Source organism: Membranihabitans maritimus (assembly GCF_021729145.1).
GTDB lineage: Bacteria > Bacteroidota > Bacteroidia > Chitinophagales > Saprospiraceae > Membranihabitans > Membranihabitans maritimus.
Genome location: NZ_JAJSLW010000011.1, coordinates 1 through 57,671, shown reverse-complemented (window position 1 = coordinate 57,671; position 57,671 = coordinate 1). Strand labels below are relative to the sequence as shown.

The 57,671-nt window shown below is 38.9% G+C and carries 42 protein-coding genes, 2 tRNA genes and 1 pseudogene (1 of these 45 running past the window's edge); 24 read left to right on the top strand and 21 right to left on the bottom strand.

All coding sequences use genetic code 11. The annotated features are described in order from the left end of the window. From LVD47_RS14195 to LVD47_RS14185, 3 genes are all read right to left on the bottom strand, one after another. Positions 1-1,076, bottom strand: the start of a protein-coding gene (locus LVD47_RS14195) for a TonB-dependent receptor (protein WP_236977745.1). Its footprint begins 1,246 nt before the window's first position; the window shows 1,076 of its 2,322 coding nt (coding positions 1-1,076); its start codon is at positions 1,074-1,076; its stop codon lies off the left edge, out of view. Positions 1,077-1,197: 121 nt separating this feature from the next. Beyond that, entirely contained in the window at positions 1,198-1,935 is a 738-nt protein-coding gene (locus LVD47_RS14190) for a hypothetical protein (RefSeq protein WP_236977743.1), read from the bottom strand. 19 nt (positions 1,936-1,954) lie between these two features. After that, the gene (locus tag LVD47_RS14185; RefSeq protein ID WP_236977741.1) at positions 1,955-2,959 is read right to left on the bottom strand and encodes a hypothetical protein; all 1,005 of its coding nucleotides are present in this window, start codon (positions 2,957-2,959) and stop codon (positions 1,955-1,957) included. Between the two features lie 470 nt (positions 2,960-3,429). Here LVD47_RS14185 and LVD47_RS14180 point away from each other — a divergent pair, with 470 nt between their 5' ends. The 11 genes and pseudogenes from LVD47_RS14180 to LVD47_RS14130 all read left to right on the top strand — a co-directional run bounded on the left by LVD47_RS14180 (position 3,430) and on the right by LVD47_RS14130 (position 18,921). After that, a complete protein-coding gene (locus tag LVD47_RS14180; protein ID WP_236977739.1) occupies positions 3,430-4,050 on the top strand; it encodes a TetR/AcrR family transcriptional regulator in 621 nt (206 codons plus the stop codon). 42 nt (positions 4,051-4,092) lie between these two features. Next, positions 4,093-5,463 (top strand): TolC family protein, encoded by a 1,371-nt coding sequence (locus LVD47_RS14175; RefSeq protein ID WP_236977737.1) that lies wholly within the window; start codon positions 4,093-4,095, stop codon positions 5,461-5,463. 62 nt (positions 5,464-5,525) lie between these two features. Next, entirely contained in the window at positions 5,526-6,608 is a 1,083-nt protein-coding gene (locus LVD47_RS14170) for an efflux RND transporter periplasmic adaptor subunit (protein ID WP_236977735.1), read from the top strand. Positions 6,609-6,639: 31 nt separating this feature from the next. Beyond that, the gene (locus LVD47_RS14165; protein ID WP_236977733.1) at positions 6,640-9,687 is read left to right on the top strand and encodes an efflux RND transporter permease subunit; all 3,048 of its coding nucleotides are present in this window, start codon (positions 6,640-6,642) and stop codon (positions 9,685-9,687) included. A 140-nt stretch (positions 9,688-9,827) separates the two neighbouring features. Continuing rightward, positions 9,828-12,053, top strand: a complete 2,226-nt coding sequence (locus LVD47_RS14160) for a TonB-dependent receptor (RefSeq protein WP_236977731.1) — start codon at positions 9,828-9,830, stop codon at positions 12,051-12,053. Between the two features lie 99 nt (positions 12,054-12,152). After that, positions 12,153-12,595: pseudogene (arr, locus tag LVD47_RS24310) on the top strand (NAD(+)--rifampin ADP-ribosyltransferase). Positions 12,596-12,599: 4 nt separating this feature from the next. Further along, the gene (locus LVD47_RS14150; RefSeq protein ID WP_236977729.1) at positions 12,600-13,214 is read left to right on the top strand and encodes a Crp/Fnr family transcriptional regulator; all 615 of its coding nucleotides are present in this window, start codon (positions 12,600-12,602) and stop codon (positions 13,212-13,214) included. A gap of 465 nt (positions 13,215-13,679) precedes the next feature. Then, positions 13,680-14,258 carry an NAD(P)H-dependent oxidoreductase gene (locus LVD47_RS14145; RefSeq protein WP_236977727.1) on the top strand — a complete coding sequence of 193 codons (579 nt, stop codon included), beginning with the start codon at positions 13,680-13,682 and terminating at the stop codon, positions 14,256-14,258. Between the two features lie 596 nt (positions 14,259-14,854). Next, complete coding sequence (gene vgrG, locus LVD47_RS14140; RefSeq protein ID WP_236977719.1) at positions 14,855-16,651, top strand: type VI secretion system tip protein VgrG; 1,797 nt, start codon at positions 14,855-14,857, stop codon at positions 16,649-16,651. A gap of 17 nt (positions 16,652-16,668) precedes the next feature. Continuing rightward, entirely contained in the window at positions 16,669-16,968 is a 300-nt protein-coding gene (locus tag LVD47_RS14135) for a PAAR domain-containing protein (protein WP_236977706.1), read from the top strand. Positions 16,969-17,649: 681 nt separating this feature from the next. Further along, entirely contained in the window at positions 17,650-18,921 is a 1,272-nt protein-coding gene (locus LVD47_RS14130; protein WP_236977704.1) for a site-specific integrase, read from the top strand. Positions 18,922-19,308: 387 nt separating this feature from the next. On the opposite strand, the gene LVD47_RS14125 is transcribed toward LVD47_RS14130, so the two are convergent. From LVD47_RS14125 to LVD47_RS14115, 3 genes are all read right to left on the bottom strand, one after another. Then, a complete protein-coding gene (locus LVD47_RS14125) occupies positions 19,309-19,701 on the bottom strand; it encodes a type II toxin-antitoxin system VapC family toxin (protein ID WP_236977695.1) in 393 nt (130 codons plus the stop codon). Then, positions 19,692-19,901 (bottom strand): hypothetical protein, encoded by a 210-nt coding sequence (locus tag LVD47_RS14120; protein ID WP_236977693.1) that lies wholly within the window; start codon positions 19,899-19,901, stop codon positions 19,692-19,694. The genes LVD47_RS14125 and LVD47_RS14120 overlap by 10 nt, the downstream gene beginning before the upstream one ends. Before the next feature lie 151 nt (positions 19,902-20,052). Continuing rightward, positions 20,053-20,271 (bottom strand): hypothetical protein, encoded by a 219-nt coding sequence (locus LVD47_RS14115; RefSeq protein ID WP_236977692.1) that lies wholly within the window; start codon positions 20,269-20,271, stop codon positions 20,053-20,055. Between the two features lie 294 nt (positions 20,272-20,565). Between LVD47_RS14115 and LVD47_RS14110 the strand changes: the two genes are divergently transcribed. Then, positions 20,566-20,817: a UPF0175 family protein gene (locus LVD47_RS14110; RefSeq protein WP_236977690.1), complete on the top strand. Its 252-nt coding sequence runs from the start codon at positions 20,566-20,568 to the stop codon at positions 20,815-20,817. 132 nt (positions 20,818-20,949) lie between these two features. On the opposite strand, the gene brxL is transcribed toward LVD47_RS14110, so the two are convergent. From brxL to LVD47_RS14065, 10 genes are all read right to left on the bottom strand, one after another. Continuing rightward, positions 20,950-22,953: a BREX system Lon protease-like protein BrxL gene (gene brxL / locus LVD47_RS14105; RefSeq protein ID WP_236977688.1), complete on the bottom strand. Its 2,004-nt coding sequence runs from the start codon at positions 22,951-22,953 to the stop codon at positions 20,950-20,952. Positions 22,954-22,956: 3 nt separating this feature from the next. Beyond that, positions 22,957-25,452 (bottom strand): BREX-1 system phosphatase PglZ type A, encoded by a 2,496-nt coding sequence (gene pglZ / locus LVD47_RS14100; RefSeq protein WP_236977674.1) that lies wholly within the window; start codon positions 25,450-25,452, stop codon positions 22,957-22,959. Between the two features lie 9 nt (positions 25,453-25,461). Beyond that, the gene (locus tag LVD47_RS14095) at positions 25,462-28,599 is read right to left on the bottom strand and encodes a sacsin N-terminal ATP-binding-like domain-containing protein (protein WP_236977660.1); all 3,138 of its coding nucleotides are present in this window, start codon (positions 28,597-28,599) and stop codon (positions 25,462-25,464) included. Next, entirely contained in the window at positions 28,599-32,213 is a 3,615-nt protein-coding gene (pglX, locus tag LVD47_RS14090; RefSeq protein ID WP_236977658.1) for a BREX-1 system adenine-specific DNA-methyltransferase PglX, read from the bottom strand. The genes LVD47_RS14095 and pglX overlap by 1 nt, the downstream gene beginning before the upstream one ends. Positions 32,214-32,230: 17 nt before the next feature. Beyond that, on the bottom strand, positions 32,231-32,587 hold the full coding sequence (locus tag LVD47_RS14085) for a four helix bundle protein (protein ID WP_236977650.1): 357 nt from the start codon (positions 32,585-32,587) through the stop codon (positions 32,231-32,233). A 78-nt stretch (positions 32,588-32,665) separates the two neighbouring features. After that, positions 32,666-36,145: a BREX system P-loop protein BrxC gene (gene brxC, locus LVD47_RS14080; protein WP_236977640.1), complete on the bottom strand. Its 3,480-nt coding sequence runs from the start codon at positions 36,143-36,145 to the stop codon at positions 32,666-32,668. Next, entirely contained in the window at positions 36,142-36,729 is a 588-nt protein-coding gene (locus tag LVD47_RS14075) for a DUF1788 domain-containing protein (protein WP_236977632.1), read from the bottom strand. The genes brxC and LVD47_RS14075 overlap by 4 nt, the downstream gene beginning before the upstream one ends. Next, on the bottom strand, positions 36,726-37,349 hold the full coding sequence (locus tag LVD47_RS14070) for a DUF1819 family protein (protein ID WP_236977630.1): 624 nt from the start codon (positions 37,347-37,349) through the stop codon (positions 36,726-36,728). Before LVD47_RS14070 ends, LVD47_RS14075 begins: the two co-directional genes overlap by 4 nt. Then, positions 37,339-37,530 carry a helix-turn-helix transcriptional regulator gene (locus tag LVD47_RS24110; RefSeq protein ID WP_369427805.1) on the bottom strand — a complete coding sequence of 64 codons (192 nt, stop codon included), beginning with the start codon at positions 37,528-37,530 and terminating at the stop codon, positions 37,339-37,341. The genes LVD47_RS14070 and LVD47_RS24110 overlap by 11 nt, the downstream gene beginning before the upstream one ends. Before the next feature lie 1,053 nt (positions 37,531-38,583). Continuing rightward, positions 38,584-38,660, bottom strand: a tRNA-Asp gene (locus LVD47_RS14065). A 208-nt stretch (positions 38,661-38,868) separates the two neighbouring features. On the opposite strand from LVD47_RS14065, the gene LVD47_RS14060 reads away from it, so the two are divergent. Both LVD47_RS14060 and dapA read left to right on the top strand, forming a co-directional pair. After that, positions 38,869-39,861, top strand: coding sequence for an acetyl-CoA carboxylase carboxyltransferase subunit alpha (locus LVD47_RS14060; RefSeq protein ID WP_236977628.1), 993 nt, complete (start codon positions 38,869-38,871; stop codon positions 39,859-39,861). Positions 39,862-39,929: 68 nt separating this feature from the next. Then, entirely contained in the window at positions 39,930-40,838 is a 909-nt protein-coding gene (gene dapA / locus LVD47_RS14055) for a 4-hydroxy-tetrahydrodipicolinate synthase (protein WP_236977626.1), read from the top strand. Between the two features lie 21 nt (positions 40,839-40,859). On the opposite strand, the gene LVD47_RS14050 is transcribed toward dapA, so the two are convergent. The 4 genes from LVD47_RS14050 to LVD47_RS14035 all read right to left on the bottom strand — a co-directional run bounded on the left by LVD47_RS14050 (position 40,860) and on the right by LVD47_RS14035 (position 44,332). Then, a complete protein-coding gene (locus tag LVD47_RS14050; protein WP_236977624.1) occupies positions 40,860-41,807 on the bottom strand; it encodes an SWIM zinc finger family protein in 948 nt (315 codons plus the stop codon). A gap of 6 nt (positions 41,808-41,813) precedes the next feature. Continuing rightward, positions 41,814-42,536, bottom strand: coding sequence for a ribonuclease III (gene rnc / locus LVD47_RS14045; RefSeq protein ID WP_236977622.1), 723 nt, complete (start codon positions 42,534-42,536; stop codon positions 41,814-41,816). 18 nt (positions 42,537-42,554) lie between these two features. After that, entirely contained in the window at positions 42,555-43,796 is a 1,242-nt protein-coding gene (gene fabF / locus LVD47_RS14040; RefSeq protein WP_236977614.1) for a beta-ketoacyl-ACP synthase II, read from the bottom strand. A gap of 296 nt (positions 43,797-44,092) precedes the next feature. Beyond that, the gene (locus LVD47_RS14035) at positions 44,093-44,332 is read right to left on the bottom strand and encodes an acyl carrier protein (protein WP_236977605.1); all 240 of its coding nucleotides are present in this window, start codon (positions 44,330-44,332) and stop codon (positions 44,093-44,095) included. A gap of 288 nt (positions 44,333-44,620) precedes the next feature. Here LVD47_RS14035 and pyk point away from each other — a divergent pair, with 288 nt between their 5' ends. Genes pyk through cysS form a run of 7 tightly spaced genes read left to right on the top strand, consistent with a single transcriptional unit; the run spans position 44,621 to position 53,486 of the window. Beyond that, complete coding sequence (pyk, locus tag LVD47_RS14030) at positions 44,621-46,051, top strand: pyruvate kinase (protein ID WP_236977602.1); 1,431 nt, start codon at positions 44,621-44,623, stop codon at positions 46,049-46,051. Between the two features lie 10 nt (positions 46,052-46,061). After that, positions 46,062-47,741: a tetratricopeptide repeat protein gene (locus LVD47_RS14025; RefSeq protein WP_236977589.1), complete on the top strand. Its 1,680-nt coding sequence runs from the start codon at positions 46,062-46,064 to the stop codon at positions 47,739-47,741. An 11-nt stretch (positions 47,742-47,752) separates the two neighbouring features. Further along, positions 47,753-48,523: a lipoprotein insertase outer membrane protein LolB1 gene (gene lolB1 / locus LVD47_RS14020; protein ID WP_236977587.1), complete on the top strand. Its 771-nt coding sequence runs from the start codon at positions 47,753-47,755 to the stop codon at positions 48,521-48,523. Beyond that, complete coding sequence (locus LVD47_RS14015) at positions 48,456-49,640, top strand: murein hydrolase activator EnvC family protein (RefSeq protein WP_236977585.1); 1,185 nt, start codon at positions 48,456-48,458, stop codon at positions 49,638-49,640. Before lolB1 ends, LVD47_RS14015 begins: the two co-directional genes overlap by 68 nt. Positions 49,641-49,660: 20 nt before the next feature. After that, positions 49,661-50,869: a GTPase HflX gene (hflX, locus tag LVD47_RS14010; protein WP_236977583.1), complete on the top strand. Its 1,209-nt coding sequence runs from the start codon at positions 49,661-49,663 to the stop codon at positions 50,867-50,869. 3 nt (positions 50,870-50,872) lie between these two features. Further along, entirely contained in the window at positions 50,873-51,967 is a 1,095-nt protein-coding gene (locus LVD47_RS14005) for an aminopeptidase (protein ID WP_236977570.1), read from the top strand. Positions 51,968-51,992: 25 nt separating this feature from the next. Further along, entirely contained in the window at positions 51,993-53,486 is a 1,494-nt protein-coding gene (gene cysS, locus LVD47_RS14000; RefSeq protein WP_236977568.1) for a cysteine--tRNA ligase, read from the top strand. Positions 53,487-53,912: 426 nt separating this feature from the next. Here cysS and LVD47_RS13995 read toward each other — a convergent pair whose 3' ends face one another. Then, on the bottom strand, positions 53,913-54,638 hold the full coding sequence (locus LVD47_RS13995; RefSeq protein WP_236977566.1) for a head GIN domain-containing protein: 726 nt from the start codon (positions 54,636-54,638) through the stop codon (positions 53,913-53,915). A 368-nt stretch (positions 54,639-55,006) separates the two neighbouring features. On the opposite strand from LVD47_RS13995, the gene LVD47_RS13990 reads away from it, so the two are divergent. From LVD47_RS13990 to LVD47_RS13980, 3 genes are all read left to right on the top strand, one after another. Continuing rightward, positions 55,007-56,716, top strand: a complete 1,710-nt coding sequence (locus tag LVD47_RS13990) for a GMC oxidoreductase (protein WP_236977564.1) — start codon at positions 55,007-55,009, stop codon at positions 56,714-56,716. A 10-nt stretch (positions 56,717-56,726) separates the two neighbouring features. Further along, complete coding sequence (locus LVD47_RS13985) at positions 56,727-57,290, top strand: gluconate 2-dehydrogenase subunit 3 family protein (protein WP_236977562.1); 564 nt, start codon at positions 56,727-56,729, stop codon at positions 57,288-57,290. 83 nt (positions 57,291-57,373) lie between these two features. Then, positions 57,374-57,447 (top strand) — tRNA-Asn (locus tag LVD47_RS13980). Positions 57,448-57,671 lie beyond the last annotated feature (224 nt).

The window sequence follows — 57,671 nt, the reverse complement described above, 5'->3', positions numbered from 1 at the left end:
TAAAATGATGTACTCGCATGTACCCGCCAGGTGGTTTGTGGATTTGCATACCAGGTATAATTGAGGGCGGCTAACTGATTTTTTATGGAATACCGCTGGTCAGAAGCACTTTCGGTTACATTCGAATACGTATCCAACCGGTCTGTCCCGTAAAAATAACTCAACGAAAGATGTTGATCCTCACCAATACGGGCATCCACCCTGGCATTGGCATCACCTATAGCAAAATTAGCTACTTCCCCTTCCCGGTCTCCCCTCCTGGTCCTCCGGATAAGTGGGCCGGTAACAAGATCGATAAAAGTCCGTCGGCCACCTATTGAATAACTCACTTTGTCTTTCCAGATCGGTCCAGTGGCTTTCACTTTCGAATATATCACTCCCACATCCACCGACTGGTGATGATTTTTATAATTCCCGGGGGCGGAACGAATATCCAGCACCGAAGACAACCGCCCCCCATATCGAGAAGGCCAGTAACTCTTATAGAAGTCAACGTTGTCGATCATATCGGAATGAAACATAGAAATAAAACCACCGAAATGATTGACATTAAACAGGGTGGCACCATCGTATAGGATGAGGTTTTGATCCTGGTTACCGCCGCGGACAAATAGATGGGAAAAACCTTCCCTACCATCTGTGACGCCCGGAAGAAATGTAAGGGTTTTCATTATATCAGCATCTCCAGTCAATGAAGGTATGGCCGTTAGAAAATCCATGGAGACCTGTTGTTTCCCAAGGGCCGCCTGTTGATGAAATTCATCTTCAGCTAATATTACTACTTCGTCCATAGAACGAGTATGTAATTTGACAACGTACTTCATCTGATCACCGGCAATGACCACCAATGTATCTTCGTACCCCACATAGGACACCTTGATAGAATCCCCGGATGAGGCGAGTATAGCAGCCGCCCCCTGGTTATCTGCAGTAGTAGCTGTTTTCTCAGAAAAATTCTGTACATACGCCTGGGACAAAGGCCTTCCCCCCTCCGCATCCATAATGGAAAAAGTCCGTAACTGGGCGTGCAACAAACAAGGTGCTATCCAGAAAATAGTCCAAATTACAACCTTCATATATTATTTTTGACCAAAAATGAAGCACCCGTAGTACGACCTACCGGTGCTTCAGTAATATCTATAATATCTGTTTATTATTTCTTCCATATTTATTAACGGATTCGAAAACAGATAAACATCAATTCAATCTGTAAAAGACATTCAGGTAAAAGCCCATTTCCCGGTAGCGGCGATGGACAAATACACCGTTTGGCTCTCCCAGGATCAACCTCGGCTCAAAGTCAGAATACGCCAATGCTTCCAGACGAAGCCTAGGAATCAATCGGGCGAAGAAACCGGTATGGCCTTGCCAGGTAAAGTTCTCAAAATAGGGATCCAGGGATGCATTATTGGTAATCAACCGGGCATCATCCTCTGATAATTCGGTTAAGTGCCAATTGGCCGTCCCACCGATCTTCCACCCTATCGGGCCGAACACCTGGAAATTCAGGGATACGGGTACGGATATTGACCAATACGACCATTTCATGACATTGTTATAATCATGATGATAAACTCTCTTGGTCAACGCTTCGACCACTTCACCATTCGAATGTTCTACCTCCTTGTATTCTTCTTCTATATAATCCAAAGGTATATTCCGAATGGATGATCTCCTGATCATGGCCTGCACTTCCCAGGATAGCATGCCTCCCTTCCGAAAGGTGGAACCCGCCGAAACACCTGCCTGGAATTGTGCTCCCGGCTTTAGATATTCATTGGGAATGTTTGAGTTTTCAGAAAAGGGAAATCCCGTTTGCAAATCCGATGCACCACTCCCGACAAATGCTGATACGTCAAACTGGCCATATGAAACTCCAACTGCACAAAACAAAACCAGTGTAATAAATAATAATTTACCTTTTACCATCATCATATAAACAATTTAAATTATGCTATGGCGTAAAATAACTTTCACCATAAGTTTGTGGACAATTCGTATATCCTCCACAGCATATAGTTGCCCAATGTTCATCCGTCCCCCTGGTAGTTGACCGGCCCTTTGCAGACTCAAATTTAGTGTCATTTGTGTAGTATCCAGATAAAACAAGGTCTCCAAAAATATCAAAATTATAGTAAAAATTCGTAACTTCAGCTAACACCAACCCGTTATAATCCGAACTTCTTGATATCAAAACGTTATTATTGTTATACGCTTCAAAATTCACTTCTTGCATTTGATGCTGTGTATCGTATTTCATCCAAATACCCAGGTTCTTCTTTCGTCCGTACACATGCATTTGCACACTGGTCCAGCTATAGCTACCAGACGTTTCTTCATATACGTGCAAGATAAGGAAAGCCTGTCTATTATTGTTTTTCTCAGCCTGGCCGGTATGTGTCTGAGTGGTCCCACAACTACTGCGAGCCTGGATTTCCTGTGAATGGCCATGATCCACAATCAAAATTCCCCTGTCGTGATCTGATTTTTCCATTTCCAGGGCTTCACTAAACTTGGACCGGTCTCCATCTTTAATCATCACAGTCCTTCCAGGATATACTCTTGCCAGTGTCTGACCAATAGAATACTCCCCGTCGCGATTCGCCAAAATCTTGTAATATCCGAGTTTTACATTATCCGTCACAGCTCCGTCCTTTATCGTTACAACATCTTTGTATTCATTCTCCCAGGCAGGTATTTGGTCTTTAGAAGTTAATTTCCCAAATGCTTTATGCGCTGAATTAGCGGCAGCCCTCATACTGGTAAAGCCAATCGAAGCTTCCCAATCATTCAACTCCTGTTCATTCATACTCATGATTTTCTCTACGTCTTCGAAGTAGGTATCCGGATTGGTAAAATGTAATCTTCCTTCAACTAACTTTACATTCTCTATTCCTGTTTCTTTGTAATCAGTACTAAGTGCAGTAGGGCTTACTTTTTCATTTTCACACCCTGTCAACAGGAGTATGAACAAAGCGAAAAAACCCGCTAATCGGTTAATTCTGTGTGTGTGTGTGTAAAATTAAAAACTTTTTCCATGATTCTAATTATTTATGAATTATAAAATACTCGAATCATCAATCTCTTCTCTTGTTTCTAATTAGGGTATTTAAGCTACAAGAAAATAACACTAAAATAGAATTAATCAACTTTAAACTTTTTAGGAAAATTTCCTTTATTTATAAATAGTAGTTCTCCACAATTATATTGATTTAATATTAATTTACAAAATAATTATTTAGATTTATTTCATAAAAATTAAAACCAAACTGTTAATGCCTCATTAATTTCCATTAATCCATCAAAACAAAGATTATACTATTTTACTGATTTAGAAATCAGATATAAGTATATCTTCAATAACCACCCGAACAAAGAAATATCTCAAAAAATTTGGATATTTAAACACTGTTCAATTATATTTGCATAATGGGAATATCCGATCGAAAAGAAAGAGAACGACAAGAATTGAAAAACCGCATCCTCGATGCGGCACGGCAACTGTTCCTTGATAAAGGTGTCGACAATACTTCCATTCGCAATATTGCCGAGATCATCGAGTATAGTCCGGGAACCATTTATCATTACTTCAAAGACAAAAATGACATCCTCCACAATTTACACAGCGAAGGTTTCAGGCAACTGAGAAGTAGAATGACCGTACTCGAAGCAGTATCGGATCCCATAGAACACCTGAAAGCCCTGGGAAGGGTCTACGTGCAGTTTGGACTGGAGAACAGGGACATGTACGACTTGATGTTCATAAAAGACGAACCTATGGAATTCGTCGAAAATGAAGAGGAAGACTGTTGGGTAGAAGGGAGCACCACATTTGATTATTTAAAAAAGCTCATTCAAAAATGTATGGCTAAAGGGTTTTTTCCCGATCAGGAATTGGAGCCGTTATCTTTTATGATCTGGTCCGCTGTGCACGGAATTGTATCCCTGTACATCCGAAACAGAACAAAAATACTATCAGAAGAAATTCAAAACAGCATTGTTGTAGATGCACTCGAATCATTTAACAAACTAATAGATCAACAAAAATAAAATTTTTTATCATTGAATTGAACACTGTATAATAAATAAACTATGTATAAATCAAGAATAAATTGCAATAAAATTTTAGCAACAGTGATTCCCTTATTCCTTATATCTGCTATTGCTTTACCAGTGTTTTCTCAATCCATCCTGGAAAAATACATCCAGGAAGGTATTCAAAATAATCTCGTCGTTCGAGATAAGAATATCTCACTGGAGCAAAGCAAATTGGCCCTGGAAAAGGCCAAAACATACTTCCTTCCTTCAATTGACCTGAATACTTCGTATACACTAGCCGTAGGCGGAAGAACTATCGATCTTCCCGTGGGCGATCTATTAAACAATGTGTATAGCACCCTCAATGAATTAACCAATACTCAATCATTCCCTCAGTTGCAAAATGTCAGCGAACAGTTTAATCCGAATAACTTCCTGGATGCAAAAGTACGCGTTTCCTATCCCTTGTTAGATCCAAGCATACGAAATCAACGAGATTTTCGCTCACAATATGTAAGCCTGTCCGAAAAAGAACTCGATATATATATTTTAGATTTAACACGTGATATAAAAATCGCTTACTATAACTACTGCTCCGCTTACAAGTCCCTCGAAGTATTCAAAGATGCTGAAAAGCTACTTGAACAAAATGTAAAGGACAATCAATCCCTGTTGCGCAATGGCAAGGGACTCCCTGCCCGTGTAATACGAGCAGAAAGCGAACAATCAGCGCTTTTGGCAGATAAGTTAAAAGCCGAAAACCAGCTCAAAAAAGCCCGGCTCTACCTCAATTTCCTTCTCAACCAGGCTCCCGACACTGAAATAACGTATCAACCTATTGAACTAAAATCGGTTAACAACTTCCTGGACACTAATGCGTACGACCTTTCTGAAAATATCGAATTGCAGCGAATGGAAAATGCTATTCAAATCCAACAAACTTCAATAGAATCGGCAGAATCCTTTTCTACACCGCGAATCCACGCTTTTGCTGACCTGGGTGTCCAGACCTTTAACTTCCAGTTCGAGAATCAGAGTCCCTATGTAATGGCTGGAGTCCAGCTCACGCTCCCCATTTACCATAATGGAAGAAATAAAATGAAGGTTCAGGAAGAAAAGCTGTCACTGCAATCCCTTCAAAATCAAAAGGAATTGCTTAATAAAAACCTGAGTAGACAATTGCAATCTACTCTATTGCAATTCAAGAGTGACTACGCCACTGCTTCAGCAACACAAAATAGGATCCAAAGTGCCCAAAAATACTTCGAATTAATCAATAAGAGTTACCAGGCCGGCACTGCATCGCAAATTGAATTCCTGGATGCCCGCAAACAACTGACTGAAGCGGAATTACAATATCATATAGCTATGTACAGCGTAATGATAACAAAAGCAGAAATTCAAAGACTTTTGACAACCCAATAAAACAGCTCCATGCTAACATTAACAAAAATTCTATTTTCCACAAATAATAAGTGCAAACAATCATGAAAGATATAAAATCACTATTCCTGTTGACCGGGATCCTTGCTATACTCCTATCCTGTCAGCAAAACCAACCTCAAGAAATGGACATAATAGCAACTAAAGATACCATTCTGGTAACTACCATACCGATCAAAGAGGAAGTAATTCAAAAGCAAATACATGCTTCGGGACAATTCTCAACAGATGAAACGGCAATCCTGGCTTTCAAGACCGGGGGAATCGCAGAGGAATTACCTTTCGAAGAAGGCGACTATGTACGTAAAGATGAAGTACTGGGACGTCTCAATATGACTGAGATCAATGCTCTGGTCAATAAAGCCGAGATTGGTTTTGAAAAGGCACAAAGAGATTTTCTACGAACCCAAAACCTTTTCAAGGACAATGTAGCCACCCGGGAGCAAAGGCAAAACGCCAAAACAGCAATGGATCTCGCCACGGAAGAACTCGAAACAGCTCGGTTCAACCAGTCACACTCCACTATAAAAGCACCTTACAACGGTTATATTGCCCAAAAATTAATCACGAGCGGGCAAATTGTATCGGGAGGGACACCGGTATACGCTATCAACGGATTAAATACACAATCCTGGCGATTAAAAGTACACGTCAGCGACAGGGACTGGGCGGCGATTTCCCCCGGGGACTCTGCTCATATTTCCGCCGGTTCATTTCCAGACAAAACATTCTTTTCGAAAGTATCTAAAAAGGCCAAATTATCAGACCCAATGACCGGAACATTTTGGATTGAACTATCGATTCCTTCTTCACTGCAAAAAAATCTGGCTAGTGGAATGTTCGGGACCGCTACCCTATTCCCTGATGGGAATTCCAGTAGCTGGGAAGTGCCGCACGAATCAGTGTTAGACGCCAACGGTAATACGGGATACATATTTATTACGAATGGGAATAATATAGCACAACAACTCAAGATTCAAATAACCGGCATTGGAGAAAACGGTATCCTAATCCAGGGAAATCCGGATATCCTTGGGAACGCACAATTAATAGTAGACGGCAGCGCCTATCTAAAGCAAGGGTCGTTGGTCCGGGTTGCAGTTGACAACCAAAGCAATATTTATTAAAACCTACTAATTCATCTCTCAATATTGTACAATGAAAATTTCAGAATACGCAGTAAAAAATTATCAACTAACCCTGGTTTTATTTATTATGGTCGCTGCGGTGGGTATTTCTACCTTATTTAATATGCCGAGAAGTGAAGATCCGGCTATTCACGCTCCCCAATTCCCCATTATTGTCATCTATCCCGGAACAGGACCGGCGGATATGGAAGAACTGGTGGTAGACCCGCTCGAAAAGCGCATATATGCCCTGGAAGATATCAAAGAAATCGATACCAAAATCCGGGACGGAGTGGCCGTTCTCACCGTAGAATATTTGTATGATAGCGATGAAGATGAAAAATACCAGGAGTTAATTCGCGAGGTCAACAATGCCCGCGATGAACTACCCGGAAATATCCTAAGCCTGGAAGTTCAAAAAGCCGGTCCTTCCCTTGTGAATATTATTCAAGCGGCATTAGTCAGTGAAAATGCGCCTTACAGCGAAATGAAAAAGTACGGGGAAAGGCTTCAGGAACAACTCGAAAAAATACAATCGCTAAAAGAAGTTGAAATACATGGCCTTCCCGATGAAACGGTTCGAATTGAACTCAATTCACAAAAAATGGCCTATAATAACATTCCGCTTAAAGCAGTCATGGGAACGCTCCAAAGCGACATGGCCAATATCCCAGGCGGAATAATAGAGGCTGGAAAAAGGGTTTACAATATAAAAACAAGCGGAAACTTCACCAACATAAAAGACATCAGCAATACGATTATCCAGTCTGTATCCGGCAAAAACATTCGCCTCAGTGATGTGGCATCCATTCACAAGGATCATAAAGAAAATAATCATATTACCCGAATAAATGGCTATCGGTCCATTTTTATAACCGCAGCCCTCAAGGAGGGTTTTAATATCTCTAAATCGCAGGAAGAATACCTTCCCGTCCTGGAAACCTTTAGTGCTTCCCTACCCCAAAACCTGGATTTGATCCTGGCATTTGACCAGGCCGAACATGTGAACCATCGTTTGATGGGGCTGGGAAAAGATTTTTTGATTGCCATTTTCCTGGTACTATTTACACTGTTACCTCTTGGGGGCAGGGCTTCTCTTATTGTTATGATATCCATTCCCCTGTCACTTTCTATCGGACTTATTATCCTCAATGTTTTGGGTTTTGGATTAAACCAACTGAGTATTGTCGGTTTGGTAGTAGCGCTGGGATTACTAGTTGACGACAGCATAGTAGTAGTTGAAAATATTGAACGATGGATTCGGGAAGGAAATTCGCGCATAAAAGCGACCATCATGGGGACCAAACAAATTGGTCTGTCAGTAATAGGGACTACCGCCACCCTACTTATTGCTTTTATGCCACTGGCTCTTTTACCGGAAGCATCCGGAGATTTTATACGAAGCCTTCCCATAGCTGTAATGTCCAGTGTTCTGGCCTCCATGGTAGTTGCGCTGACCATCATTCCCTTTTTGTCCAGTAGGATACTCAAGCAACACAGTGGTGCATACACCGGCAATCTGTTTATGCGGCTTCTCAAACGATTTATTTCCGGAAGCTATGCCCGGATCCTCAGGGTTTCGATACGGAGGCCGGTAATCACACTAATCGCCGCGGCAATAATTTTTGGCGGGTCCCTTGGGTTCATTCCTGTTATTGGTTTTAGTCTTTTCCCACAATCGGAAAAGCCTCAATTTGTCATTGATATCTACGCCCCGCAACAAACCCGAATCGGAATTACCGACCAAATAACGCGAGATGTGGAAATGGAATTAGAAAAAATTCCCGAAGTCCAATACTATTCTTCTAATATCGGGAAAGGTAACCCGAGAATTTATTATAACGTTTTGCAATCGAGTGAACGTACTGACTATTCCCAGGTTTTCGTCCAACTTCAAGCAGGGACATCCCAGGAGGACAAACAGAGAATTGCTGAAACCCTCCGCCACAAATTTGCCCATTTCAGCGGGGCAAAAATTGAAGTCAAGCACTTTGAACAAGGACCACCAATACTGGCCCCCGTAGAAGTACGGATTTATGGAGAGCGATTGGACACATTACGAAATATTGCCGCCAGGGTAGAACAAATGCTTAATGCCCAGGATGGAACCATTTATGTCAATAATCCCGTAGACCATCTGAAAACAGACATCAAAGTTGCTGTGAACCAAGAAAAAGCCCACTCCCTCGGTGTCAACTTAATTGATATAGATCAAACCGTCCGGATGGCTATAGCCGGAACAAATGTAGGCTCATTTACCGATGAGAATGGAGATAAAAAAGACATTATTATCACTACGCCTAAAGAAGAAAGGGCCACACTTACTTCTTTTAATAACCTCCAAATAAATAATACTGCCGGGGCGGCACTTCCACTGGGACAGGTAGCACAACTTGAATTCGAAAGCAGTCCGCTGAATATTTACCATAAAAATAAGGCCAGAACCGTATCAGTTACCTCCTTTGTACGTGACGGGTTTCTCAATGACCGGGTAATTACCGAAGTGATCGATAAAATGGAAAATATGGATCTTCCTAAAGGCTACGCCTATGAAATGGGGGGCGAATTTGAGAGCCGACAAGAATCATTTGGCGGTTTTGGAACAGTAATCCTGGTAACTGCATTTCTATTTATCGCCATTTTAATCCTCTTGTTCAAGACCTTCAAAAGTACACTTATCGTATTGTCTGTTATCCCATTGGGAATGGTGGGAGCTTTAATTGCTCTTTGGATAACCGGGAACTCCCTTTCTTTTGTAGCAGTAGTAGGACTCATTGCACTGGCGGGAATCGAGGTCAAAAACTCCATATTATTGGTCGACTTTACCAATCAATTGCGTTCTGAGGGAGTATCTTTGGATGAAGCTATCCGGGAAGCGGGGGAATTGCGTTTTTTACCCATTATTCTTACAACACTTACAGCCATTGGCGGATTAATACCTATAGCAATGTCTTCGAATCCATTAATATCTCCGTTGGCTATTGTCATTATAGGGGGGCTGATAAGTTCTACTCTACTTTCAAGAATCGTAACCCCGGTGGTATACAAATTAATCCCACCCGGAATAGAGCTTGAGTAAAAACGCAAACCTCCCGGAGAACTCCCCGGGTATTTTTTACATTGCAAAGTACAGAGCAAACTCAGATAAATTTTAATATATTAGCCTTAATTATTGATTGAAATAATTTCAAATAAAACCAAAGAAGGTTTCCCTATACAATGAAGAGTTTCTGCATTTTTTCTTTTTTCATCCTCGTTTTCAACACAATAGCGAGTAGTCAATCCCTGGAGGGATCCGTTCAAGATAAGAATACTAATCCCATCGAAAATGTTTTGGTCGTAAATCTTTCTAACGGCACACATACCCATAGTGACAGGTCCGGCAGTATTTTGGTACCAAATGTATCAATGGGCGATAGTTTGGAATTTTCCCACCTGGGATTTAATACAAAAATAATTCAGGTTAATTCTTTGGAAAAACAATTGTCCATAACACTGATTCCCAAAACCCTTTTACTAAAAGAAATTACCATTGCTCCAGAGACCGATGCCCTCACTTTATTCTCGGACATAGATATTAGGGTGGACCCCGTTAATTCATCACAAGATATATTGCGACAGGTCCCGGGATTGTTTATAGGTCAACATGCAGGAGGTGGTAAAGCGGAACAAATATTTTTGAGGGGATTCGATATTGATCACGGAACAGATCTTAGTATAGAGGTAGATGGGATACCTGTCAATATGGTATCCCATGCCCACGGACAGGGGTATTCGGACCTGCATTTCATCATTCCCGAAACCGTAGACAAAATCGATTTTGGGAAAGGCGGCTATTATGCCGATAAAGGGAATTTTTCTACAGCGGGATATGTCGCATTTAAAACCAGAGAAAGTCTCGAACATAATAGTGTAAAATTAGAAGTCGGCCAATTCAACACCCAACGGCTCATGGGGATGTTGAATGTGCTGGACCGGAAAAACAACTCAGCTTACATAGCCACGGAATTTCTGCGTACTGATGGACCGTTTGAAAGCCCGCAAAATTTCAATCGGATCAATTTTATGGGGAAATATACCGGGCATCTAACCCCAACGGATAAAATAAGCCTGACAGCCTCTACATTTACCAGCGACTGGGATGCTTCTGGACAAATACCACAACGCGCAGTAGATAATGGTATGATTACCCGTTTTGGTGCCATAGATGATACTGAAGGGGGACAGACACACCGTACGAATTTACTCTTTCAATACAATAAAAGCATTGATGACAAATCTTTTGTAAAAAACAATATATACTACACTAAATACGACTTTGAACTATTCTCTAACTTCACTTTCTTCCTGGAGGATCCGCAAAATGGAGATCAAATCAAACAGATAGAAAACAGAAAAATATATGGTTTCAATTCTGAGTACAACAGACAATTTTCAGGATCCCGAATTTCAGGTGATTGGCAGGCAGGAGTCGGATTACGTGCTGACCAGATATTTAATAATGAACTTGCCCATACGGTCAACAGGAAGGAAATTCTTGAACGGATTCAATCCGGGGACGTCCGGGAATCAAATGGGTATGGGTATTTGAACGCTTCTTTTGACCTGGGACAATGGACTTTGAATCCAGGCATCAGGTTAGATTTATTCCACTTTCAATATCAGGATGCCCTGACGAATTTATACTTAAACCAATCACAAGCACAATCAATTGCAAGCCCGAAATTGAATATTCTTTACCATCTTCCCGAAGACCACATTCAATTATATCTCAAGACCGGGAAAAGCTTTCATTCAAACGACACCCGTGTGGTTATTATACAAAATGGACAAAAGATTTTACCCTCATCTTATAATACTGACCTGGGCATAATTTGGAAACCCTTCCCAAATACCGTTATAAATACAGCCCTGTGGTATCTATTTCTGGAACAAGAGTTCGTATATGTGGGAGATGCTGGAATTGTAGAACCTGGAGGAAAGACACAACGACAGGGCGTAGATTTCAGCCTCCGGTATCAACCCTGGGAATGGTTATTTTGGAATATTGATGGGAATTATACTTATGCTCGTTCTGTGGAGGCTCCCCAGGAAGAAAACCTTATACCCCTGGCACCGGATTTCACGCTTTCCAGTGGGCTGAAAGTATTACATCCTTCAGGATGGTATGGAGGCATCTCAGTCAGACATATGGATCACAGACCGGCAAATGAAAACTATTCCATTACTGCTGAAGGGTATACTATTACTGACTTCAATGCCGGCTACCAATGGGGAAAAATCGATTTGGGAATCCAGATTCAAAACCTATTCAATACAGAATGGAATGAAACACAGTTTGCCACCGAGTCCCGATTAGCTGGAGAAGTAAACCCTGTAGAGGAAATTCATTTTACGCCCGGGACTCCATTTTTTGCAAAAGGCGTTGTTCGATTTTCATTTTAATTGCATTGTAGTTTTATTGACAGGAAAATATTTTATGCAGTTATCTAAAATTTTGAAATGAATGACGCCATAAATAGCTCAACTTAAAAAAATGCAATTATGCAGAAAAATACAATAAACAATTCTTTGGCCCCCAGCCCATTTGTACAGACATATTTCTATGGAACAATTGCTGAACTTACTATTGGTGAAAAAGTCGAAGTTGGCTATAACTCAAATTTTGGGCAAAGGAAAAGTTCTAAATATATATTATCTTGACTGTGATGTTGGATGCAGCTATTTGGGGAGCTGAACTTACTATTGGAAAAGGGCGAGAAAGAATTTATTTAGTTGAATCGACGGGAGAAATTGAAAATGCCCCTGACCTGACATACCGTAAATTTCCTGGAAATCCCTCGAAATCATATCGCTCAACAGCCCCTTTTAGAATCGTAGGAGAAGTGTCCAATTATCAAGGACATTCAATTGAACAGATTAATGCCATGAAGGAAGGAATAGATAAGCTTAACCCACATGATATTAAGTCTCTTAACAAATTATAAATATATGATGCCAAAGCAAGAGGTAACAACCATTAAAATGGATAGCGAAAGAATCCTGAAAAATATTGAGAAAAAATATTCTCCGCTTTCGGCTGATTGTCAAAAAGATTTTATTGACTCTTCAAAAATCAATGTTTTTAAAAAAGGGGATATTGCAGTAAGGGAAGGCCAATTTTCAAAAAAGGCATATTTAATAATAGAGGGTTGTGCAAGAGCATATTATCTGAAGGATGGAAAAGACGTTACTGACTGGTTTACTTTTGAAAATCAATTTATGGCTCCGATTGTTAGCTTTTTTAGCCAGGAGGCAAGTCCTCATTATGTGGAATTTGTTGAGGATTCGATAGTACTGGAATTTTCAAAAGATACATTTGATATTCTTTCAGACAAACATCATGATTTCGAACGTTTTATTAGTAAGGTAGTGACAGAAACCATGTTAGGTCTTTGCGAAAGGTTATATACCATTCAATTCAATAAAGCAGATGAAAGATACCAACATCTCCTAAATATCCACCCGAATATTGTCACTAGAATTCCCCTTACCCATATTGCTTCTTACCTGGGAATTACACTTGAAACTTTGAGCAGAATCAGAAACCCTAAATACCGAATTTGATCTATATCAAATGATAATTCTTCCAATAAAACCACCTTTGTAAAAAGAAAATTAAATGGAAGTAAATCACAAAAACCTGAATTCGATTTGGGGACAATGGTGGGTCCCAATTAGAAAATGGTTTTACCCAACTTGGTTACTTTATGAAGTTGCCCTTCGATTTTATGGTTACTCTCTGGCAATTCATGAATATTTTTTACAACAAGAATGGATCGCAGATAATATCAGCAAATTTGGGACACGATTTCTGATATCTTTCTGTAGTATAGCTACTTTCATTATTTGCAACACTTTTCTCACCCTACCCGCTTGTTTTGTTTTATTCGCATTCCTTACAAAAGAAAATTTAACCGGTTATCAATTTGAGAAAAAGCTGAAATTCATGCTATAAAAATATCACAGTCCTGTTCCTATTATCTACCCATGACCTCACTATTTTTTCAAATCACAAATCTCAAACCACGAATGAAAAAGATACTCATTATCAACGGGCATCCCGATAAAAAAAGTTATAACTCTGCACTCTCAGCAGCTTATAAAAAAGGAGTAAAAAAATCCAATGCTGAAATAAAGGAAATTAATATTGGAGAATTAAATTTCAATCCAAACCTTCAATTCGGATACCGAAAGAGAACTGAGCTCGAAGCAGATTTAATAGAATCTCAGGAAAAACTAAAATGGGCCGACCATTGGGTGTTAATTTATCCGGTCTGGTGGGGCTCCGTACCTGCTATTATGAAGGGGTTTTTAGATAGAGTTCTGCTCCCGGGATTTGCTTTTGAAAAAAGGGCAAATTCCTTGCTCTGGGATAAATACTTCACCGGAAAAACGGCAAGAATAATTTGCACAATGGACCAACCAGCATGGTATTACAAACTTATTTACGGGAGCCCTAGTCACTCTGCCATAAAAAAGGCAACTTTAAATTTTATCGGTATTAAGAAAGTAAAAATTACATCTATTGGACCTATAAGATTATCTAATGAAAAATATCGCCTAAAATATTTAAGAAAAATTGAAAACCTAGGAGCAATGAACAGGTGATCAAAAACATGGTCAACCATCCTTACCTGAATTAAAAAGTTGGCATCGGATAAATCTGTAAATTTGACTGATAAGAATTTGACTCAGAAATGTATCTACTGGAACTCTTAGCTCCTAATGCAAGTTTAATCTGATTCTAAAATTCAGTTTCATATAACCACCATTTCAGTGCTGGTAAACTTTTTTAAATAAATCTCCGGCGATGGCTATAATCCCCATCTAATCATGGGCACTTTCACTCCCAAGCTTGCTCAAATTGACAGTTAGTGGAACTATTGGTACGACCACAAAATATCCATCATAAAACCGCTCAGGCCAAAATTCATAAGGTATCTTTATTCCTAATTCAAAACTATTTTTCTATACCCTTTTCTACTACCGTATTAAAAATTATTTTACTTACTTTTGAAAATAATTATCATAGGTTATTTTAGTAAGGTTGGAATTATTAGTTAGGATAACAATTTTCCAAAGCTATCCAAATTTCCATATGTTGTAAATACCAATACCAACCACTAGGCGTATGGACCAAATAATTTTAGAGAATTTCACGAGGCATATAATTATTTTTTCACCCGCCCTAAAACCATAATATAATGAGTAAAAAGTCGATAGCAAGTGGAGATTTAGTCTCTTTTGCGATAAAAATTGATGGCACACCTATTAGTGATATTAATAGCATTCAATCCATTGAAGTCCAAAAAGGCGTCAATCAAATTCCAATAGCTAAAGTAATCCTCACCGACGGAGATTCATCAACCGGAGAATTTGCAGCGAGTTCATCAAACACTTTTGTACCCGGAAATTCAATCACTATTGAAGCTGGATATGATGACAATAATACTGTCATTTTCAAGGGATTAATTACCAAACAAAACATACAAATTAATGAGAATATCGGTTCAGTATTGATTGTTGAATGTCGTGATGAAGCTATAAAAATGATTGTCGGACGTAAAAGTTTGACTTATTCAAAACAAAAAGATAGTGATATTATGACTACTATCATTAATAATTATAGTGGCTTAAGTGCAGCGGTATCACCGACATCGATAGTATGGCCAGAACAAGTACAATATTATACGACAGACTGGGATTACATAATTGCCAGGGCTGAAACTAACGGAATGATTGTTACTTCAATCAATGGGAAGGTATCTGTATTTAAACCTGATGCTGAAAATGTACCTGTTTTTACTATAACCTATGGTGATAATTTATTAGAATTTAATGCAACACTAGATGCGATTACCCAACTAGGATCAGTAAAAGCTTCTTCATGGGATTTTACCGCACAAAAAATTATTTCTGGAGGTGTGGTTAATAAATATAGTGGCCCTGGAAATCTATCCTCAAAAAAACTATCTGAAGTCCTTGGAATTTCTAATTATGAATTACAAAGTTCAACACCAATAAACAATGATGAATTAACAGAATTATCAAATGCTACTTTAATTAAAAGCGCTTTTTCAAAAATCACCGGAGAGGTAAAATTTAATGGGAATAATCTGGTTGACCCTGGAAAGTATATTACCCTAACTGGATTAGGAAATCGATTTAATGGAGATCACATCATTTCAAACATTCACCATATTATAGAACAGGGACGCTGGATGACGAAAGCTTCAATTGGATTGTCAATAAGTTCGCCTTTGGAAGAACCTGATCGAATCGTCCCTTCCGCTCCAGCAATATTACCAGGTGCCAAAGGATTATTTAATGCCAAGGTATTAAAAATGCATGAAGATCCTGCTAATCAATATCGTATATTAATCAATATTCCTTCAATCGATCCGAATGGTAATGGGATATGGGCGCGTCTAACTAATTTTTATTCAACCTCTGGTTCCGGTACCTTATTCATGCCTGAAGTGGGTGATGAAGTTGTTGTCGGTTTTTTAAATGAAGATCCACGTTATCCAATTATATTAGGAAGTATGTACAGTTCATCCGAAAACAAGCCTTTTCAGGAATTAAATCCAGATGAAAAAAATAGCATCAAATCGATTGCTTCTAAAACAGGTATTAATATTCGTTTTAACGACAAAGACCAAATACTTGCAATAGAAACACCTAATGAAAATTGCGCTACCTTTAATGATAAGAACAAGGAAATAACTATCAATGATCAAAATAACAACAGCATTGTTATGTCTGAAAGTGGAATACTACTCAAAAGTGGTAAAAACCTTACCCTGGATGCATCACAAAAATTAATATTTAAAGGTAACGAAGGAATTTTAGTTGAGTCTTCTATGGGTGATGTCCAGATTAAAGCTTTGAATATTACAAATAAAGCGGATATGCAATTTACCGCCGAAGGAGAAATGACGGCATCCCTTCAAGGTGGAACCGAAACCACTATCAAAGGAGGCATGGTAATGATTAATTAATTCAAAAAAGATAAAATATGCCTTCAGCAGCAAGACTAACTGATTTTCATAAATGCCCTGAGGTCACTTCAGGCTCACCTCCCATCCCACATGTTGGCGGTCCTATTACAGGTCCTGGTGACCCCACCGTAATAATAGGTGGACTACCAGCAGCCCGAGTGGGCGATCTGCTGGAATGCGTTGGACCGCCTGACTCCATCGTAACAGGGTCTGCTACCGTAATGATAGGAGGAGTGCCTGCAGCCCGAGTAGGTGATGCCACCGCACATGGAGGAACCATAGTAATTGGAGATCAGACAGTTTTTATAGGTGGATAATGTGAATCCAATATCACTTTCAATCTATTCAACCGGGCATGTAATTGACTACCACAAGTCCACAAAAAATAAATCAATGACAAAGTTCGAATAAGAATCGAATTCAGCCAAATATCAATAAATCGATCGAATTGAACAACCTAAATTACGTTTTTGAGGATTAGTCTTTCTCAAGGCAAAAAGTTATGTAGATTAAAAAAGAATGCTTCTTTAGAATTTCAACTTTTCATTATACAATCATTCGAGAAAAATATCGACAACTTGAAAAAGTAATACGATTTATAATTTGATTTCGACAGGAAACTGTCAATATAAACAAGTCCTTTATAAAATTTCCATCTATGTCTCAACAGTAAACAGCAAAATAATCAACAGTTTAATTTGTGAACAACTATCGACATAAATTTGATATAAAACCTCATTATTTTAACGACATAGTTTAAAACAAAAAAACCCTTGCAATTCATTGAACTACAAGGGATTGTGATTTATATTGGCGGTCCGGACGGGACCGTAACTTTTAAGATTCAATAAGACTACATATTATTATAAATACTGACAATCAATAAGTTAATATTTGTAAGTCTTAACAAATAACACCAAATACCAAACAAACCAACCCCTAAACCGACCCCTAGACATATAATTTTTTCATATATTTGTATTCTTAATACTTCTATTATGAATCAACCAAAGTTTAACCTTAAATCACCCAGTGAGACAGAATCCCTGATTTACTTAATTTTTCGATATGAAGGAAGAAAGCTGAAATTGAGTACCGGATTAAAAGTTCCCACTAAGTTTTGGAATCAAAACAAAATGAGGGTAAAAAATAATAGCCAATTTCCCAAATACGCACTATACAATCAAATTTTGGAGAAATATTCCAATGCAGCTAAAGAATCATATCTTGAATTATTAAATGAAGAACAAAATGCAACAAATGGGAAATTAACCAAGAGAATAAACGAAAAGGTAAATGGAACTCCTAAGAATACCAATGAGAAAGGAAATACTCTTCATTCTTTTCTTGACCAATATCTCGAAAACAAAAAGGCTGATAATACTCTTAGACCCAAAACCATTCAGAATTATGAAAAAATTGTCCGGTTAATAAAGCTATACGAAAAGTCAAAACACTTCAACATGTCAGACATTGATGAAGAATTTCACCTTGGGTTTAAACAGTTCCTCTTTAATACCAAATTCAAAAAGGGTAAAAATAAAAAAGGTCATTACCAACCCAATTATATAGCCAGACTGATTACAAGTTACCGGGGAATTATGGATACCGCATTTTCTAAGAAGCTTATAAAGGATCGGAGTTTCACTTCTAAAGATCTTAGTGTTTCTACCGTTGAAACAGATTCTATTTATCTCAATGAAAATGAAATTGAAGTACTTAGACAATTGGATTTGTCCCATAATCTGCGATTGGAGAAAGCAAGAGATTTATTTTTAATAGAGTGTTATACTGGATTAAGATATTCCGATATTGAAAAATTATCGATGAATCAAGTTTCTTATCAAAATGGGAAAGCCTTTTTAACAGTACCAACTATTAAGACCAATAAAAATGTGGTTATTCCTTTAAGACAATACGTAATAGATATAATCAATAGATACGATGGATTCCCGGTGGAAGCTATTAGTCCGCAAAAGTTTAATGACTACATAAAGGAAGTATGTCAAACAGCCGAAATGAATGATCAGGTACTAGTAAGAAAACATATCAAATCCAAGGTGATTCCTGAATATAAACCCAAATGGGAATTGGTAACCAGTCATACAGGTAGACGTTCTTTTGCGACCAATGCCTATCTAAATGGCATCCCTAGTATCAAAATCATGAAAATAACAGGTCACAAAAAGGAATCGACCTTTATGAAATATATAAGAATTAGTGAAATAGAAAATGCTATGGATTTGGCTGATAGCGACTTCTTTCAGTAATGAAATGATTGATAGATCAAATAGCTATAACCTTTTCACTTTGTTCTTTAGAAAAGCTGTAATTTTTATCTCCATAAATATGTCGGGAAAATTTCCTACCAAATTACCGGGGATAGGGTAAAAAATCCGTTCCGATGGGGCCAGTTTTAATGAGTAAGACTGGCGGAAATGACACGTATTTAAATTTTTATCCTAATTGATTAAGATACACCAATCAAAACTATTTCACAAGCAGATCAATATTTTTCATTTGTTTTATTTTGAACTTCATAAGTCCATTTTATTCTTGCTTCGATCTTTAAGCTCTTATTAAATCCCAAAAAACGTTAGAATTACTCCTCTGAGATGATTGTTTACTGGATAATCTCCATATGCTATTAGCTCTTTTTATTGTTCATAAGGATTGATAACCTTAAGGTCGGAGATATTTTTGAAGTCCTTGACATTCCTTGTAAGCAGTGTAAAGTCATAAGTTAAAGCTGTCGCAGCAATTATTGCATCAGGTAGTTTAATATTATGGGCCTTACGGATATTGGCCGTTTTGAGTTTAATGTCCTTTTCCAATTCAAAAACCATTGCATCCCCTACAAAATCATGTAAAATCTTCAGATCCTTTTCAGAAGAAGCTTTCCAACACAAAAGTTCTATTTCCGTGATTACTGAAATAGCAGGTATAGAATCCTTCAATGTACGATCCATGAACTTTTCCGCCGAGGGTGGAAACTGTTGATTTAAATAATAAATAACTGTATTGGTATCCCAAAGATATTTTATTCCCATCCGTTACGCAACTCTTTCAACTGGTAGTCAATCTCTTCCAAAGATTGTTTAGACATGGCTCCTTTGTACTTTTTCCAGTCTACAGCTTTAGACTTTTCACCTGGTTTCCCCTTATGCAACCGGATAAGTTCAAGTAGCTCCAGTTCCCTCAAAAGGTTCAAGGCTTTTTCATTTATAATATCTATTGTTATGGTACGCATATTTTGAATTAATTAGGGCAAATGCCGGTTTTTATACAAAACATTGAAAATATTTTATCTACTGCTCAACACAAGTTGTTCGAAGCAAAGCAAATACATCCTCAATTGACAAACGTAAAAATAAGTAAAATAGTTTGATGTGGCGAATGGTCTAAATCCAAACATAACTTTTAATTCGTTTCATCACATCCTTATGTTCAGAAAATCGACCGGCTTGAAAATCCTCTTTACTTCGTTTTAATGCAGCAGCAATTTTCTCCTCTTCCTCAATTGAATATTGAGGTTCATAGTCATAACTCAGACTATCCAAAATACTAAGCAAAACTTTCTCTTCTTGCTCGTCGCGAAATGTTACTTTGATAGCATCCATAAGCTTAAAGATAATAAATAAATTTATGTAGTGATCATTTCTTCACCCATTGTACATTAATTACAAGTACAACTGAATTCGTTCAAGTTTCGTTCGAAAAGAAAGTATAAAAAACCATAATGTTCCTGAAATACATTCCTGACGATCAATATTGCATTTCTCCAAAAGTCAATGAAAGTAAATAGATTATACTACAACCGGATCAACCTTAAACAGAAAAGAATATTAGGGTGTTATCACTACGGAAGTTTGGTTTTTTTTAGATATCTTTATTTTGAAGAAATTTTTAATGACATGAGTTTAACAATCAATATACCCGATGATATATGGCAAGCCATACGGCTTCCTGAAACGGATAAACAAGGTCATTTGCTTATAGAATTAGCCGTTAGTCTCTACCAAAGAGGAATTCTTTCCCTGGGTAAAGCCCGATCATTAGCAGGTATGACCAAGTGGGAATTTCATGAGGAATTGGGCAAACGAAAAACAGAACTTCATTATAATCAAGATGACCTGGACAATGACATAGAATATGGCTTCTCCTAAATTGCCTACAGTCATATCCAATTCTTATCCATTAATTAATCAATTTGATGAAAAACAATAACTGACTCGAAATCCCAGTCAATTTAGAAATATGAATCAATTAAGCTTCCTCATAGATAGAAGTTTGATACATCACTTCATTTTCATATAAGTAATCTCACATGCCTTGCACTGCCGCCTGGTTTGATCATACTCCGCTATATCAAACCAACCGCCGGTTTTTTGGAAAATATCCAAACCTCTTCCAAGGACGATCTTCCAGCCATTATCGAGTAGGATGGATCGATCATGAATGTTCTCATCAAACTCGTAAGTAAAGAATATTCCAAGGGGTTTAATTGTGTCTGCTATCTGGGTGAATGACTCACGAGCATTCTCAATGTAGTCTTCATTGTTACTTGTGACCAAATGGAGTTTTACTTCATCATCCATTGACTTGCGCTTGGATATTAGTTGAGCAAACTCCATGAAGTTTCTCAACTGGTATGGAAGCCTGACATAAGGGTCGACAACAGTAATTTCTTCTGCACCTTCCAGATAATCTCCAAACAGTCCTTCATAGGAAACACCTGTTTGATTATCCCGGATAATGGTCTGACCTTCTTTTCGAATCAGTTTCTTCATCTCCGGTTTTGCCTCTTCCTGAGATTTCTGTTCATTTGATGCTTTGATTGTAGGAGCTGAAAATTCTGTTATCTCCAGTGTCTCAACGGTCTTTTTCCCTCCTGATGAAATGACGGAGTAACTGAAATCAACCTCTTCGAAAGTCTCATCCATTTTAGTCAACTGGAGCTTTACTCGCTTTCGACATTCAATAGCGAAATCCAATAACTCCTCAGCTTCCTTTTCAGAATATTCCCCATGGGGATAGATCACTTTTAGAAGCCCAGAAAAGGTTTTTGCTATGGAATTTTTGTCTCTGGTGGTAATGGAATCAGAAAGGTCAAAGAATCGCTTATAATCGTGCATATGGTCTTCCTTACGCATCTCTTTCAAAACCTCCGCCAGATAATCTACTATGAAGCCGTAGCCATCTGTAAACATTTCATTCCGCAGTTTCTGTACTTCCCAACCGGGGAGATAGGCATGGATCCGATCCAGGAATGCGGTATCGTAATATTGCGAGGGTAGCGCCTCAAAAAGGTCGCTATGTCGAAGCATGTATGGCACCGAATGCTCCGTATTGCCCACAAAAGTCATACTGGCTGATGCACCATAAACCTGAGTACCCCTGGAGAAAGATTTATTTGCCATGTAGTTCTTCATGATGTCCACCAAGCCTTTATCCACTCTTTTGACTTTCCCGGCAAATTCATCATAGGCGACTACATCCCAGTAACCTACCAGCCCAATATCTCCTGTGCTGTTATTTACGAAAAGTTTAGCCTTAGTTACCTCACCGCCTGACAATAAGATGCCGTGTGGGGATAACTCTGAAAATATATGAGACTTTCCTGTTCCTTTAGGTCCTAATTCAATGAGATTATAATTGTTCTCCGCAAAAGGCACCAATCTTGTCAACTGGATCAACTTAGAACGAAAAGTAAATTCTTCTGGATTCAACCCAATGGTCTGCATCAATATATCCAGCCATTCATCCTTGGTGAATGATCTTCTTAGGTCTTTGTATTCATCCAGATCTACTCCACTGATCTGAATGGGTTTCAAACTCTCGATCAACCAGGGAGAACCTTCGCGGTCATCGATGGGAATATACCCCATCACGACGATACACCATACTCCCTCTGAAAGTAGTTTTTTATGCCTCTGGATGTGACTATCATCAATTACTACCTTCTTCAATCCTAAATTGGCAAAATTGGCTTCGTAACGATCTTTAGTCTCATTGAGCCTCACGGATACTTTGTCGATGATTCGGTGAGAACCTTTTTCTCTGATCGTTGATTTAATAAATTGAGCTTCATCCCGATGTACAAAATGTTTGGCAATGATATTCCGAACTGTTTCTACGCCTGCCTTAATGGTTTCTTCATCACTGGTAGCGCAATATTGACCGAGAAGGTATTCCAGCACGTAAGTAGGAACTATCGCATTGCCTTTGACCAATTTCGTCAGATCTTTGCGTACGACCTTTCCGGCAAAATATTGATTGAGCTTTTTATCTATTGGATTCATATTTTAAAAATCGTCAAAGTCATTAGTGAATGAAATGTTCAGGGTGTACAAGTACGATTCGTACTCTTTCCACTTTGAAGTACCTTCAACCGGTTCCTCCAGAATCAGCGAAACCCGTTGATTCTTGTACTTCCCGCTTGCTTGCGAACTCAACTGAAACCGGTGCTTGACTTCACGTTGTCGCTCACTACCCTCAGTAGCATTAAAGTTATAGTTGAAGATATCGGATAGAGTCTCGCCATCTTCTGCCTTAATAAATGCTCTTAGTTGGCGAGGCTGTACTTTCTCAGTGACCAGTTCTTTTTGCAGGAAGGAAACAGCCAATATATTGGTGGTAATCTTGTCCGTGGATTTGATAATATCCACATCCACCTGGGTGGTGGTATCTTCTCGCTTCTTGGAAACTTTGAGCAGGGGTACTACAATCTCTTGAAGCGAAGCCCCTCCATGTACATATCTTGATCCAGCTCCTTTTATCCGGAGTCTATTGATGCCCTTGGTGATCAATACATCAACATCTTCAGTCAACCCAAGCTGAGAGCCATTAAACTTCTTCAGTGCATTTGCCGCTTCCAAATTCCTTCCCAGTATGAACCGACGATTCGTTTTCCAGACCTCACCTTTTACATCAACTGATGCAAACTCACTTTCTTCAAGTGTTTCATGTTGATAGATATATCCATGATCAGCAGTAATGAAAATGTTATTACCGTTCACATTGGCGATCTTACGGAGCAGTTCTTTGAGAAATGCAATTTCTTCGTCTACAGCTTCGAAGACCTTATCCTCGGAAGTTTTATCGTCACCGGTTTTATCAATGCGGTTATGGTAGATGTAAATCAGGTCGTACTGCTTGACAAAGGATCGACCTTCTGTCGAAGCGTTCATTTTCATGAAGTCCTCTGCATTGATGGCAACCGCTCGTACACCTGAATTCGTTTCCAGGACTTTGGTTCTTCCTTGCAGACCGACGGTGGATATGCCATCTGCCAGCACTGCACAATCACCAGGATGAATATTAAGCTGCTGATGAGGAAGCAATGCTGCCATTCCCAACTGGGTGTAGGAAGGCAATCCCGTGATCATATAATCTATATCTGCCTCATAACGCTTTTCAGTCTGAATGTCCTGACAAAGTTCCCATCCATTCTCATAGCGCAATGCATCAGAGATGACCACAAATAGTCTTTGAGGTTTATTGGTGAAACTTTTGACATGATTTTGGAAAAAGCGGTTTTGAGCCTTCTGTGAGTTTTGAATCCACGCATCCATGTCATTGACACGATCCTGGAGTTTGTTATTCAATGCCAACAACCAATCATTCGAATATACCTTCAGGACTTTCTCCATTAGCGGCTGGAGTACCCGATTCCTTCCGGTTTGACGATAATGGTAGATGGACTTTCGATAGTAGTAATCGATCAGATACAAATCCTTGGCATAAAGCATAGCGGCTTCTTCCACCGAGCTTATCTTTTGTGATACTGCTTTACTGACTTTGTCAAACATATTGGCTGACAGCAACAGACATTCGTAAAAGTCCTTGAATTCAGAATACCAGTATTTATTCTCACGTGTCTTGGTGTAGGAGGCAAGCTTATCCAGACTAAACTCCTGGTCGACTACGCGGTGGACCAATTCATGGATGATCCTCAGATCAATGATTTTAAATAAGTCGTCCTGGAGAACTGACTCCAGGGGAGCATCCTGTAACTTGGATTCAATTTGTAAATCATCAGCCAGCTTATCTGAAAGCCTGCGGAAGGCATCCTGGTAGGATATAGCGTCCTTCCACAAGGACAATAATATTTTGGTTTCCTTGATCGATCTGCCCTCATTGGTAGGGCTAAAATTCCTTGAAAAAACATCCATCAGGAAATCATAGATCGCTGGTTGATCATTGTGGTAATCAAACTTTCTCCTGACTGTCCTCCAGAACAGGTCACTTAGATTGAATCGCTCCAGTTCTCTCTCAACCTTGGAGTTTCCGTCGATATAAGCATTAGCATAAGCCTGGATATAAGCCTCCAGATTTGGATAGTCCGTATTGAAAACAACTGCCATCAGCTTATACTCTAAATCCCTTTCGGAATCCCCTTCGGCAATGAGTTCTTTCAGTTTAGCTCGTCGTTCCTTATTCTGGAAAAATTCTATATGAGATCGTACAAACTCTTTGAGATAATAGTCCAAACCCAATTCCTGTAGGAACATCGCCTCCTGGTCAGTGTGAAACTCTTTATATGCCAGTTGTAGGTCCAGGAGCCAATTTTGATCGTGTGGTTTTTCACCCTCTGGAAAATAGAGCAGAAACTTTGTCCTGGGAAATCCACGAAGGATGGTGTACTTTACTTGAAATTCATTGCTATTCACCTCAATTTTCTCTATGTCATTCAATGCAATAGCCTCGTATTGCTCACGCAACTTTTCCTCATCGTCGTACCAGAAAACGACCCGATGATTCAGAAAGATTTTATGTAGGGATTCTTCGATTCTTTTCATTATGGTTTTTTAATAATCAAGATTGTCTTCCAGGATAACTTTTAAATCAACAATTTGTGCCCTGGTAAACCATAAGACGCATTTTACATCTAACTCGACAGATATTTCCAAATCATCCTGAATATCTTCTTCATTTTCTTTTATTATTAGTTCTTTAATTGCCCATGCCAAATCTTCCAACTTCCTCTCATCTTGTTTTATGTATAATTTATACTTCGCTGCGCAATTTGGACATAGAGCCACGTATTGTTTGAAGTACTCCTTTGGCAACCTCTTTCTGTCTAAAATCTCAACAGCTTCAAAATAATACTCTCCATTGTATTTGAATGGCATTACTTCATGGCACAATTGGCATATCATTTCACCCACTGAATTTGTATTCAGTTGCTTCAAATACTGTTTTCTTTCCTCATTAGTTGAATTATCACGGGTAACTTTAGCTTTCGGTGAGTACGATTTATTAGGAGACTGCTTATACCCTTGTCTTGTTTCTTTTCGTGCAGACTGTATGTTTGTTGGGTCTGAAACAGGTCTTTCAGGATTATCTTTAATCCATGACTTTCTCATGTCTTCAGGAGACACTCCTCTCTCTCTTGCCTCATTTCGTAGCTTATTCCAATCATTCATTTCCTCAGCCGAGGAGTAACCTCTCTTTTGTGCAATTTCATCATCATCTTCATTGTGACTGAGGGAACTATCGAAACCGATAACCTCGAGCCAACCATTACTATTGTCAAATTCAAAGTCGCCATGAAGTGTAGACTCGGTCACAAATCTTGGCTCTTTAAACTCTCCTGATTTGGTTGGCATCCATGATAGAGTTGATAGTATGTGTACGAGCTGAGAAGGTGCGGTTTTTATGGACCATTCCTGATTAGGCCTAAATTGAGCGGTCAATACTTCTGGATCTGCTTTTCTAACTGTCTCATATACTAATTTTGCCAGGTTCACTTCTCTGGCCTCAAGGATATCTGACAAATGCTCAATCTTGTAATCCCTGTCAATTTTCGTGTCGGTCTCGCGACTCCCATAAAAAGACCTTAGGTTATCTCGTTGCGGATTTCCGGAAGTTGATGTCTTTCGTATAACCAGCTCGAATTGTACGCCTAGAGATCGTAGAAACGATTCAAAAATATCGCTGTAAATGTCTGCGTAGATGGGACATAATATACCCTTGTCATCTATCTCATCCACATCAGATTTATACAAATCATTCAATCCGGTATGAGTATATGGCTCATCGATATATATATTGGCTGGTGACTCAAGTCTATCTCCCTCGGATATGAGAAGAAAGTGGAATCCATTGAAAATACTCGTATCGCTAGTTTCCAGAAAGTAATTGGAGAACCTTCCGAGATCTTTTAAGTGCTCCTTGATCCAAAGCTCATCTATTTCATGTTCAGTACCTCTGGAGTATTTTTCATCAAGTAGGATTCTTAATTCATCCTCTTCATCGATCTCTGTAACACCCAAGGCCTCCAGACTATCTCGAATTTGTAATTTGATTTCTTCATTCTCATGCTGAATTATGAAATCCGCGACACATCCTGTATAGCCTTCTTTGGGGAACTTGCAATTTGATATGCTTTGAGTCGTTAAGCCTTCAACATTCTGAATAACGATGATATGGCTGTCCTTAAAAGGAACAGAAGAAACCCTCGTTCTGTAGTTGTATCGTAGTTCAATATTCCCATTATTACAAGCCTCGGCAAGATCCATATAAAACCTCTGCAACCAACTAGGATCTTTTCGGAGCAGCCATTTACAATTCTTTTTGAATTGGGCAATTTCATCCTCATCAACATACCATGAAGATCCTGGCTCAGAAAATCCCTCTTCCAGCAAATCTGCGAGGTCATCCCATCCCCAATATTGAATATCCAATGATCGAATGAACCGGGCCGCTCTTGAATTTGAAGGTGGATTCTTAAGCCACTTAAGGCTAACTTCTTTTACAAGGAACGAAAGATCTTCATTGGAGAAGAGTTGCTTTAGTTTGCTGGGGCCAGTAACTCCGGACCCTGCCGAGACATAAGTGCCATCCTCGGCAGGCAGGAATTCGTAATCTTGAAACAACTTTATTATCCTTGTTCTAATGGGCTCATAAAACGAGGGTAGATCATCGGAATCATTTGGCAGGGAATTGAGGACTTTTATCGAAAGAAAACCCTTGGCCTTAAGTGTACCAAGAATTTCAGGCCACATTTCTTCAACGAGCTTCAGAAGATACAGATTGAAGGGGTCATCATGTGCTATACTCTCCCTGGAAGGGTTGGTCCTAAATGGGCCATTTATTATGAATTTCAGATGGGTCTCCTGAATGGTACTAAAAAGTACATACAAAAAACTCGGACCAGGGATAATTTGGGAATCCTCATTCAAGTAGAATGCTACTTCCACAGGTTTAAACTGTTGCTCGCCACTTTCTTGTTCCCACTTAACAGCTTTAGAGAAAGCTAGAAACCTGCTTTCAGCTCCTCTCAAGTCATCGGTAATGCTAGAAATTCTATAGTTCTCGAATATTTGGTCCTCTCTCGAATAAAAGCTCTTCTTTTCTTGTGTTTCCCACTCAACAATTTGGAGATTCCTTGTAAATAATATTGTTTTCTTGTCAAGGTCTTTTAGTCTTTCAGCAATCTTGTGATAAGCCTCTTTGGCTGATAAGTGCGTTTCGACAAAGTCTGGTTTGAACTCTTCATGATTAAAGGGAAGAATAATGTAAGTCCGTTCTGGCTGCCTGTTTTGGATGCCTGCGTAAGGCCTTAGCTTATATAGATCATAAATCTGGAATTGCTCTTCACCTGATAATACAATTGGTGTAGCGGTAAATGCGAAGACAGATTTGAAGCCGATGCCAAATCTGCCGGTTTTTACTAAATCATCAGCACTGGTGCTTTTACCAAAATAAGTTATGGCTTTAACGTTCTCCTCTTTGAAAGGGACGCCATTATGTTCAATGATCAGTTGATTGGGTTCCAGCTTGAAGGAAATCTCAGTGGCTCCATAATCGTCGGCATTTTGTAATATTTCAAAGATGAAATGCGTAGAGTCAGAGTACATATTTACTTGACTCTTTCTGGATTTGGTGTCTAACCCAAGTTGCTTGACATTAAAGTCTGATATTGCCGAGTAATTCGTAGCCATTACTTAATTGTTGTTACATCAATCCAATCAAAATTCCGCACTTTCTCCTTCGCTTTCTTGTCATTCAGCCCTTTCACTTCCTTCACCGCTTTTCCAAACTTGTTGTAGTTCACCAGGACACCATCATCCAGGTCGATGGATATACGCTCCGTGGCTAAAGGGTACAATATCTCCCGCTCGTATTCCTCACAGTCCAGGATCATTTTCTCCAGATTATCAATCTGCTTGGTCGCCTGGTTTTGCTCTCGGGTGTTGCCTGACACCAGGATCCGCTCGTAATGTGACTTCTGCGATTGTAGCTTTTGTATGAACTCCCGGAGATAGTTATTTAGGATGTTATTAAGGGTATCCGGTGTGTACCGGTGCATATAGATCAGGACATTGAAGGATCCCTTGGGAGAAGAGAACATCCAATAGATCGGTCGCTTCTTGTATCGCTTGAGGTGATCATTGTAGAAATCTTTAACAAAGTATTTGCGAATGTCTTTGCCCAATGCTTCCTCAACGAAGGCGAGGTTTTTCTGAAAGTCTCGCTCATCGTAGGTGACCCTCAGGAATTCGTAAAACCGCCCTACGATATCATCTTCAAACCACTCGTCGTCCAAGACTGGTATGATGGCATCGTCATCGGGCAGGAAGGATACATCAGATGCCGATTTACCTGCATTGGTCAAATAATCTTCCAAGGACTCTCCTTGATTAGCAAGGATCAAGCCTTCCTTGTCCAGAGAGTAGCGACCAAACATGCAGCCTACTGAGTAACTGACAAACTGCGCCATGATTTCTTCTTTATCAAAGGGCAGCTCGGGATATGCATTTTGCTGGGGCAATTTCCATTCACCATCCACCAACTGCCATCCACTTTGGTACTGACTGGAAAGTTCTTTCAGCTTTTTCTGGTCAAGTTCCTGCTGGAGAATGGTGATGTCTTCTAATGGCACATCCGGGGTCAATTCATCCTGCAAGCCGTAGATATCAATAAATTGTCGGTTGAGCTCTTCTTCGTTAAGGTGGAGTTGGTGGAATTTGTTTTTCCAGTATTGACGGTAGAGGTCATAGGTTTCTTCGAGGTCTTGGGCTTTGTGGCGAGAGAGTTCATTTTTTTGAAAGTCCCAGGAGGTTTCTCGAGAGTCCCATTCCTGCTTCGCTACTTTAATTAGTTGGTCATTAACTATTTCGTGAATGTTTGTATCAAATAGCCCTTCAATAATAGGTATTTTGTTAAAATCTCCTGCTTGAAAAGCAAGAGTAGGGTTTTTTATATTATTAAATTCATGAATAAATTTACTATTTAACAAGGCGAGGCAAATACTTTGATTCTTAGGGGTTTCAAAAAAAGCACAAGTTCCGGTGCCATCAAATAAAAAACCATAACCATTGTTCCTTACTGAGAACCTACCTAATAGTGCAAAGGTTAGACTAGGCTTAAAAATATAATCTAAGTTAAAATTATGCGCCCAGATTCTATTTCCACTTGGATGAAGAGTGTTTTGAATTTCATGTCCATCATTTGACCAATCTACTATGTAATTATTGTTGCCGTACCATTTTCTAAAACTACCACCTTTACAATATGGGAACCATCTTTTTCTAGAGATAAGTGCCTGTTGCCTTGACTCAATATTGAAGCCCATATTGTAAAAGGATGTTTCATGCCATAACCGTACAAATTTATTGTTGTTACCAGTAGCTAATCCCATTCTTGCAACTCCTATAGAATGCATTGGAATAGAATTTTCAAATACAGAATATACCTCATTCTTAACCCAGTAGGAAATCGGACTCCCCGGCACCTTCTCAAAGTCTTTTTGTTTGGCGTTGTAGATCCAGCCGCAATCAGGATTTTCAGCAGCTTCGAGGGTTTTGGTGCATTTCAATTCTGAATTATCGTAGTCCACCAATCTTATGTAGGATCCTTGATCCTCAATTTCAGCATTGATAAAAGTAAAGGATGCATTCTGGACCACCTCGCCGCCTATCTCTGGGAATGTTCGAGGGCCCAAATGAAGTAGTGTATCAAAGAATATGTTGTCGATTAACTTTTCCCGGAGCTTTTCATAGCTGCTTAAAAACATCCAGGAATGCTGATTAATCATACCCAGAAATCCATTTGGCAATAATGCGTTTATCCCACACTCCATAAATGCTGCCATCAAATCCGACTTGCTGTCTGGATAGTTCGTCTTCACAAAATCAGATAATACCTTATTCATATTTCCTCCACCCATATACGGTGGGTTATCGACTACACAGTGGAACTTCATACTCAACAATCCAATCTGTCGAAGGACAGATAACACTTTTGAATGCGTCCGTGCCAGGAAAAAATCTGACGAAGGCAGCTGCTTTTCGATGATGGGGACATTCCGCGTATGAGTCTGAATGAGTGATCCGAGATTGGTCGCTTGTTCAAAGAGCTGGATATCAGCTTTCAGATCCTGGCTGAATAAGTCCATATTCATTTGCTTCAGGTAATTCTCCAGTTCATTGGGCTCAAACATTACATCTTCAAAGCAAAGAATATTGGGCTGGATCTCTTTTCGGAAAAGGCGACGGTAATATCCCCGTGCTTTCATCAGCAAGGAAAAACCTGCCAGTTGAGCTGCCCGTTCATCGATCTCAAAACCGTAGAGATTCTTCTCTATGATCAGTTTAGGGATGTCGCTTGGGTTATATCCTTCCTCTTCATAGATCTTGGTCAGCAACTCAAAAGCATACACCAGAATGTGTCCACTTCCGCATGCCTGATCCAACAATTTGATCTCTTCTACTGAGTCCACATGCAGATAATCATTCGCGTTCAAAGACGCTGACTCAATGAAGTAAGGCATGTGTTCCATAAGTTGTGATTGAGGTTTGTTCTGAAGCCATAATTTGCCAAGAGTATTCTGTACCATATACTCCACAATCCAGCGAGGTGTAAACAGTTGGGTAGCGGCAGGTATATCCTCCTTTTTCACCTTTCCTTTGGAGGCGAATACCTCGTCCTTCTTCTCTGAGATATAGAATTGATACAACCATCCGATGATCTCCACTTCTTGGCAGTCGTCCGGAGTCATGCCCTGCACGATATCATTGACTATTGAAAATTCACTGGTTAGGTCATCTGGCAAGAGCAATTCTGTATAGTCATTGATCCGCTCAAACAAGAAAGGGAATTGCCGATGAAGTGCATTACAGGCAGCCACCAGTAATACCCGGAAGGCTTCATTCTGTGGATTGTTACTGGGTATCCTGCCATCCAGAATATCCAGCACTTTCTGTTTGTCTATGGATATATCTTCTGGAAAATGCCCTTGTTTAGCTTCATCCAATATCTGGGGCAGGGTATATCCATCTTTTGGCGAAACGATGCGTATGCCCGAAGGCTGATAATCATTGGCATCCATAAACCGTAGAGCCATCAACCGATTGAACCAGGTGTAGGCGACCTTATCAATGAGTTGCTGCTTCCCTATTCGATTCAATTCGTCCTTTAGATTATTGACTTGTGTAGCCTTCTCCCTCAGTTCTGCTGTATCATGGGTAAGTACATACTCCAGTTTGGCTCCTACTTGTTGTAGCAGTTTCCGACGGGCTTCCTGGGCGAATTTTTTGAGTTGGTTGGTGTTCATAATTTAGGGATTAGCTGTTAGGTTTTAGGGGTTAGCTTGGATTTGAAGGCGTTCATCATTTTTTGGAGTTGATTTATCTCATCTATGATTTCATCAATTTTGCTATTCCCAAAATTTTGTGATTTGGCGATTAAAAGTTGTGTTTCTAGTTCAAAGGCTGAGCCTATTGCTATTTCTACGAATCGTCCTAGATCTTTATTGGAGTTTCTTGAACATCCTTCAGCAATATTGGAGGGAATGGATACAGCCGATCTTCTGATCTGAGAGATCAATGCATATTTCTCCTCAGCGGGAAATGACTTTGTTACTTTATATATTTCGTTTGCCATTTTGAAGCTTCTTTTCCATATTTTTAATTCTTTAAAGTTTCTCATTTAGTAGCTTTTAGTTATAAGCTTTTAGCTATTAGGAGGGTTGAATTTAGCTAATGGCTAATCCCTAACAGCTTTGAGCTATAAGGTTATTCTTCTGTTCTGATCAATATGTCGCACCATTTCCTCTTTAAGTTTCTGGATGTAAGCATCAATTTCTTCCACCGTCTTAAGTTCTTTTTTATTGAACATTATCTTCACCATGTTTACAGGTATGTATTCGATCTTTTCTTCTGGATTCACCAGCCGTTGATAGACCGTTTTTTGCTCTGCAACGATTCCAGGGATCTGTGTCTCATACTGACGGATGGTTGAGATATATCGTTGACCTTTCACTTTAGCAACAAGATCATCAAGCGGCGTCACGATCTTTTGCTGTTGGTTTACCTCAAGAGATGTGAATCCGTCCTGATCCTCCAATAGTTTCCTGGAAGCCATGACTGCTGCCAGGGTTTTATCCTTTTCCTCCTGGATCTTATCGGTCACTTTCCTCGATAAGGCATCCAACCGTTCCTTAGCATCCCTAATGAGATTGCCTTTGTATGGTTCTGGATGATTCCTGATGGATTTCAGGGCTTCGATTTCGCTATGATCTACATATTCAAAGTTGGACTGATCCCCGTTGAGAAAGACATTGATCTTATCAAAGATCTTCTTCTGTTCCCCATTCCAGAATTTACGAATCGGATCCAGGACATCTTCTTTCAAATCGAGAAGCTCATCTTCAAAATCACTTACCTGAGTAATCAGAACCCCGTATTCCAGTCCGCTTAGTTTATCGAGTTTATCGGCAATAGGTGATAGCTGTTCCATAAAAGGATAAGAAGATTTATTCCCCACCAATTGGTGTAGCTCACGGGATTCCGTTTTAGCCCGTTCCTTGAATTTTATGGCAACATCCCGAGCTTCGCTGACTGGGCAGGCTTCATCGAAAAGGTCCTGATACACCTCTTTGAGTTTTCTCACCAATCGTTGATCAAAATCTACCTGTGGATCCAGTAGTGTATTGCTGAAGGTTCTATTATTTAAAAGGTTGGCTAGGAAGTCCTCATCTGATAAGAGGTTTGAGTCCTGACGAGCCTCGATCTTACCTCGCTTATACAACCGAGCAGCCATATATAAAATGGCATTCATGTACCACCCATAAGGTTTCTTTGTGAAGTGATCACGCAGATCCGAAACTGAAGTGCGCTCCGATTGTTTTTTTCGACGCATGATCAGGTTGTACACTTCAGACTCTGCTTCACTCATGGTCTGGTCATCCGAACCAAAAAGATCATCCTGTCGGGACCGGATAACATTCTTAATCATATCCTCATTGTACTGGACACTGCCCAACATCCTGAGATTAGAGTATGCCAGTTTGATCAGATCCTGAAAAGCATTGATCACTTTGGTTTTGCCATCAGCGGTATGACCTACATCATGTTTGGACCCATTCATGTATACAGCGGACTGTCCGAGTAATTGCCTCACCTGGTTGACCAATTGTCGCTTTCGCTGAACATTTTGTTGCTGTTTTTCGAAAATAATTCGACTCAGTATCTGATTATTAGTAGATGATATGTTTTGCTTGTAGTACTTCTCCGTTTTGAGATACAACCGCACATCCTGAAGCAGACGATCCGATTCCGGCAGTACAAATAATGCCATCGTATTGTAGCCCATCGTATGCGCCTTATAAAACTCTTGCCGACCGTACTGATCTGAATTAGGAGTCAGGATCTCCAGAATCAGCTCTTTATCTCTTCCAACGGTAGCACCATCTATTTTTTTGGTAAACTCATAATCCTGCTTATTATCCATGAACCGGATTCGGTTGTCACCGATCACCGAGTCAAAGATGATCTCATTGAAAAATTGAGTGATCTGCTGGCTATCAATAACAGTAGCCTTGATCTCATTCTCAACATCCTTCTCATCGTCCGTAAGGTATTCGTACACATCACCATTGCGTTGGATATAGGTTTGATTCTCTAATAGGTTCAGGGCTTCCTGAACAGCCTTTTCATGTTCCTTGAGGTTGGTATTCGATGAGGTGAGCAACAGCACAGAGATGTTCCGTGCAGTGGTCTTGAAGTTTGAATAATACTTAACCAGGAATAGTACTTTCAATACCCTGATTGCCAGTTCATCTGTGATGTTACGTTCGGCAAGTGTAATTGCATTCTGGATCTCTCCACGTATGGTAGATCTCAACCCTTCGAACATCTTATCAAAACTGACCATCGTATTGGTGTCCTCCGACTCAATGCTCTTCAGCACCTCCTGAAATACACCCAGCATGGACCGTTCACCAATGGAAGCGTGCTTACCCTGGAAAGCATTGTGCTTGGATAATGCCCGTATACTTTGCTGGAAGAGATCAAACTGATAAGGGATAAATGGATACTTACTTACATAGTCTTTTTCATCTTGATACTGCCGGAATTGTACGCCAGCTTCCGAAAATGAAAGAATGGTACTCAGGTTGGCATGATTCTCCTTCCATTTATCTGAAAGCAAGGTTGTAGCCTCTCCGGTTTTAGCCAACAATCGTTTCTCAATGACCTCGTCCACATTGGCTGAAGTCAGGGGAATACGAATTTTAAACCTGCCCTGAATCTTCGAGAAATCATCTGAGTAAACTGCTGAATTATCTCCCACAATTGCTTCCAGATCCTCCTGGGCAGTAGCAAAAATCCACGCCTGACCCTTACATTTTGTGGATAAGGTTTCAGCAATGGTCTGAAGATTAAGCATCAATTTGGTATTGCCGCTAATGAACTGACCTACCTCGTCTATGAAGAAGTTGAGCCTAAATCCAGGCGCTTTAGTCTTGATGTATTTTGAAACTTTATCCCCGAAGTCTTCAACAGATATTCGATTATCCTTTCTCAAGGTTTCCAGGATATCGAGATACTTTTCTGGTGAATCATTATGGATCTGAGCCAAAGCATTCGCTATGGCTTCTTTGGTTTTTGGAGCAAAATATTTTCGTCTCCCTACTGTCCAGTGTTCGCCTGCATTTTCTTCATACAACTCCATGAATTGACCGTAAACCCCTTCATTATCCAACCATCGCTCAAACTCGGCAACATGACGTTGAGCGCCAAAGTATCCAAGATGGTCATTGAATACTTTATAGAATACATTCAGGATCGCATCCTCATCAGCTTTCGAGGTGATCTGAGCTTGTTGATCGATATTGAACAAGATTGATTCGGATGGGATCTTCGTTGACTTATCCACATCCCCTTTCAACATTTCGTCATCCTCTATCTTGGATGAGAATATATCCCCCAGCTTGGAGCCATTGTATTCTTTGTTCTCAAGCACATAAGATAGAATCTTCAGTAAATGGGATTTACCCGAGCCGAAGAAGCCTGAGATCCAGACACCATTCGCCGCTCCCGGATTCAAGTAGTTGCTGAACAAATCGTCCTTATTAAGCTTTTTGACGATCTCTTTCGTAACTACATATTCCTCAACCTCGGTCAATACATGCTCCTGATCATCCGCTTTAATGACGGTTTCAATGGGTCGGTTTACATCTTTAAGGAATAGCTTGTTAATCTTCATATCTTATAGTTGTCGAGGTTAAATGCACGGTAGTAATTATCATCCTTGAGTTTCCCGAATAGCTCCAGAGATTGACCATTATAGATGCCTGGAAAGAACATCACTGTAGGAGCTTCCTTCGCCACATTCTGTAGGTTGTTAAGGATGTTGTGGGATCGAATAAAGGGGTATACATTGCCTACTCCGGTTATGAAATAGACTCTGGCATTGTTTGCATCAATGATGCTTTTGATTGTGGGCATGACCACTTCCTTGATATCCAGGACAGACTGGAGTGCATTTTTGAATTCAGTCTTGTCAATCTGTATTTCCAGTTCGAAAATCTCTCCCTTTCCGAGTTGCTCATCAAGGATGTTCATACATATATCATATAGATTGAGTTCCAGAACTTGAATACCCTTGGTTTCGAGTTTATTCTTCAGTCCTTTTATGGCTTTGACAATATCCAGTTCCTGCTCTGGATTATAAGTGGAGATAAAAAAGGGTATCTCGCCTCCTAAGGCTTCCATGTCCAGAAATTTTTCCATCTGGATAACCGTCAGCAAGTGCTTGAACTTCTCCGCTATGTCTTCAATCGGCATCATACCCTTTGTAATTTTATATCATGGTCTGTCATCAGAAATATTTTTAAAAGGTTAGCATCATCTTCAAGCAGCACATCCATGACACGTTGATTGACAAACTGAGGTAGAATGATCTTATCCTTAGTATTGTCGATCAGTCCAGCTTGTTCAAGGATTCTCCAGGTCACCTGTTTAGCTTTTTTTGATGTAGAATCAGAGAATTGCTCTAACTCAGGGTGCAACTCCATCTTACGATTCAGGAAGGATTGATAATCACCATCTGTTAGCTTGAAATCCAGCGAGATGAACTTCTCTCTCACCGCTTCAATGATGAAGTCTTTAATAAATGGATGTGCCTTGCATAGTCCGATCATTGCGAGTTGTCGTTGCCCATTGGGGTCAAGATCAACGATTAACCTCCTCTGCTCTGTGGTTAGCATTCGATAACGCTTGATCATTTCCTGGAACTCACGTTTGCTGGTCCGCTTGTTTGATCTGCGCATGATCTCTTCTGGATCGAGAACAGTAGCATCTGGATCGAAGTCATGATCAGCCATATAGTTCGCCAGCCGCATGAAGTCATGATATTTCATAGACGCACCGGTGAAGGCAAAATCATATTTAACTTGTTCATTTACCATAATGCTTTGATAGTTCCTCCACAGACATACCAAGGATGTCGCATAGCTTTTTCATATGGATCATGTTCGGTGAGGATTTTTGTTGAACCCAGTTGGATATGGTCACCTCACTAACACCCACCTTTTCAGCCAACCACTTCTGCTTGATGCCCTTTGATTTCAGGATTTCTTTCAGCAACACTTTAATTTTTATTAAAGAAGATCTGAAGATAAATCAAAATAAAACCAGGAACAAGGAATTACATGGGATTTATTTCAAAATAGTAAAAATGTGTGTATAACGATTAAAACCTGCTTGAACCTTATTCGGTTCTGATATGTAATATTGGCTGAAAACGATGTTTACATAAAAAATTTCAGAATGTGATAATCTTTTACAGACTGTAAGACTTCCTCTCTGTAAAGGATATTTTTTTCTTATCCCTCCCCTAATTAAATCGTAACTAGTGATTGAAGAGTCACAAGTCCGTTCATATTACGAGGATATAAAATAACACCTATTGGCTTCCCTAGTCTTTCCATTTGCAAATCATTTTTATAATTCTTTCATATTAATCCTATGTAAAACAGGCAGTCTTTTCTTAATCATCTTATTCCTAATTAATGTTGCTTCTTACAAATAATAATGTCCCATATTATTGACTAATCCAGTTCCTAGACAAGCCTCTACTAACCCGCTAACCCTTTGTGCTTATATTTATACCTGAACTTTTTTGGATAAATGCTTCATCTCCACCCATGCTGTTTTAGAAGCAGAAGAACGACAACAAAATGCTGCTAATTTTGACCTTCCAAATACCTGAAAATAGAGACCATTTCCAAAAAGGTAGTTTTCGTTAGTACCGAATTTGATTTGATTTGAGGTTCCCTTTTTAAGTCTCTCTCGTTTCGTCCGCTAACGGCTACTCAGCTTCACTGCAATCAAATGATCATAGGTTAGCTGAATTGCAAATGCCTTGATTTTTTAATCCGATCTAATCGAATTTTATAGCCAACGACTGATTGAACTTCGAGTAAAATTCTGAGGAAATTCCAGCTTCAGTTAAAAAACCAACCAGATATACGATCATACCCGATCATTTTCCATTTTTCAATATTTCGAAATGCTTGTTTATGGATTTAGAATGAACACCAATAATTGAAGTAGTTGAAACGTTGTCAACCCCTCTACACCCACCCCTAAAAACAAAAAACCCTTGCAATTCATTGAACTACAAGGGATTGTGATATATATTGGCGGTCCGGACGGGACTCGAACCCGCGACCTCCTGCGTGACAGGCAGGCATTCTAACCAACTGAACTACCGGACCAATAACATTCTATAATATTTAAACCTCTTTTGGATTATCTCAGATAAAAAGCACCAATTAAAGTCTCTCTATATCCAAGCGAATGCAAATGTATAATACTAATTTATATTGGCAAAAATAATCTTCAAATTTTTGAAAAAAATTTAGTGAATTAAAGATTACTCATAAATCGTTTAGTAACTTCGCATCACACTAAAGCCGACAACATATGGTTTTTTTAGAATTTGAAAAGCCCCTGGAAAGTCTTTATGAGCAATTAGACAAGATTGTTGAAGTAGGAAAAGAAGGCGATATCAATGTAGAGCCAATGGTAAAAAAGCTCGAAAAAAAGATAAAAAAAACACAAAAAGAAATATATCAAAACCTCAGTGGATGGCAAAGGGTTCAATTATCAAGACATCCAAATAGACCCCACACCCTTTTTTATATTAATCATATTTGTGAAGATTTTATAGAACTGCATGGTGACCGATATTACAAGGATGATAAAGCTATTGTAGGAGGTCTGGGAAAAATTAACGGCCAAACATTTGTAATAATTGGGCACGAGAAAGGAGCTAATACGAAAATGCGGCAATACCGTAATTTTGGCATGGCCAATCCAGAAGGATACCGCAAATCTCTCCGATTGATGAAAATGGCTGAAAAATTCGGATTTCCTATTTTGTGCATGATTGACACCATGGGCGCCAATCCGGGTATTGAAGCGGAAGAAAGGGGGCAAGCAGAAGCCATTGCTCACAATATGTATGAAATGGCAAAGCTCAAAACGCCAATTATGTGCTATATCATTGGAGAAGGCGCTAGCGGCGGTGCCATCGGAATCGGTGTGGGCGACCGCGTATTTATGTTTGAAAACACCTGGTACTCAGTTATCTCACCGGAATCCTGTTCCCAGATATTATGGCGAAGCTGGGACTATAAAGAACAGGCTGCAGAGGCATTGAAACTTACCCCTGACCACATGTATTCTTTCAAACTCATTGACGGCATTCTCAAAGAACCACTGGGTGGAGCCCATACTTTCCCCGAAGAAACTGCAGACCTATTCAAAGAACACGTCCTTTCTGAATACAACAAAATAAAGGATATAACTATCACAGACCTTATCCGGCAAAGAATCGACAAGTATAGTTCGATGGGAGAGTACGAATTGGTACCAGCGTCGTCTAAAAAGGGAAAAAAGAAAGAAAAAGATTGATTCGAATTTTAGGTACTTGAAAATGGTATTCCTATTTTTGCATCTTTAATTAATTTCAGATTGCTTTTATGATTGATACGAGCCTATTCAGAGGAACCGGAACCGCATTAGCTACACCTTTCGATACCAATGGAAAAATTGATTTTAATTCCTTAAAAAAATTGATAGAATTCAATATCAAAGGAGGAGTTGAATATCTGGTATCATTGGGTACTACAGGAGAAGCAGTCACATTGAACCGGGAAGAGTGTCAATCTATTTTAGATTTCACTCTGGAACAGGTTGATGGAAGAATTCCCGTGGTTTTTGGGGTCTTTGGAAGTAATAATACTGAAATAATTCTGGAACGTCTCAATGGTTATACCCTCGACGGAGTATCAGCATTGCTGGCGGCCAGTCCCTACTATAATAAACCAACCCAGGAAGGAATTTATCAACACTATAAAGTATTTTCGGAAAATAGTTCCCTTCCAATTATCATTTATAACGTACCCGGAAGGACTTCTTCGAACATTGAGGTAGAAACTACCCTTCGCCTGGCGAATAATCTCCAAAATATCATAGGGATCAAAGAGGCTTCAGGTAATGTGGAACAAGTCAATTCCATTATAAAGCACAAGCCAGATAATTTTTTAGTAATTTCCGGGGATGACCCTTCGGCATTAGGTACAATTGCCTATGGCGGAGATGGCGTTATTTCCGTTATTTCAAACGCTTTTCCTGAGGAATGGTCAAACATGATTCGGGCTGGTTTGTCCAGCGATTTTGGAAAAGCTGCTAAAATTAATATTAACCTTCACGATCTCCATTACTGGCTGTATCGGGATGGTAATCCTTGCGGGATAAAAGCGGCCCTTAAAATCCGGGGAATTATTCAGGAAATGTCCGTGCGACTTCCACTGGTTCCTGTATCGGATGAGACCTATAAAGGCTTGCAAAAAGAAATGGAAAAGATTCTTTCTCTTCAGGAAATATGAGCTTACAATTTAGTGCTCTTTTTACTGTTCAAAACCTGCTGAAATAATTCGGTTCCCTTTTATAATACAAAAGGGATTAAAACCAGCAGGAGACCAAATTCCACATACTACTTTTGGACTAAAGAAACAAGCGGAGCCAACTGTTATGAATTTCATGTGGCTCTCGGCAGTCATGATTGGTATGCATTGACCATCTGTATCATATAGATACCATTTGCCATCACGGTATTCACTTCTCATTTCCAGCATAATTGGAAATCTTTCCAGAAATGGATTTTCAGCGATTAGGGAAAATATTTTGTCGTTGACATCCCTAAGGCTAGTATGTCCTCCTTGTAAAGATAACTCCTTGCTTATTCTTCTCAGATCTATATCAATGCATCGTTGGCTCCCTTCAAACGGGAATGGTATGATGGTACCTTCATAAACGGAACCTATAATATAATTTTTCTCAAAGGGCTTATGATTAAAGGAATAATCTAATAGAAGATACCAATCACCGGATTCCAGATCTATAATCCAAACCTCCCTCTGCAAAAGTTTTTCAATACTGCTAAACTCTTGAAAAACGGGAACAAAATGGTTGTTGTATTTTGGACAATCCTCAAGTTTCTTCCGGGTGAAATTTGCACCTGATTGATACACCAGATTAATTTTAAGGTTTTCTGACAACTGGTCAAATCTTTCCCAAAAAGATGCAATAAAATTTAGGTAGCTCCAGTGTTGGGTAATCACATAATTGTTATGCATAATAGCTTCATCTGCCGGGAGCAAACGAACTCTTTTAGCCAGTTTTCCCATTTTGGTATCCACCAGGGAGGCGGCAATCTTTTCTTTCTGTCTGAAAAAAGCATCTCTATTCTCTAAAACCGGCAAATAGAAAGTAGCTTCCAGCCAATTTTGAAGGACGCGGGCTCCCACCTTCATTTCCTTTAATCGGCCTGAACTTACAAGATCCCATAAATTCATAGGAAATCACATCTTCTTAAGTAACCCCAATTTGACCATCGCCTTTTTAGAGGCGATTTGTTCTGCTCCTTTCTTGTTAAATTCAGAGCCATTTGCAATGACTTCTTCGTCTACAATAACCGCTACTTTAAATCGGTCCCTCTTCTGTTGTCTGTATTTTTCCATTAATTCATATTCCAGAACTTTACCGTTTTTCTGACACCACTCAAGTAAACGACTTTTGAAATTTTCATCTTTCTTTTCAAGGGAATGGACGTCAAGATGTTCCTGTAAGATCCGCACGACCACAAAGTTTCGGGTAAAGTTGTATCCTTTCTCTATATAAATCGCTCCAATGAGAGCTTCAAGAGCATTCCCCATCATGGAATCACTAAGTTGCAGTTGATTATACTGTTTAAGAAAAATATCTAATCCCAGATCTTCAGCTACTCTATTCAGGGTTTTCCTTTGTACTATCTTCGCCCTCATTTTAGTTAAAAAGCCTTCGTCTTCATGGAGGTATTTCTTATACAGATATTCGGCAATAATAGTAGATAGCAGGGCATCACCAAGGAATTCCAGTCTTTCATTTGAAATCTGTCGATTATTACTATTGTGATTACTCCCTTTGTGTATAAATGCTTGTTTGAATAAAAATAGGTTCGTAGGCACGAACCCCAACAATTCGCGTATATTCCGGATAAAGTATTTATCCTTCGACCAAAAATAATTATAAATCTTTTGGATCAATTTACCCTTATTTTACATTTATAGTTTCCTTAATACAAAAGAGGTATTGTGCCCCCCGAAACCAAACGTATTGCATAGAATCATATCTATTTGCTTTTCTTCCGGGGTATTATACGTTAATTTTAATTTTTGATCGATTTCCGGATCATCCGTAAAATGATTAATTGTAGGTGGCACAAACCCTTCTTCCATTCCTATAATACAGGCAATAGATTCTATAGCTCCGGATGCCCCCAACAAATGACCGGTCATTGATTTGGTTGAAGAGATACTTAATTTATAAGCATCATCCCCAAAAATTTTCAATATTGCTTTTATCTCTGCAATATCTCCTAAAGGGGTTGAAGTTCCATGGACATTAATATAATCAATATCTGAAGTCGATACACTGGACTCCAAAAGCGCATTTTTCATAACATTGGCCGCACCCAGTCCATCTGGATGGGGAGCTGTAATATGGTGCGCATCATCTGTCATTCCACCGCCTAATATTTCTGCATATATTTTGGCCCCTCTTTTCTTGGCATGTTCATATTCTTCCAGGATAAGCGCTCCAGCTCCTTCACCCAGTACAAATCCGTCCCGGTCCTTATCAAAAGGCCTTGATGCTGTGGACGGGTCGTCATTTCGTCCAGACAACGCTTTCATTCCGGAAAAACCACCTATACCAGCACGGGTAACAGCGGCCTCGGAACCTCCTGATATTATGATATCCGCGCGCCCCAGCCGAATGTTATCCATAGCATTTATAATAGCATGGCTAGATGATGCACATGCAGATACCGTACCATAATTAATCCCCATCAATCCATATTTAATAGCAATTTGCCCTGGAACAATATCAGCTATCATTTTAGGTATCATAAATGGATTATATCTAGGTGTATTCTCGTAGTCTGAATTTAGCTCTATTTGCTCTTCCAATGACCTCAATCCTCCAATTCCCGACCCCCAAATTACACCAATCCGATCTGGGTTTTGTTCATCAAAATTTAATCCGCTATCTATTACGGCTTCTTCAGCAGAAACAAGTCCATACTGACTGAATAAATCCATCTTCCGAACTTCTTTACGTCCGAAAACTTCTGCACCATCAAACCCTTTTACTTCACATGCGAATGTGGTTTTGAACTTAGATGCATCGAAGTGCTTTATATAATCTGCGCCACTTCTCCCCTCCTTTAAAGCCTGGGAATACTCTTTGATCGTATTCCCTATTGGAGTAATAGCGCCTATTCCTGTAATTACGACTCTTCTCATTTTCTATTTTTTGGCATTATCTATTGCGGTTCCCATTGTACTGACCACAATATCATTCATTAGAAAATTTTAAATGCTATAGCTACTGACTATAGAAGTAAACATATATAATTAATAAATATCGTCAACAAATCAAATTAATTAATGGCATCCCCCTAAAGCTACATTGTTTTTAATGGAAATCCAATGAATTTATTGAACTTTATCAATTCAGGCGTTTCACACCCCCAATATAAAAAAATAGCCCTCTTATTTTCAACTTAAAATAAGAGGGCCTGAAATATTCTGTCAAATTATTAATTATCTACTTCATTTTGAACATATTCAATAGCTTGACCTACAGTTTGAATGTTTTCAGCCTCTTCGTCAGGTATTGATATATCAAACTCTTTTTCAAATTCCATTATAAGCTCCACTGTATCCAAAGAATCGGCACCAAGGTCGTTAGTAAAACTAGCTTCCGTAGTTACTTCAGATTCATCAACGCCTAACTTATCTACAATAATTTTTTTAACTTTTTCAGCTGCGCTCGACATGATTTTCTAATTTTATGAAACAATTTTTGCGCAAAATAAGATATAAATCCCCTGATCTACAACTTTTTTTCACTCAATTTACAATTTATTGCTTTGTAAAGGTACTTTTTTTTTCGTTTAGCTTCGTCTTTTTCAGTTGTCACCCCCAGTCTTTAGGGTTTTGCGTTTAATATTTTATATTTACTTATTATAGCAAAATACTTTACATTCTAAAAATATTTTAATTTTGCCAGCTTACAAAGTCGAATTTCGACTTACTAATTAATAAAACATCTTAACTTTTCAAACATGAATCCATCTTTTCAAAAAACTAAAATCGTTGCTACTGTCGGACCTTCCATTGACTCCTATGATCAATTGAAGCTCCTAATAGAGACAGGTGTAGATGTTTTTCGCTTAAATTTTTCGCATGGTGACCACGAAACACACCAACGCGTCATCAATACTATCCATCAATTAAATGAAGAAATGGGCACTTATGTAAGTATCCTGGCGGATTTACAGGGACCTAAAATCAGGGTTGGAAAAATAAAAGACAATGCTATTCCACTTAACCCCGGACAAATAATAGAATTTACAACTGAGGAAAAAATCGGGGACGAAAAAAGTATTTTTATCAATTATGATAATTTCCCAATGGATGTAAATGCCGGTGAAAGAATTCTCTGTGATGATGGAAAGGTCATTTTCAAGGTAATAGATACCAACAAAAAAGACACGGTGAAATTAGAAGTAGTCCACGGCAAAGAATTGAGCAGTAGAAAAGGCGTCAACCTACCAGACACCAAAACATCGTTACCTGCTTTGACTGAGAAAGATCTAAAAGATCTTGAATTTATAATGACCCAGGATGTAAATTGGATTGCCCTTTCCTTTGTAAGGAAAGCCCAGGACGTACTTGACCTCAAAGAACGAATGAAAGAAAATAATTATTCCGCCCTGGTTATTTCCAAAGTTGAAAAACCTGAAGCTGTAGGATCAATTGATGAAATAATTGAGGTCTCTGATGGAATAATGGTGGCTCGAGGGGATCTCGGTATTGAAGTTCCACTTGAACAATTGCCCGGCATTCAGAAATCTATCATCAACAAATGTATCGAAAATTCTAAACCTGTAATTGTCGCCACACAAATGATGGATAGTATGATACACAATCCTTCGCCGACAAGAGCGGAAGTAACCGATGTTGCCAACGCTGTATTTGACGGGGCTGACGCCGTTATGCTAAGTGGGGAAACAAGCGTTGGAGAATTCCCGGCCCTGGTAATTGAAATAATGACCAAAATCCTGGCTGAAGCCGAAGGCCAACTAATTATGAAAGGGAAGCGGCCCAAGCCCAAAAAAGACTCCGACACCTATCATTCAGATGTCGTTTGCTTTACAGCTGGGAGGATGTCTAGCAAGATTAAAGCAGAAGGTATCGTAGGATTTACGGTTTCCGGCTATACAGCATTTAAAGTAAGTAGTTACCGTCCTGATTGTCCGATATTTATATTTTCAGGCAACAAGAAAACATTATCTACTCTCAATTTGGTTTGGGGTGTAAAATGTTTTTTCTATGACAAATTCACTACCACAGACGGTACTATTGAAGATGTAGTGCAAATTTTGAAATCAAGTGAGTGGATATCAACCGGAGACGTAATAATAAATACGGGCGCAATGCCGTTGAACAAACGACAAAGAACGAACTTTTGTAAGATAACTATGGTTGAATAAATAAAATGCTGTGAATGTAGTCCTTCAATTTCTGACTTCTTTATTTTTCATACTTTACACTACACTTATCTGCAATGCACAAGAACTTATGGTGCCGCAAAAAGATGTAGATAAAGAATCTATGTTTATAGATGCTGAAAGTAAAAAATTAACAGGAGACATTGAAGCTGCTAAAGCCATATATAAACAAATACTGGAAAATGACCCGAATGATGATGTAGCAGCATTTTTTCTCGGTGTTCTTTATCTGGAAGGAGAAACATTTAAAGAAGCCTCCAATTATTTTTCATTAGCCCTCGCAAATGAAAAAAATAATCCCTGGTATTATCTCAGGGCTACAGAGGCTTACCTCAAAAATGACCAATTCGATAATGCCTCTTCTACTCTTAAAAAGTTAATTGAGCATTTTCCGGATAATCCGGAATATTACGACAGATTAGAATATCTATACCGCGATAGTAATCAATTCAAGAAGCAATTGGACCTGATCAATACTATGATTGAAAAGTTTGGATTTCATAAAGATTACGGGTTGTCACGTGTCCAGGCACTGGACAACATGGGAAAACAAGATAGAGCTGTTGAAGAATTAGAAGAATTAAGATTGAAATTTCCAAGGGATAAATTTATTCTCAATCTACTAGCAAATTTTTACAAAAAAAATGGGCAGGAAGAAAAAGCCCTTACAGTTTACCGGGACATTCTCAATTTTGCTCCTGATGACCCTCAGGCGAACCTGGAGATTAGTAAATTCAATTCCAAGGATCAAACCGAAATCCAAAAAATACGTTCTCTTGAAGGTTTGTTTAGAAAAAAAACTATCGATTTTGATGCCAAATTCTCCAGAATTGCTACCTATTTCCAAAACGGATTGGAGCACCTGGACAGTACTACTTTACAATCTTTGGATACAGCAAGTGATTGGCTGTTAGAAGCACATCCCGACAATCCTAAAGCACTTTCCCTTAAAGCGGATCTTCTCTCTCGAAAAGGTGAAAATCCCGAAGCCGTAATATTTTATAAAAAAACCATAGATGTTCATCCTGACAATTATATGGTATGGGAACAACTATTGTGGTCCCTTAAAGAATTACACCGCTGGAAAGAATTAGTAGAATTCGCGGATCAGGGGACGTTGTATTTCCCAAATAAATCGTCACTTTATTTAATGAAATCAACGGGATTATTTCATTTAAATGATTTCGATGAAGCAATTTTCGAAATTGAATACGCAGAACGACTTGCCCTGAATGATCCTATCATGCTATCGAATATATTGGCACTGAAAGGACTTATTCTATGTTCGTCTGGGACTAGCGGAGCCCATAACACATTTTCCGATGCGAAAAAACAATTAGACAGTAATCCCAATATCTCATACATGGAAAGCCAGTGTGCAGTGAAAAGCGGAGATTTGGACCTGGCAATGGAGTTAATGGAATCCGCTCTTAATAAAGTTCCTACTAAGCCCGAATACATTGTCCTTTACAGTAAGATATTAATCGAAAAAAATAATTCTGAAAAAGCGTTGGAATTACTATTAAAAGCATCAAATAACACTAAGTATTTCCCTGTCTTTGAAACGATTAGTGATATATATCAAAAAAAAGGAAATAGCGAAAAAGCGGATCAATTCCAGCAACTTGCTGTCAAATACGGAAAGTCCGACCCGATCAAAATCAAGAACTGATATCTTCATCAATGGAAAATAAATTTACTCAATCTATTTGTCTCATCATTTTGTCCCTTCTATTTGTTAATTGCAGTGGGTCAAAGAAAATAAATAAATCTAAAGAAGAATTCTCCCCAAGGAACTTTGAACAATTTTTTAAAACCATTGATCATCTTGAAATGAATGGGAAACTCACCTTTTTCATTCCTCAGGAGGGTATAAATTTCAATTCCAATTTAACGGTAAGAATGTCCGATGATGAAATATGGATGGTTGGAAAATTTATTGGAATTGAAGCATTCAGGACTAAAGTCACCATTGACTCTATAATGGTGCTGGATAGAATAAACCGGGTCTACATGCATTCATCCTGGCAAGATGTCCAACAAAAATATAGCCCCGAATTAGACTTTTTTGCATTAAAGAATTTATTAATTGGAAATCCATTTATAGTCCAGGGAGGGCAGTACAGCCTATTCAAAAACGGAGATGTCTACGAATTTGACTATGAATCCGAAACGAATGCTAAGTTATTCATAGATATTTTTTTTCAGAACCAGATTCGACAGTCAAATTGGTTGGTAGAAAGCAAAGACCTGGTAGTAGAAGCAAAATATGATAAATATACTAACGAAAATTTAAAAAATATTCCTTACTTTCGTTCATATATTGCAGATATTTCTAATACACAAAATATTAATATTGAGTTAGAAATAAAAAATCTTAGCTTCGATGATGACCTTAACACACCTTTTGAAGTACCTGACAGGTATTCTATTCATAGCCTGCTTTCAAAGTAATTTGTTTGCACAGGATGTCCAATCCCTGGAAGCCGAACGCGATCAAATTATTAATGAAATAAAGCAAACAAATGCCCTGCTAAAAGAGAGTCAACAGGAATCCAAAAACTTAAGCCATCAATTCCAATTGATTCAAAACCAGATACGCAACAGGGAAAAATTAATTTCTACTTATAATCTGGAAATAAAAAAATTGGCAAATGATATTACGTTCCTGGACAATGAGATAACGAAAGAAAAGAAAAAGTTATCAGATATCAAAAAAGAGTACGGAAGCTTACTTCAACAAGTTCACAGATCAAATTTAGTCCAGAATAAAATGCTATTGTTGCTTTCATCCGCATCTTTTAACCAGGCTATGGCCCGTTGGAGGTATTTCCGGCAAATATCCTCTTTTCGAAAAAACCAAAAAAACGAAATTGAAGAATTACAAACTTCTCTCCGTGATAAACAAACCCAATTGGAAACCAAAAAACAAAGTACTATTGCTAAAAAACATGATAAAGAATCGCAAAAAAAGGAACTTGCTGAGGAAATGAAAGAAAAAGATGTGGTTTTATCAACCCTCAAAAAAGATATAGGGAAATTGCGATCCAAGATTGCTGCGAAAGAAAAAGAAAGGAAGGCGTTAAGCAACAAAATTGCAAACCTAATAGCAAGTAAAACCAAGTCTATGCCTGCAAGTCCCGCAGTTGAAGCCCTTTCCGTCAATTTTGAACAAAACAAAGGTAAATTACCCTGGCCTACAAACACAGGTATCGTGGTAAGACGATTTGGTAAACAAAACCATCCCGTGCTGAAAAATATTGAGTTGGAAAATGACGGTATCGATATACAAACAGACGAAGGTGCTACCGTAAATAATATCTTTGAAGGAACAGTCATAAATTCATTATATATTCCAAACAATAATATGGTCGTTTTAGTAAACCATGGTAGCTATTTTACCGTTTACAGTAACCTTAGTGAAGTATTTGTTAGCGAAAATCAACAAGTAAAACGCAATGAACCACTTGGGATAGTCGGGAAAAACAAGGATGACTTACCGGTTTTACACTTTGAAGTTTGGAGAAAAAATACCGCTCAAAATCCCGCACTTTGGATTAAAAGCCGTTAATTTAAGACAAAAAAGTATTAGTGAGTAACGATTGGAATATAAGTAGTAATCAGGCAGGCTTCTTAACAAGTGACGAAACAGCTGTTATAGTTGGATTGGTGCTTAATGATGAAACCGAAGAATCAGTTAATGAATACCTTGATGAATTAGAGTTTTTAGCTTCTACAGCAGGTGCTGAGACTAAGGCACGTTTCACCCAAAAACTTAATCATCCAGATAAAAAATATTTTATTGGAAGTGGAAAAGCCCTGGAAGTAAAGGAGTATGTCAATGAACATGATATTGACCTGGTGATTTTTGACGATGACCTCAGTCCTTCCCAAACACAGAACCTTGAGCGCACGCTTAAAAGAAAGATCATTGACCGTTCTAATCTAATCCTGGATATTTTTGCAAATCATGCTCGAACATCCCAGGCAAAGACCCAGGTAGAACTTGCCCAGATGCAATACCTTCTTCCCCGATTACGCGGATTATGGACTCACCTCGAACGACAAAAAGGGGGAATCGGAATGAGAGGTCCTGGAGAAAAGGAAATAGAAACCGATAGAAGGATCGTAAGAGATAAGATCAAAAAGCTAAAAGATAAACTTGATAAAATTGAGCTTCAGAATCAAACGCAACGGAAGAATCGAGGGGAATATATCAGAGTGGCCCTGGTAGGATATACCAATGTAGGGAAATCCTCACTTATGAACCGATTGACAAAGTCCGACGTACTGGCTGAGAATAAATTATTTGCTACACTGGACACCACCGTAAGAAAAGTGGTATTTGGTCGAATGCCATTTCTCATGTCAGATACAGTCGGCTTTATTCGAAAATTACCCCATCACCTCGTAGAGAGTTTCAAATCTACATTGGACGAAGCCAAAGAAAGTGATATACTTATACACGTAATCGACCTGTCTCACGACAAATACGAAGAACACATTGCCACTGTCAACGAAACCCTGGCTTCATTGGGAGTAAGCCAAAAACCTACCCTGATGGTTTTTAATAAACTTGACCTTTATCGCAAAAAGCATTTTGATGATTTACTTACTGATGAAGAAAAAAGTATCATGGAAAGTGAGTTATTGGAAAGCCTACAAAAAAAATATGAACATCCGGTAGCCTTTGTATCCGCATATACCAAAGAAAACATCAATGAACTTCGACACCTTTTAACAGGATTAGTCGAAACACAATACCAAAAAAGATATCCCTACAGAGCTAAATACTGGTAATTAATGACGCTACTAGAAAAATATGCAGCGCTCCTGGTCGACTACTGCCTGGAAATAAAAAAGAACGACCGTTTATTTATAAAAACGACCCTCCTTGCAGAACCTCTCGTAAAAGAGATTTACAAAGCCACACTGGATCGCGGAGGACATCTCGAGACGGAGTTTATATTCGAAGGACAAAATAAAATATTATTTGACCGGGCAAAACTTCACCAAATAGAATATATATCTCCAACAACATGGTATCGGTTCGAAAATTTTGAGAAATACTTGTTTATCAGAGCTCCATACAATTTATTTGAAGATAAAAACATTGATGGGGAAAAATTGAAAATTAGAGCTGATGCTACCAAGCCCCTGAATGATCTTTACTTTGAAAGAACGGCCAACGGATCAATGGAAAGAAGTCTATGCCAATTTCCTACCCAGGCTTCTGCTCAAGCAGCTGAAATGGCTTTGGACGATTATCAGGAATTTGTTTATGCTGCCTGCAAACTCTATGACAAAGATCCCTCTCAATCGTGGTTACAAGTACGACTCCAACAACAATCCGTTACAGATTTTTTAAATCAATCAAAAAATATAATTTACCGCGGCGAGAATATCGATATTTCTTTTTCTTGCAGTGGAAGGACCTGGATTAATTCAGACGGCAGGGCCAATATGCCTTCAGGAGAAGTATTCACAGCACCGGTTGAAGACTCCGTCAATGGAGAAGTATACTTTTCATATCCGGCAATTTACAGGGGCAACGAAGTAATTGGTGTACGCCTAACATTCAAGGACGGTTACATTACCAATTGGTCAGCCGAAAAAGGTCAGGAAGTACTGAATGATATTTTTAAAATAGAAGGTGCTCGCAGATTAGGTGAAGCAGCAATTGGCACCAACTATAATATCCAAAGGATAACGCGTAATATATTATTTGATGAAAAAATTGGTGGTAGCATCCACTTAGCTGTAGGCCAGGCCTATAAGCAATGTGGAGGAAAAAACAGATCATCCGTTCATTGGGATATGATAACAGACATGAAAAAAGACGGTCAAATTATTGCGGATGGTAAAGTTATTTATGAAAGAGGCAAATTTTTAATTTAGCACCAAAATTGAAACAAGATATAAAATGAATAAATACGAAAAGTTTCCATTACATTTACATAACAGCCTTACTAAACAAAAGGAAAAATTCGAGGCTATTAATCCTCCCCATTTAGGACTGTATGTTTGTGGACCTACTGTATATAGTGATGTCCATCTCGGGAATTGCCGTACCTTTGTCAGTTTTGATTTCATGTTCCGGTACTTAATGCATCTGGGGTACAATGTGCGCTACGTTCGAAACATAACTGATGTCGGGCACCTACTAGATGATGGTGAGGATCGTATGGCAAAAAAAGCTAAAGTTGAGAAGTTAGAACCAATGGAAGTAGCCCAAAAGTATGCTAACGGATTTCACAAAATGATGGATATTCTCAATACCCTTCCCCCTTCTATTGAACCTCAAGCTTCCGGACATATCCCTGAGCAAATAGAAATGGTTCAGGCCATTTTAGACAATGGTTATGCTTACGAAAAGAATGGGTCCGTATACTTCGATACGGTTAAATTTGCAAAAGAGACCGATCAATATGGGAAATTATCAGGCAGAGTAATTGATGATTTATTATCAGAAACAAGGGAGCTAAAAAACCAGGACGAAAAAAATAACCCCGCCGACTTTGCCATATGGATGAAAGCAGATGAAAGACATATTATGAGATGGAATTCTCCCTGGTCAGAAGGATTCCCCGGTTGGCATCTGGAATGCTCTGCCATGAGCACCAAATATCTCGGCAAAACTTTTGACATCCATGGAGGTGGAGCCGATCTGAAATTCCCTCATCACGAGAATGAAATTGCCCAAAACCACAGTGCCTGTGGTTCTCATCCAGCCAATTATTGGGTTCATACCAACATGCTCTTGATGAATGGTAAGAAAATGTCTAAAAGCGACGGTAATACTATAACTCCACAACAACTATTTTCGGGAGAAAGTGAACATATTTCTAAGGGTTATGACCCGATGACTGTGCGATTCTTTTTCTTACAAGCTCATTATTCCAGCACATTGGATCTTTCTGATGATGCTCTCCTCGCCGCAGAAAAAGGATTTAAAAAATTGATGAATGCATTGCCTCTGGCGGAAAAATTAGTTGCAGTAAGCGAAAATTCTAATTATGACTTGACACTATCTAATCAAATCATCGAAAAATGCGATCAGTGCTATATAGAGATGAGTAATGACTTTAATACCGCCAAAACATTAGCAGTATTGTTTGAGTTAGCGGGTAAATTAAATGAAATTGACAACGGCCAAATAAAAATTCAACAGCTATCAACCGAATCCATAGAACGATTAAAATCTACCTTTACTTCCTTTGTAAAAGATGTACTAGGCCTTAAACCAGAAGAAAAAGGTAACGATAAAATGGATGAGGTAATGGATATTCTTTTGAACCTCCGCAAAGACGCCCGTGCCAATAAAAACTGGGCGCTATCGGACCAGATACGTGATCAATTGGCTGCTGCGGGAATAGTGATAAAAGACGGGAAAGAAGGATCTACTTATACGTTTTAACCTTTTCATAAATAAAAAACAATAGAAGTAATAACAATTAAAAGTGGCAGGTAAATATGATCCCACAAAGGTATTCCAAAACTGCCTGATTAATTTTTCCCAGGTTCGTTGGAATTCCCGCAAAACCATCGTATCAATATTAATGCTTACAGATTGCCCGTCATCTACCTTTGAAAGTATTAAGTAATCTGAGCTCGACAAATAGTTATAGGTTCGCAGGGATTCCTGAAGCTTTACCGGGATCATCCAAAGGGAGGGAAAACATTAGATCCCCCTTGTCGATCCAGGATTGAAAATTGGCATTAATGAGTTACCACTTGAAAGCAGGTGATCTTCTTCCTGCTCTTTAGTGCTCTGAATCCGAAAAATATATCGAAATCAGATAAAGGATTCTAATATGAATTTCCGGGAAAATTTGATTTTTAATTAATTTGCATCAAATACTCCTCCACTCCCCTGGATATTTGTATAAAGTAAAGGAAATCCCCGGAAGTAAACACTGCCACTGCCAAACAATCTGACTTTTAATTCATCCCGGACATTAACCATTCCATTTCCACTACCATAAGACTCTACCTCTGCTTCATTAAATGCCATATTAAACCCCCGAAAAAGACCACTCCCCTCGATTAAAAGATCCAATTCATCTCCCCTCCCCTCCAGTATCAACTCTCCAGAACCTATGATTTCGACATCAAGATCATCAGATTCAACCCCCAGATCAATTATCCCAGAACCATTGAGCTCAATATCCAAATCGTCCGTGTATAAAACATTCTCAGAGTAAATAATCCCACTACTGAAGTTGATTATTTCTTCTATATATGGTAGTGTTATATATACCACAAGGTCATTGGTATTGGCAATACAATTCCTTGTCCTAATAGTAACTTTATCGCCCCTTACCCTGAATTCAAGTAAATCAATGAGATTGGGAGTACCTTCAGCAAATACTTCAAAATAAGAACCATATCGCAACACCAATTTTAAATTATCCTCCAATGAAATCTCATCAACAATGGGAATATCAAAACCTACAGTCTGCACACTCCCCCGTGATGTCTCACAGCGATGATTCCAATAATCGGAATCATAGGAACATCCTGAAAGTAATAAGATAATAGCAGGAATTATTATATATATTATTCTCATGGTATTGTTTTTTAGTTAAGACGACTTTATTTAACATAAAGTTGTTAACACAAAACTAAATTTTCACACACTGTGATCAAATGATGTATCCATACCTATAAAACCCAGACCTGAACAATCAATTTACCAGGAAAAATGGACAAGATCTAAAAAACATAAACATTGGAGGGACAAGCCCAATCCGTACTCTAAAACTAGTGGAGATATTTCTGGCTGTTTTTTTTTCTGTGGAAAGTGGTAAAATCTAATTTCGTCGGTCCAGATCAAAAATTTGGAAGAGATTTAAATACTAAATATTAATACCCAATAAATGTATAGTTTGCCGTTTTTATATTACATTTCAAGAATGTTTAAAATTTATTAGAGATATGTATTTTAATTCGCAAAACAATCAAAACAATACCTATGACGCCATCGTTGTGGGGTCGGGTATCAGTGGAGGATGGGCGGCAAAGGAATTATCAGAGAAAGGACTTAAAACCCTGGTACTGGAAAGAGGCAGGATGGTTAAACATGGTGACTACCCGACTGCCAATATGGATCCCTGGGATGCTAAGCACCGAGGAAAGGTGTTGCAGGAAGAAATAGAAGAACACTATCCCAAACAGAGCAGAACGGGATACACCATTAGCCAATATACCAAACATTGGTTTGTCAAAGATTCAGAACATCCCTACCTGGAGGATAAACGTTTTGATTGGATGCGAGGTTATCACGTAGGCGGAAGGTCTTTAATGTGGGGTCGACAATGTTACCGGTGGAGTGATCTTGACTTCGAGGCAAATCTTAAGGAAGGTATTGGCATTGACTGGCCTATTCGCTATAAAGATATTGCACCGTGGTATGATTATGTTGAGAATTATGTGGGGATAGCAGGAAAGAAAGAAGGTTTGGCGCACTTACCTGATGGCCCCTTTTTGAAACCTATGGAATTGAATGTAGCGGAGCAATATGTAATTGATAGAATTAGAGAAGTTTATGATGACAGAATTCTGACCAATGCGCGGGTAGCTAATTTATCTGAAGCCAAAGATAGGGGTGCCTGTCAATATAGAAACAGATGCATCAGGGGATGTCCTTTTGGAGGATATTTTAGTTCGGTTTCGGCTACATTACCGGACGCCGAAAGATCTGGGAACATGTCCATCAGGCCTTACAGTATTGTCCATTCGGTAATATATGATCCCAAAACCGGAAAAGCCTCAGGAGTTCGGGTAATAGATGCGGAAACAAAGGAAGAAATCGTTTTTAACGCTAAGGTTATTTTTTTAACTGCATCATGCCTCGGCAGCACTCAGATCCTTATGAATTCCAAATCATCGACTTTTTCAGAAGGACTGGGGAATACGAATGGCGTATTGGGGAGAAATCTTATGGATCATCACTTTTTAATCAGTGCCAGAGGTAAGGTAGAAGGATTAGAAGATTATTACTATAAAGGTAGACGACCGGGTGGAACTTATATGCCGCGATTCCGAAATATTGATTCCCAATCCAAAATGAAAGATTTTGTGCGAGGTTACGGACTTCAAGGTGGTGGTGGAAGAGGAGCCGAATGGCAACAGAGTATAGGGGAACTTAAATACGGTAAGGACGGTAAAGAGCAATTGTTCAAACCAGGAGGGCCCTGGACCTATGGTATGATAGCATTTGGAGAATGCTTACCTTACGAAGACAACATTGTCTATCAGGATTCCAACGAAAAAGACCAATGGGGAATTCCTCTTCTCCGATTCGATGCCGAATGGAAAGAGAATGAACTCAATATGAGAAAAGACATGAAAGTACAAGTTGTAGAAATGCTTGAAAAATCTGGCCTAAAAGATGTACAACTCAATGATCGAATGTCATATCCCGGCCTTGGAATACATGAAATGGGTACGGCCAGAATGGGACGCGATCCTAAAACGAGTATACTCAATCAATGGAACCAAATCCACAATGTGAAGAATGTTTTTGTTACCGACGGAGCATGTATGACTTCATCAGGTTGCCAAAATCCGTCAATTACATATATGGCTTTAACTGCGCGGGCTTGTGACCATGCTGTAAAGGAATTAAATCGACAAAACCTTTAAATTAAAAGAAATGGATCGAAGAACAGCTATTAAGAGAACTTCTTTAATTATGGGAACGGCTTTATCTGCTGGCACCATGGCAGGGTTAGTAGCCGGTTGTAAAGCAGAGAAAAAATTAGATTGGGAACCTGCATTTTTTTCTCCTGATGAAGCAAAAACAATCAGTTCCCTAACAGATACTATTTTACCTAAGACAGAGACTCCAGGTGCCTCTGAAGTTGGCGTTCCCGAATTTATTGATGATTTAATAGGTAACTTTTGGAATGAAAATGATCAATCCGGTTTTAAATCTAAACTGGCTAATGTTAATCAATTGTCCGAAGAAAAATTTGGAGATTCGTATTTTAATCTCACAGGTGATGAACAAAATCAAATTATGGATCAATTGGTAGATGAAGCAACCAATCATTCGGATTCGGGCAAACCCTTTTTCAGGGAGTTAAAAGAACTTACCTATTCTGGGTATTTTTCTTCAGAAATAATTGGTGAACAAGTTCTTGCATATGATCCTGTTCCCGGCACCTACATAGGGGACCTACCCATCGATGAAGTAGATAATGCCTGGTCATTATAATTTTTAAAAAATTGTTTGGACATTTCAATGAATTTGGTAAATTTGCAGTCGCTAAAGTTTAAGAGCTTTGGTTCCCAAAAATTGCCTCAGTAGCTCAGCTGGTTAGAGCGGCGGACTGTTAATCCGTAGGTCATAGGTTCGAGCCCTATCTGAGGCGCTGAAATTCAAAGGGTTGTGATTAATTTCATAACCCTTTTTTTATGTGTGTACAAAATTGTGTACTAAATAAATTAACCTGCTTCCTGTATCGTATGCCATAAATTTCAGCCCACAATTCTTTTCTTGATAAATAATATTTATAATCGGGATATTCAGTAGTAAGGTACAAATGAGTAAGATAATGGAAGAAGTTTTCTTTGGCCCTTCATTACAGATACCCTT

Coding starts and splice junctions, on each gene's coding strand:
- dapA (WP_236977626.1), top strand. CDS start 39,930: ATGATTGATACGAGCCTATTCAGAGGAACCGGAACCGCATTAGCTACA.
- LVD47_RS14165 (WP_236977733.1), top strand. CDS start 6,640: ATGAAAATTTCAGAATACGCAGTAAAAAATTATCAACTAACCCTGGTT.
- pglZ (WP_236977674.1), bottom strand. CDS start 25,452: ATGAAAAGAATCGAAGAATCCCTACATAAAATCTTTCTGAATCATCGG.
- lolB1 (WP_236977587.1), top strand. CDS start 47,753: ATGGAAAATAAATTTACTCAATCTATTTGTCTCATCATTTTGTCCCTT.
- LVD47_RS14145 (WP_236977727.1), top strand. CDS start 13,680: ATGAAAAAGATACTCATTATCAACGGGCATCCCGATAAAAAAAGTTAT.
- LVD47_RS14085 (WP_236977650.1), bottom strand. CDS start 32,587: ATGAGAAACTTTAAAGAATTAAAAATATGGAAAAGAAGCTTCAAAATG.
- LVD47_RS14120 (WP_236977693.1), bottom strand. CDS start 19,901: ATGCGTACCATAACAATAGATATTATAAATGAAAAAGCCTTGAACCTT.
- LVD47_RS14015 (WP_236977585.1), top strand. CDS start 48,456: ATGATGACCTTAACACACCTTTTGAAGTACCTGACAGGTATTCTATTC.
- LVD47_RS14135 (WP_236977706.1), top strand. CDS start 16,669: ATGCCTTCAGCAGCAAGACTAACTGATTTTCATAAATGCCCTGAGGTC.
- brxL (WP_236977688.1), bottom strand. CDS start 22,953: ATGAATCCAATAGATAAAAAGCTCAATCAATATTTTGCCGGAAAGGTC.
- LVD47_RS14150 (WP_236977729.1), top strand. CDS start 12,600: ATGATGCCAAAGCAAGAGGTAACAACCATTAAAATGGATAGCGAAAGA.
- LVD47_RS13995 (WP_236977566.1), bottom strand. CDS start 54,638: ATGAGAATAATATATATAATAATTCCTGCTATTATCTTATTACTTTCA.
- LVD47_RS14035 (WP_236977605.1), bottom strand. CDS start 44,332: ATGTCGAGCGCAGCTGAAAAAGTTAAAAAAATTATTGTAGATAAGTTA.
- LVD47_RS14170 (WP_236977735.1), top strand. CDS start 5,526: ATGAAAGATATAAAATCACTATTCCTGTTGACCGGGATCCTTGCTATA.
- LVD47_RS14190 (WP_236977743.1), bottom strand. CDS start 1,935: ATGATGATGGTAAAAGGTAAATTATTATTTATTACACTGGTTTTGTTT.
- LVD47_RS14175 (WP_236977737.1), top strand. CDS start 4,093: ATGTATAAATCAAGAATAAATTGCAATAAAATTTTAGCAACAGTGATT.
- brxC (WP_236977640.1), bottom strand. CDS start 36,145: ATGAAGATTAACAAGCTATTCCTTAAAGATGTAAACCGACCCATTGAA.
- LVD47_RS13990 (WP_236977564.1), top strand. CDS start 55,007: ATGTATTTTAATTCGCAAAACAATCAAAACAATACCTATGACGCCATC.
- LVD47_RS14095 (WP_236977660.1), bottom strand. CDS start 28,599: ATGGCTACGAATTACTCGGCAATATCAGACTTTAATGTCAAGCAACTT.
- LVD47_RS14160 (WP_236977731.1), top strand. CDS start 9,828: ATGAAGAGTTTCTGCATTTTTTCTTTTTTCATCCTCGTTTTCAACACA.
- LVD47_RS14075 (WP_236977632.1), bottom strand. CDS start 36,729: ATGATGCCGATTGAAGACATAGCGGAGAAGTTCAAGCACTTGCTGACG.
- LVD47_RS14110 (WP_236977690.1), top strand. CDS start 20,566: ATGAGTTTAACAATCAATATACCCGATGATATATGGCAAGCCATACGG.
- LVD47_RS13985 (WP_236977562.1), top strand. CDS start 56,727: ATGGATCGAAGAACAGCTATTAAGAGAACTTCTTTAATTATGGGAACG.
- LVD47_RS14125 (WP_236977695.1), bottom strand. CDS start 19,701: ATGGGAATAAAATATCTTTGGGATACCAATACAGTTATTTATTATTTA.
- cysS (WP_236977568.1), top strand. CDS start 51,993: ATGAATAAATACGAAAAGTTTCCATTACATTTACATAACAGCCTTACT.
- LVD47_RS14115 (WP_236977692.1), bottom strand. CDS start 20,271: ATGGATGCTATCAAAGTAACATTTCGCGACGAGCAAGAAGAGAAAGTT.
- LVD47_RS14005 (WP_236977570.1), top strand. CDS start 50,873: ATGACGCTACTAGAAAAATATGCAGCGCTCCTGGTCGACTACTGCCTG.
- pyk (WP_236977602.1), top strand. CDS start 44,621: ATGAATCCATCTTTTCAAAAAACTAAAATCGTTGCTACTGTCGGACCT.
- LVD47_RS14060 (WP_236977628.1), top strand. CDS start 38,869: ATGGTTTTTTTAGAATTTGAAAAGCCCCTGGAAAGTCTTTATGAGCAA.
- LVD47_RS14050 (WP_236977624.1), bottom strand. CDS start 41,807: ATGAATTTATGGGATCTTGTAAGTTCAGGCCGATTAAAGGAAATGAAG.
- LVD47_RS14070 (WP_236977630.1), bottom strand. CDS start 37,349: ATGGTAAATGAACAAGTTAAATATGATTTTGCCTTCACCGGTGCGTCT.
- pglX (WP_236977658.1), bottom strand. CDS start 32,213: ATGAACACCAACCAACTCAAAAAATTCGCCCAGGAAGCCCGTCGGAAA.
- vgrG (WP_236977719.1), top strand. CDS start 14,855: ATGAGTAAAAAGTCGATAGCAAGTGGAGATTTAGTCTCTTTTGCGATA.
- fabF (WP_236977614.1), bottom strand. CDS start 43,796: ATGAGAAGAGTCGTAATTACAGGAATAGGCGCTATTACTCCAATAGGG.
- LVD47_RS14180 (WP_236977739.1), top strand. CDS start 3,430: ATGGGAATATCCGATCGAAAAGAAAGAGAACGACAAGAATTGAAAAAC.
- LVD47_RS14130 (WP_236977704.1), top strand. CDS start 17,650: ATGAATCAACCAAAGTTTAACCTTAAATCACCCAGTGAGACAGAATCC.